Annotated in this window: 50 protein-coding genes and 1 tRNA gene (1 of these 51 only partly in view); 42 read left to right on the forward strand and 9 right to left on the reverse strand. The window is 61.7% G+C overall.

Going from position 1 to position 45,678, the window contains the following annotated elements; all coding sequences use genetic code 11:
* Both AAG813_RS08325 and AAG813_RS08330 read right to left on the reverse strand, forming a co-directional pair.
* A protein-coding gene (locus AAG813_RS08325) for a hypothetical protein (protein WP_341913796.1) crosses the window boundary here: on the reverse strand, positions 1-111 show its beginning. It extends 264 nt beyond the left edge of the window; 111 of the gene's 375 nt are visible here — the first part of the coding sequence; it begins with the start codon at positions 109-111; its stop codon lies off the left edge, out of view.
* Positions 112-155: 44 nt separating this feature from the next.
* Entirely contained in the window at positions 156-524 is a 369-nt protein-coding gene (locus tag AAG813_RS08330; protein WP_341913799.1) for a TraR/DksA family transcriptional regulator, read from the reverse strand.
* A gap of 160 nt (positions 525-684) precedes the next feature.
* Between AAG813_RS08330 and AAG813_RS08335 the strand changes: the two genes are divergently transcribed.
* The 7 genes from AAG813_RS08335 to AAG813_RS08365 all read left to right on the forward strand — a co-directional run bounded on the left by AAG813_RS08335 (position 685) and on the right by AAG813_RS08365 (position 9,327).
* Positions 685-1,491 (forward strand): enoyl-CoA hydratase/isomerase family protein, encoded by an 807-nt coding sequence (locus AAG813_RS08335; protein WP_341913891.1) that lies wholly within the window; start codon positions 685-687, stop codon positions 1,489-1,491.
* A gap of 232 nt (positions 1,492-1,723) precedes the next feature.
* Positions 1,724-2,581 (forward strand): PhaM family polyhydroxyalkanoate granule multifunctional regulatory protein, encoded by an 858-nt coding sequence (locus AAG813_RS08340; protein ID WP_341913801.1) that lies wholly within the window; start codon positions 1,724-1,726, stop codon positions 2,579-2,581.
* Positions 2,582-2,633: 52 nt separating this feature from the next.
* Positions 2,634-3,275, forward strand: coding sequence for a glutathione S-transferase (locus AAG813_RS08345; protein ID WP_341913803.1), 642 nt, complete (start codon positions 2,634-2,636; stop codon positions 3,273-3,275).
* Positions 3,276-3,311: 36 nt separating this feature from the next.
* Positions 3,312-4,595, forward strand: coding sequence for an FIST N-terminal domain-containing protein (locus AAG813_RS08350; RefSeq protein ID WP_341913805.1), 1,284 nt, complete (start codon positions 3,312-3,314; stop codon positions 4,593-4,595).
* Between the two features lie 168 nt (positions 4,596-4,763).
* A complete protein-coding gene (locus AAG813_RS08355) occupies positions 4,764-6,713 on the forward strand; it encodes an MFS transporter (protein WP_341913807.1) in 1,950 nt (649 codons plus the stop codon).
* A gap of 62 nt (positions 6,714-6,775) precedes the next feature.
* On the forward strand, positions 6,776-7,876 hold the full coding sequence (locus AAG813_RS08360) for a serine endopeptidase (RefSeq protein WP_341913809.1): 1,101 nt from the start codon (positions 6,776-6,778) through the stop codon (positions 7,874-7,876).
* Between the two features lie 119 nt (positions 7,877-7,995).
* Positions 7,996-9,327, forward strand: a complete 1,332-nt coding sequence (locus AAG813_RS08365) for a hypothetical protein (protein ID WP_341913812.1) — start codon at positions 7,996-7,998, stop codon at positions 9,325-9,327.
* Between the two features lie 82 nt (positions 9,328-9,409).
* Here AAG813_RS08365 and AAG813_RS08370 read toward each other — a convergent pair whose 3' ends face one another.
* The 3 genes from AAG813_RS08370 to queA are packed head-to-tail and all read right to left on the reverse strand — an operon-like array spanning position 9,410 to position 12,665.
* Positions 9,410-10,411: an aldo/keto reductase gene (locus AAG813_RS08370; protein WP_341913814.1), complete on the reverse strand. Its 1,002-nt coding sequence runs from the start codon at positions 10,409-10,411 to the stop codon at positions 9,410-9,412.
* 30 nt (positions 10,412-10,441) lie between these two features.
* Positions 10,442-11,605, reverse strand: a complete 1,164-nt coding sequence (gene tgt / locus AAG813_RS08375; RefSeq protein ID WP_341913816.1) for a tRNA guanosine(34) transglycosylase Tgt — start codon at positions 11,603-11,605, stop codon at positions 10,442-10,444.
* The gene (gene queA / locus AAG813_RS08380; protein ID WP_341913818.1) at positions 11,592-12,665 is read right to left on the reverse strand and encodes a tRNA preQ1(34) S-adenosylmethionine ribosyltransferase-isomerase QueA; all 1,074 of its coding nucleotides are present in this window, start codon (positions 12,663-12,665) and stop codon (positions 11,592-11,594) included. The genes tgt and queA overlap by 14 nt, the downstream gene beginning before the upstream one ends.
* 17 nt (positions 12,666-12,682) lie before the next feature.
* Between queA and recG the strand changes: the two genes are divergently transcribed.
* The 5 genes from recG to ubiA all read left to right on the forward strand — a co-directional run bounded on the left by recG (position 12,683) and on the right by ubiA (position 18,290).
* On the forward strand, positions 12,683-14,812 hold the full coding sequence (recG, locus tag AAG813_RS08385) for an ATP-dependent DNA helicase RecG (RefSeq protein WP_341913820.1): 2,130 nt from the start codon (positions 12,683-12,685) through the stop codon (positions 14,810-14,812).
* Between the two features lie 60 nt (positions 14,813-14,872).
* Positions 14,873-15,454: a hypothetical protein gene (locus AAG813_RS08390; RefSeq protein WP_341913821.1), complete on the forward strand. Its 582-nt coding sequence runs from the start codon at positions 14,873-14,875 to the stop codon at positions 15,452-15,454.
* 306 nt (positions 15,455-15,760) lie between these two features.
* Entirely contained in the window at positions 15,761-16,744 is a 984-nt protein-coding gene (locus AAG813_RS08395; RefSeq protein WP_341913823.1) for a LysR substrate-binding domain-containing protein, read from the forward strand.
* 121 nt (positions 16,745-16,865) lie between these two features.
* A complete protein-coding gene (locus AAG813_RS08400; RefSeq protein WP_341913825.1) occupies positions 16,866-17,384 on the forward strand; it encodes a Dps family protein in 519 nt (172 codons plus the stop codon).
* A 42-nt stretch (positions 17,385-17,426) separates the two neighbouring features.
* On the forward strand, positions 17,427-18,290 hold the full coding sequence (ubiA, locus tag AAG813_RS08405) for a 4-hydroxybenzoate octaprenyltransferase (protein ID WP_341913826.1): 864 nt from the start codon (positions 17,427-17,429) through the stop codon (positions 18,288-18,290).
* Positions 18,291-18,372: 82 nt separating this feature from the next.
* On the opposite strand, the gene proC is transcribed toward ubiA, so the two are convergent.
* The 4 genes from proC to AAG813_RS08425 all read right to left on the reverse strand — a co-directional run bounded on the left by proC (position 18,373) and on the right by AAG813_RS08425 (position 22,759).
* A complete protein-coding gene (proC, locus tag AAG813_RS08410; RefSeq protein WP_341913828.1) occupies positions 18,373-19,209 on the reverse strand; it encodes a pyrroline-5-carboxylate reductase in 837 nt (278 codons plus the stop codon).
* A 6-nt stretch (positions 19,210-19,215) separates the two neighbouring features.
* Positions 19,216-20,409 carry an esterase-like activity of phytase family protein gene (locus AAG813_RS08415; protein ID WP_341913830.1) on the reverse strand — a complete coding sequence of 398 codons (1,194 nt, stop codon included), beginning with the start codon at positions 20,407-20,409 and terminating at the stop codon, positions 19,216-19,218.
* 65 nt (positions 20,410-20,474) lie between these two features.
* Positions 20,475-21,968: a glycerol kinase GlpK gene (gene glpK / locus AAG813_RS08420; RefSeq protein WP_341913832.1), complete on the reverse strand. Its 1,494-nt coding sequence runs from the start codon at positions 21,966-21,968 to the stop codon at positions 20,475-20,477.
* Positions 21,965-22,759 carry a DeoR/GlpR family DNA-binding transcription regulator gene (locus AAG813_RS08425; protein WP_341913835.1) on the reverse strand — a complete coding sequence of 265 codons (795 nt, stop codon included), beginning with the start codon at positions 22,757-22,759 and terminating at the stop codon, positions 21,965-21,967. The genes glpK and AAG813_RS08425 overlap by 4 nt, the downstream gene beginning before the upstream one ends.
* A 188-nt stretch (positions 22,760-22,947) precedes the next feature.
* Here AAG813_RS08425 and AAG813_RS08430 point away from each other — a divergent pair, with 188 nt between their 5' ends.
* The 30 genes from AAG813_RS08430 to AAG813_RS08575 all read left to right on the forward strand — a co-directional run.
* Positions 22,948-24,021, forward strand: a complete 1,074-nt coding sequence (locus AAG813_RS08430) for an ABC transporter ATP-binding protein (RefSeq protein ID WP_341913837.1) — start codon at positions 22,948-22,950, stop codon at positions 24,019-24,021.
* 1 nt (position 24,022) lies between these two features.
* A complete protein-coding gene (locus AAG813_RS08435; RefSeq protein ID WP_341913838.1) occupies positions 24,023-25,099 on the forward strand; it encodes an ABC transporter ATP-binding protein in 1,077 nt (358 codons plus the stop codon).
* Positions 25,100-25,142: 43 nt separating this feature from the next.
* The gene (locus tag AAG813_RS08440; RefSeq protein WP_341913840.1) at positions 25,143-26,036 is read left to right on the forward strand and encodes a sugar ABC transporter permease; all 894 of its coding nucleotides are present in this window, start codon (positions 25,143-25,145) and stop codon (positions 26,034-26,036) included.
* A complete protein-coding gene (locus tag AAG813_RS08445; protein WP_341913843.1) occupies positions 26,029-26,841 on the forward strand; it encodes a carbohydrate ABC transporter permease in 813 nt (270 codons plus the stop codon). The genes AAG813_RS08440 and AAG813_RS08445 overlap by 8 nt, the downstream gene beginning before the upstream one ends.
* A gap of 24 nt (positions 26,842-26,865) precedes the next feature.
* Entirely contained in the window at positions 26,866-27,174 is a 309-nt protein-coding gene (locus tag AAG813_RS08450) for a DUF2160 domain-containing protein (RefSeq protein ID WP_341913845.1), read from the forward strand.
* Positions 27,175-27,262: 88 nt separating this feature from the next.
* Positions 27,263-28,993, forward strand: a complete 1,731-nt coding sequence (locus AAG813_RS08455) for an ABC transporter substrate-binding protein (RefSeq protein ID WP_341913847.1) — start codon at positions 27,263-27,265, stop codon at positions 28,991-28,993.
* Positions 28,994-29,140: 147 nt separating this feature from the next.
* Complete coding sequence (locus tag AAG813_RS08460) at positions 29,141-30,727, forward strand: glycerol-3-phosphate dehydrogenase/oxidase (protein ID WP_341913849.1); 1,587 nt, start codon at positions 29,141-29,143, stop codon at positions 30,725-30,727.
* A gap of 317 nt (positions 30,728-31,044) precedes the next feature.
* A complete protein-coding gene (rplN, locus tag AAG813_RS08465) occupies positions 31,045-31,413 on the forward strand; it encodes a 50S ribosomal protein L14 (protein ID WP_007869247.1) in 369 nt (122 codons plus the stop codon).
* Between the two features lie 9 nt (positions 31,414-31,422).
* Entirely contained in the window at positions 31,423-31,743 is a 321-nt protein-coding gene (gene rplX / locus AAG813_RS08470) for a 50S ribosomal protein L24 (protein ID WP_096669198.1), read from the forward strand.
* A 2-nt stretch (positions 31,744-31,745) separates the two neighbouring features.
* Positions 31,746-32,321, forward strand: coding sequence for a 50S ribosomal protein L5 (rplE, locus tag AAG813_RS08475; protein ID WP_096669196.1), 576 nt, complete (start codon positions 31,746-31,748; stop codon positions 32,319-32,321).
* 7 nt (positions 32,322-32,328) lie between these two features.
* Positions 32,329-32,634 (forward strand): 30S ribosomal protein S14, encoded by a 306-nt coding sequence (rpsN, locus tag AAG813_RS08480; protein WP_077592484.1) that lies wholly within the window; start codon positions 32,329-32,331, stop codon positions 32,632-32,634.
* 17 nt (positions 32,635-32,651) lie between these two features.
* On the forward strand, positions 32,652-33,047 hold the full coding sequence (gene rpsH / locus AAG813_RS08485; RefSeq protein ID WP_096669194.1) for a 30S ribosomal protein S8: 396 nt from the start codon (positions 32,652-32,654) through the stop codon (positions 33,045-33,047).
* 22 nt (positions 33,048-33,069) lie between these two features.
* A complete protein-coding gene (gene rplF / locus AAG813_RS08490) occupies positions 33,070-33,603 on the forward strand; it encodes a 50S ribosomal protein L6 (RefSeq protein ID WP_341913860.1) in 534 nt (177 codons plus the stop codon).
* An 11-nt stretch (positions 33,604-33,614) separates the two neighbouring features.
* Positions 33,615-33,980: a 50S ribosomal protein L18 gene (gene rplR, locus AAG813_RS08495; RefSeq protein WP_341913862.1), complete on the forward strand. Its 366-nt coding sequence runs from the start codon at positions 33,615-33,617 to the stop codon at positions 33,978-33,980.
* Between the two features lie 17 nt (positions 33,981-33,997).
* Positions 33,998-34,516, forward strand: coding sequence for a 30S ribosomal protein S5 (gene rpsE / locus AAG813_RS08500; RefSeq protein WP_096669190.1), 519 nt, complete (start codon positions 33,998-34,000; stop codon positions 34,514-34,516).
* An 11-nt stretch (positions 34,517-34,527) separates the two neighbouring features.
* The gene (gene rpmD / locus AAG813_RS08505) at positions 34,528-34,710 is read left to right on the forward strand and encodes a 50S ribosomal protein L30 (protein ID WP_077592479.1); all 183 of its coding nucleotides are present in this window, start codon (positions 34,528-34,530) and stop codon (positions 34,708-34,710) included.
* A 12-nt stretch (positions 34,711-34,722) separates the two neighbouring features.
* Entirely contained in the window at positions 34,723-35,154 is a 432-nt protein-coding gene (gene rplO / locus AAG813_RS08510) for a 50S ribosomal protein L15 (RefSeq protein WP_096669321.1), read from the forward strand.
* A 23-nt stretch (positions 35,155-35,177) separates the two neighbouring features.
* Positions 35,178-36,497, forward strand: coding sequence for a preprotein translocase subunit SecY (gene secY / locus AAG813_RS08515; RefSeq protein WP_341913867.1), 1,320 nt, complete (start codon positions 35,178-35,180; stop codon positions 36,495-36,497).
* Between the two features lie 5 nt (positions 36,498-36,502).
* The gene (infA, locus tag AAG813_RS08520; protein ID WP_007869286.1) at positions 36,503-36,721 is read left to right on the forward strand and encodes a translation initiation factor IF-1; all 219 of its coding nucleotides are present in this window, start codon (positions 36,503-36,505) and stop codon (positions 36,719-36,721) included.
* A gap of 28 nt (positions 36,722-36,749) precedes the next feature.
* Positions 36,750-36,863 carry a 50S ribosomal protein L36 gene (gene rpmJ / locus AAG813_RS08525; RefSeq protein WP_011481465.1) on the forward strand — a complete coding sequence of 38 codons (114 nt, stop codon included), beginning with the start codon at positions 36,750-36,752 and terminating at the stop codon, positions 36,861-36,863.
* Between the two features lie 24 nt (positions 36,864-36,887).
* A complete protein-coding gene (rpsM, locus tag AAG813_RS08530) occupies positions 36,888-37,253 on the forward strand; it encodes a 30S ribosomal protein S13 (protein WP_096669186.1) in 366 nt (121 codons plus the stop codon).
* Between the two features lie 17 nt (positions 37,254-37,270).
* Positions 37,271-37,675 (forward strand): 30S ribosomal protein S11, encoded by a 405-nt coding sequence (gene rpsK / locus AAG813_RS08535; RefSeq protein WP_077592475.1) that lies wholly within the window; start codon positions 37,271-37,273, stop codon positions 37,673-37,675.
* 129 nt (positions 37,676-37,804) lie between these two features.
* Entirely contained in the window at positions 37,805-38,428 is a 624-nt protein-coding gene (rpsD, locus tag AAG813_RS08540) for a 30S ribosomal protein S4 (protein ID WP_096669184.1), read from the forward strand.
* A gap of 95 nt (positions 38,429-38,523) precedes the next feature.
* Positions 38,524-39,513, forward strand: a complete 990-nt coding sequence (gene rpoA / locus AAG813_RS08545; RefSeq protein WP_096669182.1) for a DNA-directed RNA polymerase subunit alpha — start codon at positions 38,524-38,526, stop codon at positions 39,511-39,513.
* Positions 39,514-39,595: 82 nt separating this feature from the next.
* Positions 39,596-39,997, forward strand: a complete 402-nt coding sequence (gene rplQ / locus AAG813_RS08550) for a 50S ribosomal protein L17 (RefSeq protein ID WP_341913872.1) — start codon at positions 39,596-39,598, stop codon at positions 39,995-39,997.
* 18 nt (positions 39,998-40,015) lie between these two features.
* Positions 40,016-40,092: transfer RNA gene (locus tag AAG813_RS08555), tRNA-Met, on the forward strand.
* Between the two features lie 498 nt (positions 40,093-40,590).
* Complete coding sequence (locus AAG813_RS08560; RefSeq protein WP_341913873.1) at positions 40,591-42,789, forward strand: type I secretion system permease/ATPase; 2,199 nt, start codon at positions 40,591-40,593, stop codon at positions 42,787-42,789.
* A 116-nt stretch (positions 42,790-42,905) separates the two neighbouring features.
* Entirely contained in the window at positions 42,906-44,201 is a 1,296-nt protein-coding gene (locus tag AAG813_RS08565; protein WP_341913875.1) for an HlyD family type I secretion periplasmic adaptor subunit, read from the forward strand.
* Positions 44,202-44,390: 189 nt separating this feature from the next.
* Positions 44,391-44,885 carry a response regulator transcription factor gene (locus AAG813_RS08570; protein WP_341913877.1) on the forward strand — a complete coding sequence of 165 codons (495 nt, stop codon included), beginning with the start codon at positions 44,391-44,393 and terminating at the stop codon, positions 44,883-44,885.
* 77 nt (positions 44,886-44,962) lie between these two features.
* A partial coding sequence (locus AAG813_RS08575) for a retention module-containing protein (protein ID WP_341913879.1) occupies positions 44,963-45,678 on the forward strand: 716 nt, incomplete at its 3' end.

The following is a 45,678-nucleotide window of genomic DNA, read 5'->3' on the forward strand; positions in this document are numbered from 1 at the left end:
CTTGTGGTGCGTGCGCGACTTGATGCGCTGGGCTTCCATGTGTTCGCGGTCAAACATCACCACATGGGCTTCGGACTGGTCGATCCAGACAACGGCGTGAAAAGTGCTCATGAAATCCTTTGTAGAAAAAGAAGAAGGGGAAAAGAAAAAGGGGGTCAGGCGGGGCGTGTTTGTTCGGCTTTTTCCTGGCAGGCGATGCAGCGCCATGCTTCGGGACTGGCCTGCAGCCTGGCGGCTGGAATGGTGACGCCGCAGTCGGTGCACAAGCCGTAGGTCCCGGCTTCGATGCGGGCCAGTGCCGCGTCGATCGCGGCGAGTTCGGCGGTTTCGCGCTCGCCCAGGGCGAACTCGAGTTCGCGTTCGGTGGCCACCTGGGCACGCGAGTCCTCAGGCTGGCCGAAATGGTCGGCCGCGGCGTCAGCGCGGCTGACGGTGCCGCCGCGCTGCGCCGAGATCTGCGCGAGCAGGGCGGTGCGCATGGCCAGCAATTGCTGTTGGTAGGGCACGCTGTGTTGTTTGTCCATGGATCGTTCCTTCTTCGTTCCTTCTTGTGTTCGCCTTCATCATGCGCCATGGCGTCATGGCCCCGGTTGATGAAGGTCAAGCGGGTGGCCCCTGATCTGTGCAGGGCACAATTCGGGTATTCCTTTGCCACCTGATGGAGACCCCATGACTGCCCAGACGATGGACTACAGCGCCTACCAGACCCTTCACATCACGCGCCGCGGTGTCGGCGGCGCCGTGCTGGACATCCAGATGAAAGCTCTCAACGGCAAACTGCCGACGGCGGGGCACGCCGGTCACCGGGAACTCGCGCAGATCTGGCGCGACGTGGGCAGCGACGACTCGGTGCGCTGCGCCGTATTGCGCGGCGAAGGCCTGGGTTTTTCCGGCGGTGGCGATCTCGCGCTGGTGCAGGACATGGCCGAGGATTTTGAAACGCGCACGCGTGTCTGGAAGGAAGCGCGCGACCTGGTCTACAACGTGATCAACTGCGACAAGCCGATTGTCAGCGCCCTGCATGGGCCGGCGGTGGGCGCCGGGCTGGTGGCGGGGCTGTTGGCCGACATCTCGATTGCCGCCAAAAGCGCCAAGATCGTGGACGGTCACACGCGCCTGGGGGTGGCTGCCGGCGACCATGCCGCCATCATCTGGCCGCTGCTGTGCGGCATGGCCAAGGCCAAGTACTACCTGATGCTGTGCGAGCCGATCAGCGGCGAAGAGGCCGAACGCATCGGCCTGGTGTCGCTGGCGGTCGATGAGGATCAACTGCTGCCGAAGGCCTACGAGGTGGCCGACCGGCTGGCCGCCGGCTCCAAAACCGCCATCAGCTGGACCAAATACGCGCTCAACAACTGGCTGCGCCAGGCCGGGCCGGCCTTCGACGCCTCGCTGGCGCTGGAGTTCATGGGGTTTGCCGGCCCCGACGTGCGCGAAGGTGTGGCCAGCCTGCGCGAGCGCCGTCCGCCTTCCTACGCTCCCAAAGCCTGATTTGCTATTGAATCAATAGCTGGGGGCGCATGACAGTCAAGGGCTGGTGGCTGATTTTCCTTGAAAATCCGCAGATGGAGGCGAAGCGGCGGGTGAATGGCCTGGGCGGATGTGCTGCGCCCGGTTGGCGCAAAAAAACGGGTTGACGCGCCGCCACGACCCTGCACAATGAAACAAACCACCCTGGCGCCCTCCAGACCGGAGGCCACGCCGTACAACACCAGGAGACAACATGAGCGACGCAGACAACTCTTCCTTTGCCGGGTTCGGCAAATTGGTCCCGGGCTTTGATTTCCTGCAGAACCTTGCCAAACAGGCCGCCGGCAGCGCGTCGCAGAGCATTCCCCAGCTGCCCAACCTGGGCAACTGGGTCGCACCGACGCTCAATGTCGAGGAGCTCGACAAACGCATCGAGGAGCTCAAGGCCGTCCAGTTCTGGCTGGACCAGAACGCCATGGCGCTCAAGGCCACCATCCAGGCCCTGGAAGTCCAGAAGATGACGCTGGCCACGCTCAAGGGCATGAATTTCAACATGGGCGACGTCGCCAACGCGTTCAAGCTCAAGGTCGCCGATACGGTGGCGGGCGGTGTGCAGAAAGTGGCCGACAAGGCCAAGACGTTTTCGGGGCTGGAGGTTCCGCCCACCAGTTACCAGAACGAGAACAGTGAGACGACCGCGAAGGCCAAAACCACGAAGCCCAAGGCTGAAAAGGCCGCCGAGCCTGCGCCCGGCGTGGTCGATCCGATGCAGTGGTGGGGCGCGCTGACGCAGCAGTTCCAGAACATTGCCACCACGGCCATGCAGGACGCCGCCAAGAAAACCGCCATGAGCACGACCAAAAACATGGCCACCGGTCTGGCCAAGGATGCGATGAAAACCGCCACCGGCATGGCCACGGACATCGCCAAGGGTATGGCCAGTTCCGCCGGAAAAACCGTGGCCCGGGGCGCCCGCTCGGCGATGGACAGCGCCCTGCGCAGCAGCCAGGCCTGGCCTACACCGGAGGCCACCAAAACGGCGGCGCGGGCCAAACCGAAGCCGAAAGCCAAGGCGCCGGTGCGCAAGACAGCGCGCAAGACCACGCGTTGATACCCTGCCGCGCCGGCGGCCGTCTGGCCTTCACCTGAAAGCAAGTGTCCACATGTACCGTCTTCATGGTTTCTGCCAGTCGGGCAACACCTTCAAGGTGGCCTTTCTGCTGCGCGCCCTGGGCCAGCCCTGGGAGCCCGTCTTTGTGGACTTCATGAAAGGCGTCACGCGCACCGGCCCCTGGCGCGAGCAGACCAACGAGATGGGCGAGGCGCCGGTGCTGGAAGACGGCACGCGCCGCCTCACGCAGTCGGGCGTCATCCTGGGCTACCTCGCGAAAAAACACGGCGCGTACGAAGGGGCCACGGACGACGACAGGCTGGAGGTGCTGCGCTGGCTGTTTTTCGACAACCACAAGTTCACCAGTTACTTTGCCACCTACCGCTTCATGAAGGCCTTCGGCCCCGCCGCGCCCGACCCGGCCGTGATGGCCTGGCTGCGCGGGCGCATGGACGCCGCATTTGCCATCGTGGACAAACACCTGGCGACACGCGAGTGGATGGTCGGCGGGGCAGCCACCATCGCCGATTTCTCGCTGTGCGGATACCTGTTTTATCCAGTGGAGGAAAGCGGTTACGAGGTCGCCGGGCGATACCCCCACATCGAGGCGTGGCTTGCGCGCCTGCGGGCGCTGCCCGGCTGGGCCTCGCCGTACGATGTGCTTCCCGGAGAGCGATTGCTGCCCAAGTGGTGAGGCAGTGTGTCAGCGCCAACCTACCCTGACAACACCATGAAACTTTTCCCCTACGGCCACGCCACCCACCCGCAATGGCGCATGGCCGCCGGCCTGGTGCTGGCCCAGTTGCGCGCGCAGATGGCCCTGCACGGTTATGCCAGTTCGCCCGGCCTGGGCCTGCTTTACATCACCGACCACTACACCGCGCAGGCGCAGGACATCCTGGATTTCCTCGGCGCCGAGCTGCCTGAAATTACCGACTGGGCAGGCACGGTCGGCATCGGCATCGCGTCGAACAATGTCGAATATTTCGACGAGCCCGCGCTGGCAGTGATGCTGTGCGAGCTGCCGTCGGACCAGTACCGCGTGTTTTCCGGCGTGTCGCCGCTGCCGCCGCCCGGCGCCAGTCATTTCCAGGCGCACACCGCGCTGGTGCATGCCGACGCCGGCACCCCCGACGTGGCCGAGCTGATCGCCGAGATGGCCGAGCGCACCAGCAGCGGGTATGTATTTGGTGGGCTGGCATCGAGCCGCAGCAAGGCGGTGCAGTTCGCGCTCAGCGGCAGCGGCAATGTGAAGGGGCAGGGCGCCGCCGGCGGGGTGTTCAGCGGCGGCCTGAGCGGCGTGGCCTTTGCCCAGGGCGCCGGCCTGATGTCGCGCGTGACGCAAGGCTGCCAGCCGGTTTCACGGGAGCACGAGATCACCGCCTGCGACGCCAACGTGGTGACTGAACTGGATGGCCAGAGCGCGCTTGACGTGATGCTGGCCGACCTCGGCGTGTCGCTCGATGCGCCGCGCGAGGCGCTCGAAAAAGTACGGACCACGCTGGTCGGGCTGAGCAGCGCTGACGCCGCCCTGCAGGATGGCCGGATCCGGCGTCCGGGCCAGTTCGGGGCCGATGTGCTGGTGCGCCACATCATCGGCCTGGACCCGGCGCGCCAGGGCGTGGCCATTGCCGAGGTGCCCAGCCCGGGCATGAGGCTGGCTTTTTGCGAACGCAATGCCGAGGCGGCGCGCGCCGACCTGGTGCGCGTCTGCGCCGAAATCCGCGAGGAGCTGGAGCCGGAAGAGTTGACGCTGGAAGTCGCCAGTGCGCTGAGTGCGTCCGAGGCCGAGTCGGCCCCGCACCCGGCCCGGCGCATCGCCGGCGCGATCTACATCAGCTGCGCCGGGCGCGGCGGCCCGCACTTCGGCGCGCCCAGTGCGGAGCTGCAGATTGTGCGGCGTGCCCTCGGCGACGTGCCGCTCGTCGGGTTTTTTGCCGGCGGCGAAATCGCACGCCACAACCTCTACGGCTATACCGGCGTGCTGACGGTGTTTACAGCACCGGCCGGCTAGCCGATCAACCTTCGCCGGCCACAGCCCGCGCATTGACTGTCGGCGGCCCGGGCCAGCAATGCCGCGGGACTGTCATGAAAAGCAGGGCAGAATCCGCTTCACCCTTGCGGGCGCAGACGGGCCACCAGGCGCGGGTCGCAAACCAGCTGAAAACAGGAGAAGTCCATCATGCGTGCCGAAACCGTAGTTCAGGTACCCCCGTCGTCGCCGCACGGGCATCCGAACCAGTTCGCCCTTCTGAGGCAGCGCCGCTTCGCCCCCTTCTTCTGGACGCAGTTCTCGGGTGCTGCCAACGACAACCTGTTCAAGTTCGCCTTCACCGTGATGGTGACCTACCAGCTCAGCGTGAGCTGGTTGCCGCCCGCGCTGGCGGGGCTGGTGATAGGTGCGCTGTTCATCCTGCCTTTTCTGCTGTTTTCGGCCACCAGCGGGCAGCTCACCGACAAATATGAAAAGACGCGCGTGATCCGCTTCGTGAAGAACCTGGAAATCGTGATCATGGCCGTGGCGGCCGCCGGCTTTCTCAGCAGCGACGTGAACCTGCAGGTGCCGCTGCTGCTGGCCTGCACCTTTTTGATGGGATTGCATTCCACGCTGTTTGGCCCGGTCAAGTTCGCCTACCTGCCGCAGGCCCTGAACGAGCGTGAGCTGACCGGCGGCAATGGCATGGTCGAGATGGGCACCTTCGTGGCGATCCTGCTGGGCAACATCGTTGGCGGGCTGATGGTGGCCGTGCCGGGGGTCGGTCCGCTGTATGTGGCGCTGTCCTGCGTGTTGCTGGCCGTGGCGGGGCGGGTGGTGGCGCAATTCATTCCGTCTGCTCCGGCCACTGACCCCGGCCTGAAGATCAACTGGAACCCGTTCACGGAGACCTGGCACAACCTGCGGCTCGCCTACGGCAACATCGTGGTGTTCCGCTCCATGCTGGGCATCAGCTGGATGTGGTTTTTCGGTGCGGTCTTCCTGAGCCAGTTTCCCAGTTTTGCCAAGGAGGTGATGCACGGCAACGAGCAGGTGGCCTCGCTGCTGCTGGTGGTTTTTTCGATCGGCATTGCGACGGGTTCGCTGCTGTGCGAGGTGTTGAGCCGGCGCCATGTCGAGATCGGCCTGGTACCGCTGGGCGCCATCGGCATGAGCGTGTTTGCGATCGACCTGTATTTCTCCTCGCGTGGACTGCCGCCGTCGCCCGTCATGAACCTGGCCAGTTTTGTGGCGCAGCCCGCCCACTGGCGCGTGATGGCCGACCTGGCGCTGCTGAGCCTGTTTGCCGGCCTGTACAGCGTGCCCATGTATGCGCTGATCCAGCTGCGCAGCCAGCCCACCCACCGCGCCCGCATCATTGCTTCCAACAACATTCTCAACGCGCTGTTCATGATCGTCAGCGCCATCCTGGCGGGCGCCCTGCTCAAGGCCGACTTCAGCATTCCGCAGGTCTTTCTGTTCGTCGGTCTGGCCAATGCGGTGGTGGCGTTTTACATCTTCATGCTGGTGCCGGAGTACCTGCTGCGTTTCATCGCGCTGATCGCCTCGCGCTGCATTTACCGCTTCAGGGTCCAGGGGGACGAGAACATTCCGGCGCAAGGGGCGGCCGTGCTGGCCTGCAACCACGTGAGTTTTATCGACCCCCTCCTGCTCATGGCGGCCAGTCCGCGTCCGATTTATTTCGTGATGGACCACCGGATTTTCAGAATGCCGGTGCTCGGCTGGCTGTTCCGGCTCGCCAGGGCGATCCCGATTGCCCCACGCGCCGAAGATCCGGCGGCATATGAAGCGGCTTTTGAAGCGGCCGCCAGGGTGCTCCGCAATGGCGACCTGCTGGCCATCTTTCCGGAAGGCGGCATCACCCAGGACGGCGAGCTCCAGCCCTTCAAGGGCGGCATCATGAAGATCCTGGAGAACGCCGAACGTGATGGCCTGAGCGTGCCGGTGGTGCCCATGGCGTTGACCAATCTCTGGGGTTCATTCTTCAGCCGCATCGAGCAAGGTGGTGCCATGGTGCGGCCATTCCGGCGCGGCCTGCTGAGCCGGGTGGGACTGAACGCCGGGCCGGCCATGACGGCCGCCCAGGTGCAGCCCGACATCCTGCGCGCCCGGGTGCTGGCGCTGCAAAAAGCCTGAGGCCACTGGCCCGCCCTCGTCCGACTGCCGCAACCCCCGTCACTTTCTGAAATGGAGTCCCCGTGAGCAAAGCATTACGCCTGTCCGAAAAATGGTTTCAACGCGGCCTCTGGCTGGTGGCCTTTGTCTTTGCCGCCTTCCTCATCGGCCTGGGCAGCACGGTCGTGGGCGACCTGCCGCAGGTCGAGAAAACCCTGTCCCTGGACGATTTCATCGAGCAGCCCGCCGCCACGCAGGCGCGCGAGAACCTCAAGACGGCGGAACGCCAGGGTCGGCAGGCGCAGGAAGCGCTGGAGCAGGCCCGGCTCAAGCTGCGCGTGGCGCAGGCCAATTCGCGTTCAGCCAGCGAGACCTTCAACAACTGGCTGGCAACACGGCGTGCGACCGAGCGGGCCGAACAGGACCCGGAGCTGATCGAACGGACACGCGCGCTCGATGGCCTGAAGGCGGCCGAGCGGCAGGCGCTGGCCACGTTGGAGGCCGAGCAGCAGAAGGCACTGGACGCCAGCCAGGGTGCCACGCGCACGCGTGAACGCATCGACGAGCTGGAGCGCGCGGCGCAGGACAAGTGGCAAAGCGCGGGGCGTGCCCAGGAGCTGCGCGTATTTCTGTACCGGCTGGCCCTGACCCTGCCGCTGTTGGTCGCGGCCGGCTGGCTGTTTGCCAAAAAGCGCAAAAGCACTTACTGGCCCTTTGTCTGGGGCTTCATCTTTTTTGCGTTGTTCGCCTTTTTTGTCGAACTCGTGCCCTACCTGCCCAGTTACGGCGGGTATGTGCGCTACATCGTCGGCATCCTCATCACGGTGCTCGTCGGGCGGCAGGCGATTGTTTCGCTGAACCGCTATCTGGAAAAGCAGAAACTCGCCGAGCAGCTGCCTGATGCGCAGCGCCGTGAGGAGCTGAGCTATGACACCGCACTCACCCGGCTGTCCAAGGGGGTGTGCCCCGGTTGTGAGCGGGCGGTGGACCTGAAAAATCCGGAGATAGACTTCTGCCCGCACTGCGGTATCGGCTTGTTCGACCATTGCCTGCAGTGCACCGCGCGCAAGAGCGCGTTTGCCAAGTTCTGCCACGCCTGCGGTGCCGATGGCAAACGGCCCAGGCTGCTTCCGGACCCTGCGCCCGGTGCTGCCGCGCAGGCAGGCCCGATACCGATGGGCTGACGGCGTCCTGTCCTTGGCGTGTCCCGCTGGCCGCCTACGGCTGGCGGGCCCTGGCGCCTACAGGTTTCGCGCTGCGCTGCCATCACAGTGGGCAAACCAATTTACAAGGTTTGAACATCATGAAAAAACAGATACGCAACCAGGTCGCAGCCCTTTTCCTGCTGCTTCCCGCCGCCACCGCCCTGCTCGCCTTGCCGGGCACCGTCATGGCGCAACCGGCCGCGCCCGAGTTGCGATCGCTGCAGGTGGGTTCCGACGACGGGCTTCGGGCTGGCGCCGATCTGCAATTCACGGTGGAAGGCACGCCGCGGGGTCGCGTCAGCCTCAACGTGCGCGGCATTCCGCGCGTCATCATGCTCAAGGAAACCGCGCGGGGGGTCTACACCGGAAGCTACACCATCCGGCGCCAGGACCGCATCAATGAAAACAGCGCCATCCGCGCCACGCTGAGGGTGCGCAACCTCAGCGTCGCCAACAACTACACCTTCCCGGCCGGCATTGCAGGCGCGAACGCGCCGGTTGCGGCAGCCCCGCCCCCCGGCCTGAAAATCGACCGCTTCTCGGTGGCGCCCGTCGACAAGCTCGAACCAGGCGCCGAACTGCGCTTCACGCTCAATGGCGTACCAGGCGGCAAGGCCGAATTCGACATTCCCGGTGTCATCAACAATGTGGCGATGCGCGAAGTGAGCCCCGGTGTGTATGAGGGCGGCTATACCATCCGCCGCCTGGACAACCTGGCGCCGTCACGGCCTGTGGTTGCCACGCTGCGTGTCGGCGACCGCGCGGTCACCTCGACCCTGACCCAGCCGTTGATGGCCGATGCCAAGCCGCCGGTGATCCGCAATCTGTCGCCACGCGATGGCGAGTCGATCACGCGCAGCGCCAACACCTCGGTGTCCGGTACCTTTGACGATGCAGGCGGCGTGGGCGTGGACCCGAAAAGCGTGCGCATCATGCTGGCGGGGCGCGATGTCACCTCCGCCTCCCAGATCACGCCGCAGTTCTTCACCTACCGCGCAGACCTGCCCGCCGGCCGCTACCCGGTGGACGTGACGGCCAAAGACATGGTGGGCAATGCCGTGCGACAGACCTGGACCTTCGACGTGGCTTCGGCCGTGAGCGCCGCACCAGCCACCGTGCTGTTGCAGGTGACCAGCCACGCCAACAACGCCTCGGTGGAAGGCAGCCCGGTGGTGGTGCGCGGCCGCACGGCACCAGGCGCGGTGGTGGATGTCAAGGTCAGCGCCGTCGGAACGCTCGCCGGCCTGTTTGGCATGAACCAGGACTTGCTGACGCAGCGGGTGCAGGCCGACGGTAACGGCAACTTCTCGTTCAGCTTCTCGCCGCAGTTTCCGCTGCCCGGCACGCGTTACGAGGTGTCGATGACGGCCGGCAAGGATGGCATGGTCGCCACCGAAACCAAGCTGGTGCTGTTCCAGAAGCAGGGTTAAACCGGAAATTTTCAGTAAAAACTGCCTGCAGCCTTTATGCAACGGGCGCAGGCAGCGCCTGATTCAATAGCGGTCTCCCCGCTCAGACGGGGCGGCCGAAAAAGGGATAACTCGGGTCGTTGTAGCCGTGGCTGGAGGCGTGGCCCGGAATCACCAGTTCATCGATGAAAGCCTCGTCCTCGCTGTCCAGCACCAGGTCCACCGCGCCGTAGACTTCCTCCAGGTGGGACAGCAGGCGCGGACCGGCAATCACCGCGCTGACCAGCGGATTGGCCAGCACCCAGGCGGCCGCAAACTGCCCCGGCACCCAGCCTTTGGCTTCGCAGCGCGCCTTGATCTTCTGGGCGATCACCAGTGACTCTTCACGAAACTCGGTTTCCAGGATACGTTTGTCGCCACTGCCGGCGCGTGTACCCTCGGCCGGCGGCTGGCCCGGCGGGTACTTGCCGGTGAGCACGCCGCGCGCCAGCGGGCTGTAAGGCACCACGCCCAGGCCATGGTGGCCGCAGGCCGGCAGGATTTCGACCTCGGGCCCGCGGTTGAGCAGGTTGTAGTAAGGCTGGCAGACCACCGGCGGCGGCACGCCGGTCTTTTCGCAGAGGCGCATGATTTCGGCAATGCGCCAGCCGCGGAAGTTGGACAGGCCGAAACTGCGAATTTTCCCCGCACGAATCAGGTCACCGATGGCACGCACCGCTTCCTCGAGGTTTTCCCCGTGGAAGTCGCGGTGCAGGTACAGGATATCGAGGTAGTCGGTGCCCAGCCGCGCCAGGATGGCATCGGTTTGCTGCAGGATCCAGCGCCGCGAATAATGGCCGTCGTTGATGCCGTCACCGGCCTTGTTGCCCAGCTTGCTGGCCAGCACCCAGTGATCGCGCTGCCCGGCCAGCAGTTGGCCCAGCAGCGTTTCAGACCGGCCTTCGTTGTAGACGTCGGCCGTGTCGATGAAATTGATGCCGTGGTCTTTGGCCGAGGCGACGATGCGCGCCGCCTCGTCATCCGGCGTCTGCTGCCCGAACATCATGGTGCCCAGGCACAGCACGGACACCTTCAGGTTGCTGTTTCCAAGGCGGCGGTATTTCATGGGAACTCCTTCTCGGTGATGGATGTTGGGCTAGACGCCGCGCTGCCGGTCCTGCCTGAATTGCTGCACAAAGGCGCCGAAGCGGCCGGCGTCGAGCGCGTCGCGCACTTCCTGCATCAGGTTCAGGTAGTAATGCAGGTTGTGGATGCTGTTGAGCATGGGGCCCAGCATTTCGCCGCAGCGGTCCAGATGGTGCATGTAGGCGCGGCTGAAATTTTTGCAGGTGTAGCAGCTGCAGGTGCCGTCCACCGGCGCGTCTTCGGTCTTGTAGCGCGCGTTGCGGATTTTCAGGTCGCCGAAACGCGTGAACATGTGGCCGTTGCGCGCATTGCGGGTCGGCATCACGCAGTCGAACATGTCGACACCCGCAGCCACACCTTCGACCAGGTCTTCCGGCGTGCCCACCCCCATCAGGTAACGCGGCTTGTTCGCCGGCAGCCGGTGCGGCGTGTGCGCCATGATGCGCTGCATCTCTTCCTTGGGCTCGCCGACACTGACGCCGCCGACGGCGTAGCCGGGAAAGTCCATCTCGACCAGCGCGTCCAGCGACTCCTGGCGCAGGTTCTCGAACATGCCGCCCTGCACGATGCCAAACAGCGCGTTCGGGTTCTCCAGCCGGGCAAACTCGTCCTCGCAGCGTTGCGCCCAGCGCCGGCTCAGCTCCATCGAGTAACGCGCTTCGTCCTCGGTCGTGATGTGACCCTTGGTGTCGTAGGGCGTGCATTCGTCGAACTGCATCACGATGTCGCTGTTCAGCACGGTCTGGATCTGCATCGAGATCTCGGGCGTCAGGAACAGCTTGTCGCCATTGACCGGCGAAGCGAACTTGACCCCTTCTTCCGAGATCTTGCGCATCTCGCCGAGCGACCAGACCTGGAAGCCGCCGCTGTCGGTCAGGATCGGTTTGTGCCAGCTCTCGAACTTGTGCAGGCCGCCGAACTGGGCCATCACGTCCAGCCCCGGCCGCATCCACAGGTGGAAGGTGTTGCCCAGGATGATCTGCGCGCCCATCTCGTGCAGCGACTGCGGCATCACGCCCTTGACCGTGCCGTAGGTGCCGACCGGCATGAAGATGGGGGTCTGCACCACGCCGTGGTTCAGGGTGAGCGTGCCGCGGCGCGCGAAGGAGCCCAGGTAGGCGCCCTCGGGGCCGGTGGTGGGCGCGTCGGTGGTCAGGACTTCAAATTTCAGCATGGGGTAATTGTCTCAGGGGGCGTCGTTGCAGCAGCATGGCGTCGCCGTAACTGAAAAAGCGGTAACGCTGGGCGATCGCGTGGCGGTACAGCGCCATGATGTGGTCGTAGCCGGCAAAGGCGCTGACCAGCATCATCAGCGTGCTTTTGGGCAGGTGGAAATTGGTCAGCAGCAGGTCCACCACCTGGAACTCGAAGCCCGGCGTGATGAAGATGTTGGTGTCGCGGCAAGCGGGGCCGAACTTGGCCGCCGACTCGAGGGCGCGCACGCTGGTGGTGCCGACCGCAACCACACGGCCACCGCGCGCCTTGCAGTCCCGGATCGCCTGCAGCGTCGCTGGCGGCACCTCGAAGCGCTCGAAATGCATCTGGTGGTCGGCGATGTTTTCGGTCTTGACCGGCTGGAAGGTGCCGGCGCCGACGTGCAACGTGACGCTGGCGCGCTGGATGCCGCGCGCTTCCAGCCGAGCCAGCACCGCGTCATCGAAATGCAGCGCAGCGGTTGGTGCGGCGACGGCCCCCGGATTTTTGGCAAACACCGTCTGGTAACGCTGCTCGTCCACGGCCGAGTCGGTGTGGGTGATGTAGGGCGGCAGCGGCACATGGCCATGGCTGGCCATCAGCGCATACGGATCGCTGCTGAGCGTAAAGCGGTACAGCGGCCCGTCCTCGTGGGGCCAGCGACCCAGCAGCGTGGCGGTGAAGCCGCCGTCCATTTGCAGCACCGCGCCCGGCCGCGGCTTCTTGCTGACCTTCATGTGGGCCGCCACCTCGTGGCCGGCCTCCGGCGTGGGCGACAGCACCCGCTCGATCAGCAGTTCGAGCCGGCCGCCGCTGCTTTTCTGCCCGAACAGCCGCGCCTTGACGACCTGGGTGTCGTTGAGCACCAGCAGGTCGCCGGGTTGCAGCAGGTCGGGCAGCTCGGTAAAACGGCGGTCCACGGGGGTCTCGCTGCGCCCGTCCAGCAGGCGCGAGGCGCTGCGTTCGGCGGCCGGGTGCTGGGCGATCAGTTCGTCGGGAAGTGTGAAATCAAAATCACTGAGGGTGAACGCGGTCTTCATGAAGGCACAATTGTCCCATGCCGACCCGGTCTGTCCCCGCTGCTTCTCCCCGCAAGGCGCCGCCGGCTGAGGCTGGCACCGGCAACGCGGTTACGCCCAAGTCGCAGCCGCAGAAAGCCCTGGACAAGCTGGGCCTGCGCCGCGACATCGACCTGGCGCTGCACCTGCCGCTGCGTTATGAGGACGAAACCCGCATCACCCGGCTGGCCGATGCGCGTGACGGCGAGATGGTGCAGATCGAGGGCCAGGTCACCCACAGCGAGGTGACCTTCCGCCCGCGCCGGCAATTGCGCGTCACGGTGGACGACGGCAGCGACACCTGCGTGCTGCGTTTCATCAACTTTTACCCGGCGCACCAGAAAACCCTCAGTGTGGGCGCGCGCGTGCGGGTGCGCGGCGAGATACGCGGCGGTTTTGTCAGCCGCGAAATGGTGCACCCGAGCTTTCGCGCCGCCGGCGGTGAACTCGCGACCGCCCTGACACCGGTGTATCCCACGGTGGCCGGTTTGCCGCAGGCCTACCTGCGCAAGGCCGTGCTCGGCGGGCTGGCCCGGGCCGACCTGGCGGAAACCCTTCCTGCCGAATTTTTAAGCAAAAACCTGCCCCAGCCCTTGTCCAGCCTGCGCGACGCGCTACAGTTTTTGCACCATCCGACGCCGGACGTGATGCTGGCCACCCTCGAAGACCGCAGCCACCCGGCCTGGCAGCGCCTGAAGGCTGAAGAGCTGCTGGCGCAGCAGCTGTCGCAGCTGCAGGCGCGTCGAGTACGCGCAGCCATGCGGGCGCCACCGTTGCGGTCGCCTGTACACGGCCCCCAGTGCACGCTGCAGGAACAATTGCTGGAGCGCCTGCCGTTTCGCCTGACCGCCGCGCAGCAGCGCGTCGGTGCCGAGATCGCGGCCGACCTGCAGAAAAACCTGCCCATGCACCGCCTGCTGCAGGGCGACGTGGGCTCCGGCAAAACCGTGGTGGCCGCGCTGGCCGCGGCGCGCTGCATGGACGCCGGCTGGCAGTGCGCGCTGATGGCGCCGACCGAAATCCTGGCCGAGCAGCACTTTCGCAAGCTAATCGGCTGGCTGGAGCCGCTGGGTATCCAGACCGCCTGGCTGACCGGTAGCCAGAAGGCGAAAGAGCGGCGCGAAGCTCTGGCCATGATCGAAAGCGGCGCGGCCGGCCTGGTGGTCGGCACCCATGCGGTGATCCAGGACAAGGTGATTTTCAAAAACCTGGCGCTGGCCATCATCGACGAGCAGCACCGCTTCGGCGTGGCCCAGCGGCTGGCCCTGCGCAGCAAGATGACCGAAGGCGGCGAGGAGCCGCATTTGCTGATGATGACCGCCACGCCGATTCCGCGCACGCTGGCCATGAGTTATTACGCCGACCTCGATGTCTCCACCATCGACGAGCTGCCGCCGGGGCGCACGCCCATCGTGACCAAGGTGGTCAGCGAGGCGCGGCGCGACGAGGTGGTGGAGCGCATACGCAGCCAGCTCGCCGAGGGCCGGCAGGTCTACTGGGTCTGCCCGCTGATCGAAGAGAGCGAATCGGTCGACCTGATCAACGCCACGCAGACGCACGAAGCCCTGAGCGCCGCCCTGCCCGGCACGACCGTCGGTCTGCTGCACTCGCGCATGCCGCCGGCCGAGAAAAAGGCGGTGATGGCGCTGTTCACCAGCGGCCAGCTCGGCGTGCTGGTCAGCACCACGGTGATCGAGGTCGGAGTCGACGTGCCCAACGCGTCGCTGATGGTGATCGAACACGCCGAACGCTTCGGCCTGAGCCAGCTGCACCAGCTGCGCGGCCGCGTCGGGCGCGGCGCCGCCGCCTCGGCCTGTGTGCTGCTGTATTCCACCGGGGACGCGCCGCGCCTCGGTGAAACTGCACGCGCCCGGCTCAAGGCCATGGTGGAGACCCAGGATGGCTTCGAGATCGCCCGGCGCGACCTGGAAATCCGCGGCCCCGGTGAATTTCTGGGCGCGCGGCAGTCGGGCGCACCGCTACTGCGCTTTGCTGACCTGGCGACGGACACCGAACTGCTGACCTGGGCGCGTGCCCTGGCGCCGGTGATGCTGGACAAGTACCCCGATCTGGCGCATCGGCATATCTTGCGCTGGCTGGGTGGAAAAGCGGAGTTCCTCAAGGCCTGAGGCAGGGCGTGCGGCAGACAAGGTACATTCCACGAGCAAAATCAACAAAGGAGAAGGTCAATGAACTGGACAGCGAAATGGGTGGCATTGTTGGCGGTGGTCGTGCTGACCGGATGTGCGGGGACGAAGTTTGTGCGGCCGGCCGACGCGGACCTGGTGCTCGGAAAAACCACCGACCAGCAGGTGCTGGCCCAACTGGGCAAGCCTTTTCAGGAGGCAAGCGGGCTGTCCAATGGCAAGACCATCCGCACGCTCGCCTATGCCTATGCATCCTTTGGCGGAGAGCCCAAAAACCAGGGCGTCACTCCGGTGCACGGGCTGACGCTGGTCTTCCACGAAGGAAAACTGGTGTCCAAGTTGTACATGTCGAACCTGAAGCAGGACGCAACTGACTTTGACGGGAGCAAGGCCGAGTTGATTCAGTCCGGCAAGACGACGCTGGCGCAGATCAACACCATGTTCGGGCCGGCGCCAGGAGAAGCCATCCACCCGGCGATCAAACAGACCACAGGACGCGGGCTGTTGTACAGCTACCAGGAAATGCGCGGGTTCACGCCGAGCCAGAAGCGGCTGACCGTGGTGCTGGACCCCCAAGGCACGGTGGTTGACGTCGAGTACCAGACTCAGGGCACCTGGAAGTAGATGCCTTTCGGCTGAAAGCTGACCCCAGGCTCGAGCGCAGCAATTAGCGGCTTGAGGAGAGCTGCAGATCAGTCTGTGGGCGCGTGATGCCAACGAATCACCGTGACACTGCCGCGCGAATAGAGCCGGTGAGCTGTCGCGGGCGGGTTTTCGTATTTGGTAGCTTCTTGTGTCCCGACGATATGGGTCGAAGGCCCATTCGATGCATGACGCCGGCGAGAGCGCTTGCTGGGCCTACCGACTGCAACCGGCCGGATGCGCCGGTGCGGTCACCATCGCTGCCACGAAAAGCCGCACAATAAGCCCATGACGCTGACAGAACTCAAATACATCGTGGCGGTCGCCCGCGAAAAGCACTTTGGCAGGGGCGCCGAGGCCTGCCATGTGTCGCAGCCGACGCTCAGTGTGGCGATCAAGAAGCTCGAGGAAGAGCTGCAGGTCAAGCTGTTCGAGCGCAACGCCAACGAGATCACGGTGACACCGCTGGGCGAGGAGATCGTGCGCCAGGCGCAAAGCGTGCTTGAGCAGGCCGACAGCATCCGCGAGATTGCCAAGCGCGGCAAGGACCCGCTGGCCGGCGCGCTGCGCCTGGGCGTGATCTACACCATTGGCCCCTACCTGTTGCCCGACCTGGTGCGCCAGGCGATTGCGCTGACGCCGCAGATGCCCTTGATGCTGCAGGAAAACTTTACCGTCAAGCTGCTGGAAGAGCTGCGCACCGGCGAAATCGACTGCGCCATCCTGGCCGAACCTTTCCCGGATACCAACCTGGCGATTGCGCCGTTGTACGACGAGCCTTTCATGGCGGCCGTGCCGAGCAACCACCCGCTGGCGGCGCGCAGCAACATCACCGCCGAAGAGCTGAAAAAAGAAACTATGCTGTTGCTGGGTACCGGCCATTGCTTTCGCGACCACGTGCTCGAGGTCTGCCCCGAGTTCGCCCGGTTTTCGAGCAATGCCGAAGGCATACGCAAGAGTTTTGAAGGCTCGTCGCTGGAGACCATCAAACACATGGTGGCGGCCGGCATGGGTGTGACGCTGGTGCCGCGGCTGAGTGTGCCCAAGGAGGCCCTGCTGCCCCCGGCACCTGCCAAAGCCGTTTCGAAAACCAAAAGCAGGGAAGTGCCGGAGTTGCCCTCCTACATCCGCTACCTGCCGTTCGAGGGCCATGTACCGTCGCGGCGTGTGGTGCTGGCCTGGCGCCGCAGTTTCACCCGGTATGAAGCCATCGCCGCCTTGCGCAACGCGATTTATGCCTGCGAACTGCCCGGTGTGACACGCCTGTCCTGACCCGGTTCCTGCTGGTTTCATGACGCCTATCAAGGCGATACAGTTTGACTGTTGCCTTGGGCTTGCCGATTGCTTAGAGTGATGTCCAGACTCTTTCATCCAAGTCAATCAAGGACACACCATGGCCAAAACATCTCCCAAGGCTTCTGCCGGCCGCATCGGCGCACCGCCCATCAACATCGGCATCGGCGAAAAAGACCGCGCCGCGATCGCCCAGGGCCTGAGCCGTTTGCTGGCAGACACCTACACGCTGTACCTGACCACGCACAACTTCCACTGGAACGTCACCGGGCCGATGTTCAACACCCTGCATGCCATGTTCATGACGCAGTACACCGAGCTGTGGGCGGCGGTGGACCCGATCGCCGAACGCATCCGTTCCTTGGGCCATCCGGCGCCGGGATCGTATGCGCAGTTCAGCAAGCTGGCCTCGGTCCCCGACGTGCCGACCACGCCGCCCAAGGCGCTGGAGATGGTGCGTATTCTGGTGAAAGGCCATGAGGCGGTGGCGCGCACGGCGCGGGAGCTGTTCCCGGTCGCCGACAAGGCCGACGACCAGCCGACAGCCGACCTGCTGACGCAGCGCCTGACGGTGCACGAACAGACGGCGTGGATGCTCCGCTCCCTCCTCGAAGAATAGGGCGTGGCGTCCGGGCGGGGCGGTGATGCCAGAATCGAGGGCTTGAAAAACAAACTCGCCCTCTACCTGCAACTGATCCGCTGGGACCGCCCCGCCGGCTGGCTGCTGCTGCTCTGGCCCACGCTGTCGGCGCTGTGGGTCGCGGCGCACGGTTTCCCGGGCTGGCACCTGCTGACGGTGTTCACGCTGGGCACCATCCTCATGCGCAGTGCCGGCTGCTGCCTCAACGACGTCGCCGACCGCGAGTTCGATCGCCATGTCAAGCGCACGGCGCAGCGCCCGGTGACGCGGGGCGCGGTGTCTGTCCGGGAGGCCTTGATCCTGGGTGCCGTTCTGGCGCTGCTGGCGTTTGGGCTGGTGCTGACCACCAACACCGCCACCATCGCCTGGTCCTTTGCCGCACTGGCGGTGGCCGTGGTCTATCCCTATGCCAAGCGTTTTGTGTCCATGCCGCAGGCGGTGCTGGGCGTGGCCTTCAGCTTCGGCATTCCCATGGCGTTTGCCGCGGTGCAGTCGCGGGTGCCGGCGCTGGCCTGGCTGCTGTTGCTGGGCAATCTCTTCTGGGTGATTGCCTACGACACCGAATACGCCATGGTGGACCGCGACGACGACCTCAAGATCGGCATGAAAACTTCGGCGATCACGCTGGGCCGTTTCGACGTGGCGGCGGTTTTGGCGAGTTACCTCATCTACCTTTCAATCTGGGCCTGGGCTCTGATGGATATTGCGCAGCCAGCTATTTATTTCATAGCGATTGCCGCGGCGCTGGGGCAGGCGCTGTGGCATGGCTGGCTGATCCGCCGGCGCGAGCGCGACGACTGCTTCCGGGCTTTTCGCCTGAACCACTGGCTGGGGTTCACGGTGTTCGCCGGCATTGCGCTGTCGTATGCGCTGGCTGGCGTGTAACTGCCTGCCGGTAATGTGCTATTAAAAGAGTAGCTGTTGACGCCCGTGCAATAAGGGTCGGAGTCCAATTTATTTCAAAAACTCAGGCCGCACCGAACTCGTCGCCGAGTTCCGCAGCGCGCTGCCGGGCGGCGTGCATGGCGCGCATGAACTGCTGCTTGACGCCGGCCTGCTCCAGGGACGTGAGCGCCGCGTAGGTGGTTCCCCCTTTGGAGGTCACGCGTTCACGCAGGGTCTCCGGGGGCTCGCTGGAGGCTTTGGCCAATGCGGAGGCACCGACAAAAGTCTGCACCGCCAGCTGGTGCGCCTGCTCGCGGCTCAGCCCCATCTCGGTGCCGGCCTGCACCATGGCTTCGATGAAATAAAACACATAGGCCGGGCCGGAACCCGACAGGGCGGTCACCGCGTCCAGCTGCTCTTCCTGCGCCAGCCACAGGTGTTCGCCGGTGGTCCGGATCACGCGTTCGACCGTCTGGCGCTCGGTCGCGCTGACGGCAGGACGGGCGAAGAGGGCGGTCATGCCTTGGCCGACGAGGGCTGGCGTGTTGGGCATGGCGCGCACGATGCGTTCGGTCGCCAGCCAAGAGGCCATGCTGTCCGAGCGGATGCCGGCCGCCACGCTCAGGTGCAGGGCCTGGCCGGTGTGCGGACCGGCCTGCAGGGCGGCTTCCCGGAAGGTCTGGGGCTTGACGGCCCAGACCACCAGAGCGGCGGAGGCCAGCGCCGCGCCCGGCGCCGCTTCGGCGGCGATGCCGAACTGCGCCTGGAGTTTCGCGCGCTGCTCGGCCCAGGGCTCGACGATCTGGATCCGGGCCGCGGGTGTGCCTTGTTGCAGCAGGCCGCCAATGATGGCGCTGGCCATGTTGCCGCCGCCTATGAAGGCGATGGCGCTGCTGTCGGTGGAAAGGGGTGAAGTCATGAGTGTTCAGTCAAAAAATTCAAAAGCCAGCCATTGGGTGATTTGCCGCGAATTGAAATTGTCGTCGCTAATGAAATGCAGGCTGCGGTTGCCATTCGGAAGCCGCGGTCCCCAGCACATGCCCTCGGTGTTGTCGAGGCGGGCCAGCCGGGGGCCGGGGCCAGCGCCGGTGAAGGCGGAAAAATCGGCCAGCAGCCTCTTGGCGACCGGCTGGTAAGCGCTAGGCTGCAGTGTGGCCAGATTCAGCGTGTCCGTCCCCTCGCGCAGGTCGATCAGGTAAAGGCGCAGCGAATTGCCCGAAACGGCGTCGTGCCCGGCCATGTAGGCCCGCTCCAGCACCAGCATGCGGTCGGCGTCCAGCATCAGGATTTCAGTGACGCCGTTGTCGGCCTGGGTGGCCGGCGGAACCGGTGCGCGTGGAATGGCGTCGGGGATATAGGCGATTTGCCGCGCGACCTGCCCGCTCGCCAGGTCCAGCTGGGTGAAGCGGCAGGGCCCGCCCGGCGCCTGCGCGGTGGGCAGCGGGCCGTCCTGGCGCAGCGCGCCTTCCATGGCGATCCAGGCCTGGCGGCCGTCCGGGCTCACGGCCAGGCCTTCCAGCGTCCGGTTGATACGCGGCCCTTGGGCGAGCTGAAAGTCGAACATGGCGGGCAACGCAAATTCGCGCACCAGCGTGCCGTCGGTGCGGCTTTCGCGCAGCGCCGGTGCAGCGCCCGTCAGGGCGTGCCCCTCGCTGGTCCACAGCAGGGTCTGGCTGGCCGGGCGCCAGCGGATTGCCTCCGGGTCGGGAACCTGGATGCCGCGCAACGCCGCCGGGTAGGTGCTGCCATCGGCCTGGCGCAGGGTGGTCACGCCCGTCAGGACGGGCTCCCCCAGCCGGTCTGTTTCCAGTGGCAGGCGTGCCGTGTAAAACCGCGCCGGACTGATGGCCGAGCCATCATCACTGAGCAGGTAATACAGGCCACTGGCCTCGTCGTAGTCCACACCCGACAAGCCGCCGACGGTGCTGCCCTGAAACTGGAGCCGGTGCGGCAGACGGACCTCGCCGATCAGTCGCAGGCGGGGTGACGCCGACGATGCCAGAGCCGGCCTGGCGTGCGACAAGCCCGCCAGCCCCAGCGCAGCCGCCGCCCCGTACCCGAACACCCGGCGCCGGGTCAGTTCAAACGTGGGCGTGGCGGGTGGGGGATGGCGGGGCATGCGGCGAGTCTAGCTCTCCCGCTTGTATGCGTTGTGACAGGACGCCGACGTCTGCCGACCCCGGTCTACAAGGCCACGGTCTGCCGCACCGCGTGTTCCCACTGCGCCATCAGGCCGGCCGCGCGGTCGGCGCTCAGAGTGGGCAAAAAGGTACGTTCTGCGCGCCACATGGCCGAGAGTTCGGCGGTGCTGGCGTAAACGCCGCTGGACAGCCCGGCCAGGTAGGCCGCGCCCAGCGCCGTGGTTTCCGTCACGGCCGGCCGAACGACCGGAATGCCCAGCAGGTCGGCCTGGAACTGCATCAGCAGGTCATTGATGCAGGCGCCGCCGTCCACCCGGAGTTCGGCCACCGGTGCGGCGCCGGCCGCCACCGCGTCGCGGCTCATGGCCTGCAGCAGGGCGGCGCTCTGGTAGGCAATGCTTTCCAGTGCGGCCCGCGCGATGTGGGCCACGGTGGTGCCGCGGCTCAGGCCGGTGATGGTGCCGCGTGCGTCGGGTTTCCAGTAGGGGGCGCCCAGGCCGGTGAAGGCTGGCACCATCATGACGCCGCCGGAATCGGGAACGCTTTGCGCCAGCGCCTGCACTTCGCCGCTGCCCTGGATCGCATGCAGGCCGTCGCGCAGCCACTGCACCACCGCGCCGCCGACAAACACGCTGCCTTCCAGCGCGTATTCGGTTTGCGGTGTGACCTGCGCCGCGCTGGTGGTGAGCAGGCCGTTGTGCGAGGTCTGGAATTTGTGGCCGGTGTGCACCAGCATGAAACAGCCGGTGCCGTAGGTGTTTTTGGCCATGCCCTCCTTGAAGCAGGCCTGGCCGAACAAGGCGCTTTGCTGGTCGCCCGCCACGCCGCCAATCGGGATGGCGCCGCCCAGCAGGTCCGGCAACACGTCGCCGTAGTGCGTGCTCGACGGCAGCACCCGCGGCATCAGGCTCTCGGGAATGTCCAGCAGCGCCAGCAGTTCGACATCCCAGGTATTGGCATGCACATTGAAGAGCATGGTGCGCGAGGCATTGGTCACATCGGTGGCATGCAGCGCGCCGCCTGTGAGTTGCCACATCAGCCAGCTGTCGATGGTGCCGAAAGCGAGTTCGCCGCGTGCCGCCTGTTGCCGCGCCTGCGGCACGTTGTCGAGCAGCCACTTGAGTTTGGTGCCGGAAAAGTAGGCATCGACCAGCAGCCCGGTTTTGGCCTGGATCAGGCCGGCCTTGCCGTCCTCGCGCAACTGCGCGCAGGTGGCTTCGGCGCGCCTGTCCTGCCAGACGATGGCGTGGTGGATGGGCTGGCCCGTCTTGCGGTTCCAGACCACGGTGGTTTCGCGCTGGTTGGTGATGCCCAGCGCGCGAATGTCACCGGCCTTGAGCCCGGCCTTGGCCAAGGCCTCGCGCGCCGTGGCGAGCTGGGTGCGCCAGATTTCCATCGGGTCGTGTTCGACCCAGCCCGGCCGGGGATAGATCTGCGGCAGTTCCTGCTGTGCAAGCGCCACGATGTGGCCTTGCGCGTCAAACACGATGCTGCGGGAGCTGGAGGTGCCCTGGTCCAGGGCAAGCAGGTAGGTCATGGTCGGGGCTTGGGGGGATGGGACTCAGGGAGGGCCACGACGCAGCTTACCCCGGCTTCGGCCAGCAGCGCCGGAAAGGGCTCGGGCGGCGGCTGGTCGGTAAACAGCCGGTCGATTTGCGACAGGGTGGCGAGTTCGACCATGGCGGGACGGTTGAACTTGCTGCTGTCGGCGGCGAGCCAGACTTCGCGGGCATGGCCAATGATGGTTTGCGCGACCTTGACCTCGCGATAGTCGAAGTCGCGCAGGGAGCCATCGGCCTCGATGCCCGAAATGCCGATCAGCGCGATGTCCACACGGAACTGGCGAATGAAGTCGACGGCCGCCTCGCCCACGATGCCGCGGTCGCGCGCGCGCACCACGCCGCCGGTGACGATCACCTCGCAGTTGGGGTTGCTGCTCAGGATGGCCGCGACGTTGAGGTTGTTGGTGATGACGCGCAGCCCCTTGTGATGCATCAGTGCCCTGGCAATGGCTTCGGTGGTCGTGCCTATGTTGAGGATCAGCGAGCAGTTGTCGGGCACTTCCTTGGCGACGGCCATTGCAATCCGCGCCTTGCCGTCGGCGTTGAGGCTCTCGCGCTGGCGGTGCGCGAGGTTTTCGATGGTCGAGCCTGGAACCCGCACGCCACCGTGAAACCGCGTCAGCAGCCCGGCTTCGGCCAGACGCTGCACGTCACGGCGCACGGTCTGCAGCGTGACCGCCAGGGTCTCTGCGAGTTGTTCAACGGTGACGGAGCCGTGCGCGCGGACCACGTCGAGAAGTTTGAGTTGCCTGGGATTGGAGTTCACGCGCCATTCTGTCCGAGAAGTCATGCGACTTTATATCGAAGCAAAAAGAAACAAATAAGGGAAAACATCTATACAAAACAATCAAAAAGGAAGAAAAATAGAACAGATACGAACAAATTCCAACGAATCGTGCCTACCGTCCCTTCCTTGACCTGTTTTGCGCGCACGGACGCGCCGAAAGGCGTCTGATGCAGCTTGTGCTCGACCGCATCAGCAAAAAAGTGGGCCCCGAGTCCTGGCTGTATGAGATGAGCCTGGCTCCGCGCGCGGGCGAAGTCACTGTCCTGCTGGGTGCCACGCAGGCCGGCAAGACGAGCCTGATGCGCATCATGGCTGGCCTTGATGTGCCCAGTGCCGGCCGTGTCCGGGTGGACGGCGCCGATGTGACCGGCGTGGCGGTGCGCGAGCGCAACGTGGCCATGGTGTACCAGCAGTTCATCAACTACCCCTCGCTCAAGGTTGGCGACAACATTGCTTCGCCGCTGAAGTTGCGCGGCGAAAAAAACATCGCCCAGCGCGTGCGCGAGATCGCCACGCGCCTGCATATCGACATGTTCCTGGACCGCTACCCGGCCGAGCTGTCTGGCGGGCAGCAGCAGCGGGTTGCGCTGGCGCGCGCGCTGGCGAAGGGTGCGCCGCTGATGCTGCTCGATGAACCGCTGGTCAACCTGGACTACAAGTTGCGTGAAGAGCTGCGCGAGGAGTTGACGCAGCTGTTTGCAGTTGGCGACTCGACGGTGATTTACGCGACAACTGAACCGGGTGAGGCCTTGCTGCTGGGCGGTTACACGGCGGTTCTCGATGGCGGGGAACTGCTGCAGTACGGCCCGACGGCGGAGGTGTTTCATGTGCCACGGTCGTTGCGTGTTGCCCGCGCCTTCAGTGACCCGCCCATGAACCTGATGGCTGCCACGGCCAGCGGACGGGGGGTGCAACTGGTGGGTGGCCCCGAGCTGGCTATCGCGCTGGCCCCGGGTGCATCGTCTGCATTGACGGTCGGCGTGCGGGCCAGCGCCCTGCGCGAGACCCGGCGCGATGGCGACATCACGCTGACCGGAAGGGTTGAATTGGCAGAGATTTCCGGCTCCGATACCTTTGTGCATGTGAGCACAGGTGTCGGCGAGCTCGTGGCCCAGCTCACGGGTGTGCATTATTTTGATCTTGGTGCTGCGATCACCCTGTATCTTCAACCTTCGCAGGCCTATGTGTTCGATGCCGGGGGGGCATTGCTGGTCGCGCCCTCGCGCAAGGGAGGGTATTGACATGGCCCGCATCGACCTGGAACTCGCTCACTCCTACAAGCCGAATCCGCGCGAGGATGCCGACTACGCCTTGCTGCCCTTGCAGATGACTTTTGAGGATGGCGGTGCTTATGCGTTGCTGGGCCCTTCGGGCTGCGGCAAGACCACCATGCTCAATGTGACATCCGGCCTGCTGGTGCCGTCGCAGGGTACCGTGAAGTTTGATGGCCGGGACATGACACATGCCTCGCCGCAGGAGCGCAACATTGCGCAGGTGTTCCAGTTTCCGGTCATTTACGACACGATGACTGTGGCCGAAAACCTCGCCTTCCCGCTGCGCAACCGGAAAATGCCGGTAGACCAGATCAAAAAAAGGGTTGGGCAGATCGCCGAGATGCTGGAGATGAGCGGCCAGTTGAACCAGCGCGCGGCCGGTCTCGCTGCCGACGCGAAGCAGAAAATCTCGCTGGGCCGCGGCCTGGTGCGGCCCGACGTCTCGGCGGTGCTTTTCGACGAGCCGCTGACCGTCATTGACCCACACCTGAAGTGGCAGCTGCGCCGCAAGCTCAAACAGATCCACCACGAACTCAAGCTCACGCTGATTTATGTCACGCATGACCAGGTAGAGGCGCTGACCTTTGCCCAGCAGGTGGTGGTGATGACCCGGGGCCGCGCCGTGCAGATCGGGTCGGCCGATGCATTGTTCGAGCGGCCGCAGCATACGTTTGTGGGCCATTTCATCGGCTCACCCAGCATGAATTTTTTGCCTGCTCGCGCTGCCGGCGATGCCCTCGACATCGCCGGCCACACGCTGCCCATGCCGACCGGGCGGGAACTGCCGGCCGGTGACTACAAGCTCGGCATACGCCCCGAATATGTGTCCCTGGCGGCGTCCGGCGCCGCAGGTGCCTTGCCCGCTAGCGTGGTGCGTGTGCAGGATATCGGCACCCATCTGATGCTGACGGCAATGGTGGGTGAGTGTGCTGTGAAGGCCCGCCTGCACTCAGGAATGACGGCGCCGCTAGCCGGAGACACCGCCTGGTTGCAACTGCTCGGGGCCCATACCTGCTTCTACAAGAATGAGGAACTGATCGCATGAGCACTGCGCGAAACCGCCCCATGCCGGGAAGAAGGGAGGCTCCATGAGTACCACCACAAAGCCCGTCAACCAGAAAGCCTGGCTGCTGGTGCTGCCGGTCATCATCTGTGTCGCCTTCTCGGCCATCCTGCCCCTGATGACGGTGGTCAACTATTCCGTGCAGGACATCATCTCGCCGGAGCGGCGCGTGTTCGTCGGCACCGAATGGTTTGCCGCCGTCATGCGCGACGAGGACCTCCATGCTGCGCTCTGGCGCCAGCTGACGTTTTCACTTGCCGTTCTGGCCGTCGAGATTCCCCTGGGCATCGCGCTGGCGCTCTCAATGCCGGCCCAGGGCTGGAAAGCTTCTGCCGTGCTGGTGCTGGTGGCGCTTTCTTTGCTGATCCCATGGAACGTGGTCGGAACCATCTGGCAGATCTATGGCCGCGCGGATATCGGCCTGCTCGGCATGGCGCTGCAGAAAATGGGCTTTGACTACAGCTACACGGGCAATGCGCTGCATGCCTGGATCACCGTGCTGGTCATGGACATCTGGCACTGGACGCCGCTGGTCGCGCTACTCTGTTATGCCGGTCTGCGCTCGATTCCCGATGCCTACTACCAGGCTGCCCGCATCGATGGGGCCAGCAAGTTCGCGGTGTTTCGTTATATCCAGCTGCCCAAGATGCGCGGCGTACTCATGATCGCCGTGCTGCTGCGTTTCATGGACAGCTTCATGATCTACACCGAGCCTTTTGTCCTGACCGGCGGAGGACCCGGCAACGCGACCACCTTCCTGTCGCAGTACCTCACGCAAAAGGCTGTGGGGCAGTTCGACCTGGGGCCAGCGGCGGCCTTCTCGCTGATCTACTTCCTGATCATCCTGCTGCTGTGCTTCATCCTCTACAACTGGATGCAGCGGGTGGGTACGGCGACCAAGGAGAACACTGGTGAATAAGCCGCGCTTTCAGGCCAGGACGTTGTTCCTCATCGCCTACATTGTTTTTGCGCTGTTGCCCATCTACTGGATGGTCAACATGAGTTTCAAGACCAACGCGGAAATCCTGTCGAGCTTCTCCTTCTTTCCGCAGGCGTTCACCTGGGCCAACTACCGGACCATCTTTACCGATCCGTCCTGGTATTCCGGCTACATCAATTCGTTGATCTATGTGGCGATCAATACCGTGATCTCGATCACCGTGGCCTTGCCGGCTGCCTATGCGTTTTCCCGCTACAGCTTCATCGGCGACAAACATGTGTTTTTCTGGTTGTTGACCAACCGCATGACGCCGCCGGCCGTATTTTTGCTGCCCTTCTTCCAGCTCTACACCACGGTGGGGCTGATGGATACCCATATTGCGGTGGCTCTGGCGCATCTGCTGTTCAACGTGCCGCTGGCGGTCTGGATCCTGGAAGGTTTCATGAGCGGCATACCGCGCGAGATCGACGAAACCGCCTATATCGATGGCTACTCCTTTCCCCGCTTCTTTGTCCGCATCTTCCTGCCGCTGATCAAGGCCGGTGTCGGTGTGGCGGCCTTTTTCTGCTTCATGTTCAGCTGGGTCGAGTTGCTGCTGGCCCGCACCCTGACCAGCGTCAACGCCAAACCCATCGTGGCGACGATGACCCGTACGGTGTCCGCCTCTGGCATGGACTGGGCAACCCTGGCTGCCGCGGGTGTGCTGACCATCGTGCCTGGGGCGATCGTGATCTGGTTTGTGCGGCATTACATCGCCAAGGGTTTTGCGATGGGCCGGGTGTGAGGCGGTTCATGAGGAGGAACAGACATGTTTGAGTGGATGGCGTGGACCTTGCCTGTGGCTGTCTTTTTCAGCTGCATTGTGTTGATGCTCGTCGGCATGACGATCTGGGAAGTCAAGTCCCCGACCACGGTGCGCCGCGGCTTTCTGCCGCTGGACACCACACGCGGCGACCGGCTGTTCATCGGTCTGCTCGGTGCGGCCTATATCAACCTGATTTTTGTGGGCCTCAGCGGCAAGCTGGGTGCGGCACTGGGCTTGCAGGCAGACCCGTCCATCTGGTTCAGTTTTTTCATTTCCATGGGATGGATTGCGCTTGTGATGCGCAAAGGCTAGCAGGAGGGTACGGATTCGGCTCATCGCTTCCCCGAGCCGGGCGAGTCTTTGAAACACTGGGGGAGGTCGTCAATTGAGGAGACAAGTCATGAAGATGCGCTACACAGCTCTGGCACTCGCAGCCGCCCTGACGGTCATGCAGAACGCCAGCGCCGGCGATGCCGAGGCAAAAAAATGGATAGACAGCGAATTCCAGCCATCAACGCTGAGCAAGGACCAGCAGATGGCCGAAATGAAGTGGTTCATCGAGGCGGCGAAAAAGCTGCAGGCCAAGGGTGTGAAGGAGATTTCCGTGGTGTCGGAAACCATCACCACCCACGAATATGAGTCCAAGACCCTGGCCAAGGCCTTCGAGGAGATCACTGGCATCAAGGTCAAGCATGACCTGATCCAGGAGGGTGATGTGGTCGAGAAGCTGCAGACTTCGATGCAGTCGGGCAAGTCAATTTACGACGGGTGGATTTCGGACTCGGACCTGATTGGCACCCATTACCGCTACGGAAAGGTGATGAATCTGACAGATTACATGGCCGGCAAGGGCAAGGAGTGGACCAACCCGGGGCTGGACATCAAGGACTTCATCGGCACCAGCTTCACCACGGCACCGGACGGCAAGCTGTACCAGCTGCCCGATCAGCAGTTTGCCAACCTGTACTGGTTCCGCGCCGACCTGTTTGCGCGCAAGGACCTGCAGGACAAGTTCAAGGCCAAATACGGCTACGAGCTGGGCGTGCCGCTGAACTGGAGTGCCTACGAGGATATCGCCGCCTTCTTCAGCGAAGACGTCAAGACCATCGACGGCAAACCGATCTACGGCCACATGGACTATGGCAAGAAGGACCCGTCTTTGGGCTGGCGCTTCACCGACGCCTGGCTGTCGATGGCTGGTACGGCCGACAAGGGCATCCCCAACGGCATGCCGGTCGATGAATGGGGCATCCGCGTGGCTGCTGACAAGTGCACGCCGGTCGGTGCATCCGTGTCTCGCGGCGGTGCGACCAATTCGCCTGCCGCTGTCTACGCACTGACCAAGTATGTGGACTGGATGAAGAAGTACGCACCCAAGGAAGCCACAGGCATGACCTTTGGCGAAGCCGGCCCGGTGCCCGCACAGGGCCAGATTGCCCAGCAGATCTTCTGGTACACCGCCTTCACGGCCGACATGACCAAAAAAGGGCTGCCGGTGGTGAACGCGGACGGCACGCCCAAATGGCGCATGGCCCCCGGCCCGAATGGCCCGTACTGGAAACAGGGCATGCAAAACGGCTACCAGGATGTCGGCTCCTGGACCTTCTTCACGGCGCATGACGAAAACCGGACGGCGGCCGCCTGGCTTTATGCGCAGTTCGTGACCGCGAAGACCACCTCGCTGAAGAAGACCATCGTCGGCCTGACGCCGATCCGCGAATCGGACATCCGCTCCAAGGCCATGACCGACATGGCGCCCAAGCTCGGTGGCTTGGTGGAGTTCTATCGCAGCCCGGCCCGTGTGGCCTGGACGCCGACGGGCACCAATGTGCCCGACTATCCGAAGCTGGCGCAGCTCTGGTGGAAAAACGTCGCCCAGGCCGTCACCGGTGAAAAGACGCCTCAGGGTGCGATGGATACGCTGGCCGAGGAGATGGACCAAGTCATGGCCCGCCTCGAGCGCGCCGGCATGGACAGGTGCGCTCCCAAGCTCAACCCCAAAGGCGATCCCGCCAAGTACCTGAGCGACACCGGCGCGCCCTGGAAAAAACTGGCCAACGAAAAGCCTAAGGGCGAGACCATCAACTACGACAAGCTACTGCAGGCATGGAAGGACGGCAAGGTCCGTTGACCGCAACCGCCCGGGCGCCGGCCCGCATGTTGCTTGACTGATGCAAGCCCCGCGCACGGACCACCGCGTCCGTGCGCGCTTGCCAACAAGAAAGCCAGGAAGGCGCAACCCGTTCCGGGGTTGCCGCGGAGATGGACAATGGAGCCCATGACTTTTGATTCCCCACCGTTGCCGACGCGACGCGCAGACCTGATAGAACGCCTCAAGGCCCCCCACACTTACGACATCGCGATCATCGGCGGCGGGGCCACCGGCCTCGGCGTGGCGCTGGATGCCGCGGCACGCGGATTTTCCGTCGTGGTGGTCGAATCGCACGACTTCGCCAAGGGCACCTCTTCCCGGGCGACCAAGCTGGTTCATGGCGGGGTTCGTTATCTGGCGCAGGGCAATATTTCCCTGGTGCGCGAGGCGTTGCACGAACGGACGCGTCTGCTGGCCAATGCGCCGCATCTGGCGCAGCCCCTGCCTTTTGTGATGCCTTCCTACAAGTTCTGGGAGGCTCCGTTTTACGGCGTCGGACTCAAGATGTATGACGCGCTGGCCGGCAAGGCCGGCCTGGGTCCCACCGAATTCCTCAATCGCGCTGAAACACTGCAGCTCCAGCCGACGGCCCGCCAGGCCGGACTCCGGGGCGGGGTCAAGTACTGGGACGGCCAGTTCGACGACGCGCGGCTGGCACTGGCGCTGGCGCGCAGCGCCGCGCGCGCCGGCGCCCTGCTGGTCAATTATTGTGCTGCGACCGGTCTTGTTCATGAGGGTGGCAAGCTGGTGGGGCTGCATGTGGCCGATCGTGAAAGTGGGCAAGCACTTACGCTGCGGGCCAAATGTATTGTGAATGCGGCAGGGGTCTGGGTCGATCAGCTGCGAGTCCTCGACGGCCAGGCTATCGGCCGCGAGGCCAAACCCATGGTCGCGCCCAGCCAGGGTGTTCATATCGTCGTGGATCGATCGTTTTTGCCCACCGACCACGCCCTCTTGGTTCCAAAAACCGCGGACGGGCGTGTGCTGTTTGCCGTGCCCTGGCTGGGCAAGACCATCCTGGGAACCACCGACACGCCGCGCAACGACCTGGCGCGCGAACCGCTGGCTTTTCGCGAAGAGGTCGACTTCATCCTCGGTGAATCGGCGCGTTACCTGAGCCGGGCACCCGGTCCTGCCGACATCAAAAGCATCTGGGTTGGGTTGCGGCCGCTGGTCAAACCACCACAGGACGATGGCGACAGCACCCAGGCGCTGTCGCGTGAACACACGGTCCTCGTCAGCAAAAGCGGTCTGGTCACTGTGACCGGCGGCAAGTGGACCACCTACCGCGCCATGGCGGAAGACGTGCTGGACAACTGTTTTGGTGCTGGATTGCTGGCAAAACGCCCGGGGGGCGCCACGGCCAGCCTCCAGCTGGTGGGCGCCCAGCCATCCGTCCACAAGATCAGCGACGCACCCGGGCTGCATCTGTATGGAAGCGAAGCGGCAGCCGTCCAGGCCCTGCCGGGGGGGGAGAGCATGCTGGGCGGTGGCCTGACGGAGGCGATGGTGCGTTTTGCGGCCAGGCACGAGTACGCGCGCACAGTGGAGGATGTGCTGGCGCGCCGCTCCCGGCTCCTGTTTCTGGACGCCGCGCTGGCCAAGACCCTGGCGGCGAGGGTGGCGGAATTGCTGGAGCAGGAAACCGGGGCAGATCCCCGCCTCGCTGATTTTCTGGTCCTGGCCGATCAGTACTTGACCTTGCCTGTCTGATTCCTCCCGAAGCTGCGCCTCACAATGGGTTGTCAATGCTCTATTTTTAATAGCAGCTTGCGCCCGTCTATCAAGGGGGAGAGGCTGTTTTGGCAATAATTCCTGGGCGCCAACCTTGCTTGGCGAACAATTTGCAGCAACAGTTGTTGACAGTCTGGATGAATTTGTTGATAATCGTGGGCTTCGCTGTAAAAAGCTGAGAATTCTGCCTAACGGAAGCATCGCAAGTGGTTTGCGGTGTGGACGACGGGCCCAAGACTGACTGGCAAGTCTTCCCTTCGGGGAAAAGGCGCTGGTGCAAGTTGGGACTAATTTAAATGATTCAAACGCAATCCAAACTCGATGTTGCTGACAACACGGGTGCCAAATCTGTGATGTGCATCAAGGTGCTGGGCGGGTCCAAGCGCCGCTATGCCAGCGTCGGCGATGTCATCAAGGTGAGTATCAAAGAAGCCGCTCCACGTGGCCGCGTCAAAAAAGGCGAGGTTTACAGTGCTGTGGTGGTTCGTACTGCCAAGGGCATCCGTCGCGGCGATGGTTCACTCGTCAAATTCGATGGCAACGCAGCTGTGTTGCTTAACGCCAAGCTGGAGCCTATCGGCACCCGCATCTTCGGACCGGTCACGCGCGAGCTGCGCACCGAGAAGTTCATGAAGATCGTGTCCCTGGCTCCTGAAGTTCTGTAAGGACGCGCCATGAACAAGATTCGTAAAGGCGACGAGATCATTGTGATCGCAGGTCGTGACAAGGGTAAGCGCGGCACGATTTCGTTGCGCAAGGACGACAGCTATGTGCTGGTGGACGGGATCAACCTGGTGAAAAAACACACCAAGCCCAACCCTCTCAAGGGTGCTACCGGTGGCATCGTCGAAAAAAGCATGCCGATTCACCAGTCCAACGTCGCCATTTTCAATGCCGCGACGGGCAAGGCGGATCGGGTGGGCATCAAGTTGTTGGCTGACGGCAAAAAAGTGCGCGTCTTCAAGTCCAGCGGCGAAGAAATCAAGGCTGCATAAACATGGCAAAGACCGCACCTACCCAAGCTGCACCTGCCCAGGCTCGCCTGCAGGCCCAGTTCCGCGAAAAAATCGCGCCGGCGCTGATGGAAAAATTCGGCTACAAGTCGCCGATGCAGGTTCCTCGCATCACCAAGATCACCCTCAACATGGGTGTGAGTGAGGCTGTGGCTGACAAGAAGGTCATGGAGCATGCCGTCAGCGACATGACCAAGATCGCTGGCCAGAAGCCGGTGGTGACCAAGGCCAAGAAGGCTATCGCCGGTTTCAAGATCCGCGAAGATCTGCCGATTGGCTGCATGGTCACGCTGCGCGGCGTCCAGATGTATGAGTTCCTGGATCGTTTCGTCACGGTGGCGTTGCCCCGTGTTCGCGACTTCCGTGGTATCTCCGGTCGGGCCTTCGATGGTCGCGGCAACTACAACATCGGCGTGAAAGAGCAGATCATTTTCCCTGAGATTGAGTACGACAAGGTTGACGCCTTGCGTGGTCTCAACATCAGCATCACCACCACGGCTAAGACCGACGAAGAGTGCAAGGCGCTCCTCACCGGCTTCCGTTTTCCGTTCAAGAACTGAGGCGGGCATGGCAAAACAGGCTTTATTGCAACGTGAACTGAAGCGCGACAAACTCGTGGCCAAGTTCGCCAAGAAACACGCTGAACTCAAGGCAACGTCCAACGACGCCAAACGCTCCGATGAAGAGCGCGCACTGGCCCGTCTGGAGTTGCAAAAGTTGCCCCGCAACGCGAATCCGACACGCCAGCGCAACCGCTGTGCGATCACGGGTCGTCCGCGTGGCACATTCCGTCAATTTGGCTTGGCTCGCGCCAAGATCCGCGAGTTGGCTTTTGCTGGTGATATCCCTGGTATCACCAAGGCAAGCTGGTAAGCATAGGAGAACCGCAAATGAGTATGAGTGATCCTATTGCCGACATGCTGACACGCATCCGCAATGCACAAATGGTTGAAAAAGCTGTTGTGCTGGTGCCGTCTTCAAAAGTCAAAGTCGCCATTGCGCAGGTGTTGAAGGATGAGGGCTACATTGATGGCTTTTCCGTCAGCGCTAACGATGGCAAGCCCCAACTGGAAATCGCCCTGAAGTATTACGCAGGACGCCCGGTGATTGAGCGCATCGAGCGCGTCAGCCGCCCAGGCCTTCGCGTTTACAAAGGCCACGGCGCCATCCCCCAGGTCATGAACGGCCTGGGTGTCGCCATTGTCACGACTCCCCAGGGCGTCATGACTGATCGTAAGGCGCGCGCTACCGGTATCGGTGGTGAAGTGCTTTGCTATGTGGCCTAACGGGCATTGAGGAGTAACTGAAATGTCTCGTGTAGGAAAAATGCCAGTCGTCTTGCCGCAGGGTGTGGACGTGGCGATGAAAGACGACCAGATCAATGTCAAGGGTGCTCTCGGCGCTCTGGCGCTGACGCAAAATTCCCTGGTGACCATCAAAAATGATGCTGGCCAGCTGACTTTTGTGCCGGCCAATGAGTCGCGTGAAGCCAATGCCATGAGTGGAACCATGCGTCAGCTGGTCAACAACATGGTGACGGGCGTCACCAAGGGCTTCGAGAAGAAATTGAACCTGGTTGGTGTGGGTTACAAGGCCCAGGCGCAAGGTGCCAAGCTGAATCTGACCGTAGGTTATTCGCACCCTGTGGTGATGGATATGCCAGCTGGTATTCAGGTTGCAACACCTACGCCCACCGAAGTGGTGATCAAGGGTGCCGATCGTCAGCGCGTCGGGCAGATTGCTGCCGAAGTTCGTGCGGTCCGTCCTCCCGAGCCTTACAAGGGCAAGGGCATCCGTTATTCGGATGAGAAGATCACGATCAAAGAAACCAAGAAGAAATAAGGAGCTGCACCATGTTGACCAAAAAAGAGCAGCGCCTTCGTCGTTCACGCCAGACCCGCATCCGCATTGCAACGCAAGGTGTTGCTCGTCTGACGGTGAACCGCACCAATTTGCATATTTACGCCAGCGTCATCTCTGGCGACGGCACCAAGATCCTGGCATCTGCCTCGACCGCGGAAGTCGAAGTCCGCAAGGACCTCGGCGCTTCCGGCAAGGGTGCCAACGTTGCTGCTGCGCAGGCCATTGGCAAGCGCATTGCCGAAAAGGCAAAAGCAGCAGGTGTGGAAAAAGTAGCGTTTGACCGCGCTGGTTTTGCGTACCACGGCCGCGTTAAAGCGCTGGCCGAGGCAGCTCGCGAAGCTGGCTTGCGGTTCTAAGCAGACTGGAATTAAGTATGGCTAAGTTTCAAGCAAAACAACAAAACGACGCTCCAGACGATGGTCTGAAGGAAAAAATGATCGCGGTCAACCGCGTGACCAAAGTTGTCAAAGGCGGCCGGATTTTGGGTTTTGCCGCCCTGACCGTGGTTGGTGACGGCGACGGTCGTGTCGGTATGGGCAAGGGCAAGTCGAAAGAAGTGCCTGCGGCCGTGCAAAAGGCCATGGAAGAAGCCCGTCGCAACATGACGAAAGTGTCTCTGAAAAACGGCACGCTTCATCACAACGTGTTCGGCCATTGGGGTGCTGCCAGCGTCATGATGATGCCGGCCGCCAAAGGTACCGGCATCATTGCCGGCGGCCCGATGCGCGCGGTCTTTGAAGTGATGGGTATCACCGATATCGTCGCGAAGAGCCATGGCTCCAGCAATCCGTACAACATGGTGCGTGCAACGATGGACGCCCTGAACAATTCCACGACGGCTTCGGACATCGCAGCCAAGCGTGGCAAATCCGTCGAAGAAATCTTCGGCTAAGGCGATACGCAATGACGACAGAGAAAAAACTCACGGTGACGCTGGTTCGCAGCCCGATTGGCACCAAGGAATCCCATCGCGCCACGGTGCGCGGTCTGGGCCTGCGCGGTATCAACAGCAAGAGCGAACTGCAGGACACGCCCGCTGTGCGCGGCATGATCAACAAGATCAGCTACCTGGTCAAGGTGCTGTAAGCGGAGCTTATGATGGAACTAAACGGAATCAAGCCTGCCGCAGGCGCAAAACATGCCAAACGTCGCGTTGGTCGCGGTATCGGCTCGGGCATCGGCAAAACAGCCGGTCGTGGCCACAAAGGTCAAAAGTCCCGTGCTGGTGGATATCACAAGGTGGGCTTTGAAGGTGGTCAGATGCCTTTGCAGCGTCGCTTGCCCAAGCGCGGCTTCAAGTCGCACAACCTCAAGTTCAATGCGGAAGTCACCCTGGCTGCTCTCGAGCAGCTCGGCTTGGCCGAAGTCGACCTGTTGGCGCTCAAAACAGCTGGCCTCGTCGGACAGCTGGCAAAGAACGTCAAAGTCATCAAATCGGGTGCGCTGACCAAGGCTGTCAAGCTCAATGGTATCGGTGCGACTGCGGGTGCAAAAGCCGTGATCGAAGCCGCTGGCGGCGTGATCGCTTAATACTCAAACACGGACAACGACCAGTGGCAACCAGCTCTGCACAAATTGCAAAAACCGGCAAGTTCGGCGATCTGCGCAACAGGCTTGTGTTTTTGTTGCTTGCGCTGGTGGTGTATCGGGTTGGGGCTCACATTCCGGTTCCCGGAATTGACCCCGGTCAACTGCAGCAGCTGTTCAAGGGGCAGCAAGGCGGCATATTGAGCTTGTTCAATATGTTCTCCGGCGGGGCCCTGTCGCGGTTCACGGTGTTTGCGCTGGGCATCATGCCCTACATCTCGGCTTCCATCATCATGCAGCTGCTCACCTATGTCGTTCCGACATTCGAGCAGATGAAGAAGGAAGGCGAAGCTGGTCGCAGGAAGATCACGCAGTACACCCGTTACGGCACCTTGGGTCTGGCGCTGTTTCAGTCCATGGGTATCGCGATTGCGCTGGAGAGCTCCCCGGGTTTGGTGTTGGCTCCTGGTTTTGGATTTCGCATGACGGCGGTGGTCAGCTTGACTGCCGGCACGATGTTCTTGATGTGGCTGGGCGAGCAGATCACCGAGCGTGGTCTGGGTAACGGCATCTCGATTCTGATTTTTGCTGGCATCGCAGCGGGACTGCCCAGTGCGCTTGGCGGCTTGCTTGAACTTGTTCGCACCGGCGCCATGAGTATTCTGGTGGCCATCGTGATTGTTGCGGTCGTGGTGCTGGTGACTTATTTTGTTGTGTTTGTTGAGCGTGGGCAGCGAAAGATTCTGGTGAATTACGCCAGGCGGCAGGTTGGCAACAAGGTCTATGGCGGTCAATCCTCCCATCTGCCCTTGAAGTTGAACATGGCCGGTGTGATCCCCCCGATTTTTGCATCGTCGATCATTCTGTTGCCGGCAACCGTGGTTGGCTGGTTCAGCACGGGCGAAGGCACGCGTTGGCTCAAGGATATCGCCGCTACATTGACGCCGGGCCAGCCGATCTATGTGTTGCTGTATGCCAGTGCGATCATCTTTTTCTGCTTCTTTTACACGGCCCTGGTTTTCAACAGCCGCGAAACGGCTGACAACCTGAAAAAGAGCGGCGCGTTCATTCCTGGTATTCGCCCTGGTGACCAGACGGCGCGGTACATTGACAAGATTCTGGTGCGCTTGACGCTGGCTGGCGCCATTTACATCACTTTTGTGTGCTTGTTGCCTGAGTTTTTGATTTTGAAGTACAACGTGCCGTTTTATTTCGGTGGAACCTCGTTGCTGATTATTGTGGTTGTCACCATGGATTTCATGGCACAGGTACAAAACTACATGATGTCCCAGCAATATGAATCCCTGCTGAAGAAAGCGAATTTTAAAACGTCACCAGGTGGTTGATTGGGATGTCGAAAGACGATGTTATCCAGATGCAGGGGGAGGTCGTGGAGAACTTGCCCAACGCGACGTTTCGCGTAAAGCTGGAAAATGGTCATGTTGTTTTGGGTCACATCTCGGGAAAGATGCGAATGCACTACATCCGCATTCTTCCGGGTGACAAAGTCACGGTTGAGTTAACGCCTTATGATTTGTCGCGAGCACGCATTGTGTTTCGCGCCAAGTAAGTACTGTTCAGAAGTTTAGGAGAAAGACATGAGAGTTTCAGCTTCGGTCAAGAAAATTTGCCGCAACTGTAAGATCATCCGCCGCAAGGGCGTTGTGCGTGTGATTTGCACAGACCCACGCCACAAACAGCGTCAAGGCTGATTTCAAGAGTTTTAGAGGACGCATATGGCTCGTATCGCTGGTATCAATATTCCGCCGCAGCAACACGCCGAAATCGGCTTGACTGCTATTTTCGGCATCGGTCGCACTCGTGCTCGCAAAATCTGCGAGGCATGTGATATTGCGTATTCCAAAAAAGTCAAAGATCTCACAGACGGTGACTTGGAAAAGATTCGTGACCAGATCGCGCAATTCACCATTGAAGGTGACCTGCGTCGTGAAACCACGATGAACATCAAGCGTTTGATGGATATCGGATGCTACCGTGGCTTTCGCCATCGTCGCGGGTTGCCCATGCGCGGTCAGCGCACACGCACCAATGCACGCACCCGCAAGGGTCCGCGCAAGGCGGCACAGTCCCTGAAGAAATAATTGAGTAAGAGGTAGTTATGGCAAAAGCCCCCAGCAGTAACGCAGCACAACGCGTTCGCAAGAAAGTACGCAAGAACGTTGCCGACGGCGTCGCTCACGTTCACGCGTCTTTCAACAACACCATCATCACGATCACAGATCGTCAGGGCAATGCCTTGTCGTGGGCCTCTTCTGGCGGTCAGGGCTTTAAAGGTTCGCGCAAGTCGACCCCCTTTGCTGCTCAGGTCGCTTCCGAGGTGGCTGGTCGCGCCGCTATTGAGCAGGGCATCAAGAATCTTGATGTCGAAATCAAAGGCCCTGGTCCAGGACGTGAATCATCGGTTCGCGCGCTGGCAGCGCTTGGCATCCGCATCAATTCGATTGCTGACGTCACGCCAGTGCCGCACAACGGTTGCCGTCCCCAGAAACGCCGTCGTATTTAAGTCCTGCTTTCCCGGTTGGGCCCTCGTTTTCACGCGGGCCAACCGGGCGAGTTTTTATCAAGCCCACCGCCGTCAGGTTGCTACCTGCGGCTCCTGCAGTTTCTGCAGCAGATGACATAAGGAATTCAAGTGGCACGTTACCTCGGCCCCAAGGCCAAACTATCCCGCCGTGAAGGCACCGACCTGTTTCTGAAAAGCGCTCGCAGAGCCATCGGTGACAAGGCGAAGTTCGATTCGAAGCCAGGCCAGCACGGTCGCACTTCCGGCACCCGCACCTCAGACTTCGGTCTCCAGCTGCGTGAGAAGCAGAAGGTCAAGCGCATGTACGGTGTGCTGGAAAAGCAGTTCCGCCGTTATTTCGAGGAAGCTGATCGTCGCAAGGGAAACACCGGCGCCAATCTGCTGTTTATCCTGGAATCGCGCCTGGACAATGTGGTTTATCGGATGGGTTTCGGTTCTACCCGCGCTGAGGCGCGCCAGCTGGTGTCGCACAAGGCGATCACTGTCAATGGCAGTTCGGTCAACATCCCGTCTTACATGGTTAAAACGGGCGACGTGATCGCCGTTCGTGACAAATCCAAGAAGCAGACCCGCGTGGCGGAAGCTCTGCAGTTGGCTCAGCAAGTCGGCATGCCAGCGTGGGTGGATGTCAGCATTGACAAAGGCGAGGGCATTTTCAAGAAAGTGCCGGATCGCGACGAGTTTGCTGCGGACGTCAACGAGTCGTTGATCGTCGAACTTTATTCACGTTAATTTTCGTTCCTGCGCATACGGGGCACTGTATGCGCGGGGTCGCTTCACCCGGCCTTATCGGTGTAACGAGCCGAGGGTATTGAGAGGAAGAATGCATGCAAACTAATTTACTGAAACCAAAAACTATCAATGTTGAGCAGCTTGCCGCCAATCGCGCCAAGGTGACTCTGGAGCCTTTCGAGCGTGGCTATGGTCACACGCTCGGCAACGCCCTGCGCCGCGTTTTGCTTTCGTCCATGGTCGGTCACGCCGCAACTGAAGTCACGATCGCCGGTGTGTTGCATGAGTACTCGTCCATTGATGGTGTCCAGGAAGATGTTGTCAATATCCTTCTGAACCTCAAAGGCGTGGTTTTCAAGCTGCACAATCGCGATGAAGTCACGCTAAGCTTGCGCAAGGAGGGTGAAGGCCCCGTAACCGCTGCAGACATTCAGACACCCCATGATGTCGAAATCATCAATCCAGAGCATGTCATTGTCAATTTGTCGCACGGCGGCAAGATCGACATGCAGATCAAGGTCGAGAACGGCCGTGGCTATGTTCCCGGTACCATGCGTCGCTACGGCGATGAATCAACCAAATCGATTGGCCGGATTGTCCTGGACGCATCTTTTTCGCCTGTCAAGCGGGTGAGCTATACCGTCGAAAGCGCCCGCGTTGAGCAGCGTACGGACCTCGACAAGCTGGTTCTGGAAATCGAGACCAATGGTGCGGTGACTGCGGAAGACGCTGTCCGTGCCTCGGCTAAAATTCTGGTTGAGCAGCTTGCTGTATTTGCACAGCTCGAAGGCAACGAGCTGGCTGCTTTTGATGCGCCTGTTCAGCGCAGCTCCCAGCAATTTGATCCGATTTTGCTGCGTCCTGTCGATGAACTCGAATTGACGGTGCGTTCTGCTAATTGTCTCAAGGCGGAGAACATCTACTACATCGGTGACCTGATTCAGCGTACAGAGAACGAGCTTCTCAAGACGCCGAATCTGGGCCGCAAGTCGCTCAATGAAATCAAGGAAGTGTTGGCCTCCCGGGGACTCACACTGGGCATGCGTTTGGAAAGCTGGCCTCCCGCTGGTCTTGACAAGCGTTAATTGAAATTCGCCTCTTTCGGGAGGCAGTGCACAGGTAGTACCTGATACGGCTATCTGAATTAAAATATGAAAGGACAGCACCATGCGTCACGGACACGGACTTCGTAAACTCAATCGCACCAGCTCACACCGGCTGGCCATGTTACGCAACATGATGAATTCCCTTATTCAACATGAAGCGATTAAAACGACCTTGCCCAAGGCCAAAGAACTTCGCCGCGTCGTCGAGCCAATGATCACGCTGGCAAAAGAGCCTACGCTCGCGAACAAGCGCCTCGCGTTCGACCGTCTGCGTGACCGCGACATGGTCGTCAAGCTTTTTGCCGAGCTAGGCCCTCGCTACAAGGCCCGTCCTGGTGGCTATACACGCATCCTGAAGATGGGTTTTCGTGTGGGTGATAACGCGCCCATGGCCTTGGTTGAGTTGGTGGATCGCCCTGATCTTGCTGAAGAAGCTACTTCTGACACTGCCAAGTCAGAATAGGGTATAATAAATACTTATCGCGCGGTGGAGCAGCCTGGTAGCTCGTTGGGCTCATAACCCAAAGGTCGTAAGTTCAAATCTTGCCCGCGCAACCAATTTCCCGGTTAACCATGCCGGGACCAAAACGCCCACATCAAGTGGGCGTTTTGCTTTGCGCCATCCTTTTGTTGGCGCCACTGGAGTTATTGCCCCGTTACGGGTGGGGCCAACGGGGCGAGGATCTTGGCCGGTGTCTCTCATGATTCGCTTGGGGAATTCCATGAGATGCCCGTGTCGTATGAGGCGCTTGGGTTAGCCTTGGCGGGGTAACATGTTTGAGTACCAGCGCTTTAATTTTTGAGCGACGCAATTGACGAATCTGTTCTTCCCTATGTCGCGTAAACTCCTCGTATGCTCGCAAACAGGGTACATCGGGCCAGGCAGGTGGTTGTTCATGGGGTCGAGCCACCACACTGGGCGGGCAATGTCACCAAAATGGCGCTAACTCACAAAATCTGACTTGCACATGTAGCGGCAAGTGCTTGATTTTATTACAATTGGTTACTTCAGGTGTCGGCTTCAATTTTGAATGAGCTGGCCTTAAAGATCGAGAAATGAGTGACATGAACGTGCCATTGCAGACCAGTCCTACGAGCGAGGCTAGCCACTTGGCCCAAGGCTTGCGCGAAGACTTGCTGCATCACGATCCCTTGCTCGATTGCCTGGTGGAGCTGACTCGAATACACGGTCGCCCAAGCACCCGGGCCGCTTTGTCTGCGGGCCTTCCTCTGCCCAAGGCGGGTCTTCCTCCCTCCCTCTTTTCCCGTGCTGCAGCGCGCGCTGGTCTGTCATGCAAGATATTGCGGCGACCCCTCGAAAAAATCGATTCGGCGTTGTTGCCTGTTGTCCTGCTCCTTGAGGGAGATGGTGCTTGTCTTTTGCTGGGTTGGGATGACCAGGGTCAAACGGCAAACCTGCTTTTTCCTGAAGCCGGGCAGGGCGTTGTGCAGCTGTCCCGTGAACAGCTGCTTGGTCGATATGTCGGCATCGCAATCTTCTCGCGGCCGAATTTTCGCTTCGACCAGCGTGCGCCTGAGCTAGCTGACATTCCGCAGCGCCATTGGTTTTGGGGCGCTTTTCGCGATCAGTTTCCACTTTACCGGGATATCCTGGCGGCGGCGCTCCTCATCAATTTGTTTGCGCTCGCATTGCCGCTTTTCTCGATGAATGTCTATGACCGCGTTGTACCCAACTTCGCGGTTGAGACACTCTGGATGCTGGCTTTCGGCCTCGTGCTGGTGCTGGTCATTGATTATTTTCTTCGCGTCATGCGGGGTTATTTTGTGGATCTCGCGGGTTCGCGCATAGACATCAAGCTCTCCACGCTGATCATGGAACGGGTGCTCGGGATGCGTCTTTCCGAGCGGCCGGCTTCGGTGGGTTCCTATGCCGCGACATTGCGCTCCTTTGAGTCGGTGCGCGACTTCATTGCGTCGGCCACAGTCACTGCTGTGGTTGACCTCCCGTTTGCCCTGCTCTTTTTTCTGGTTCTTGGCTGGATATCCTGGCCGCTGGTCATCCCCCCTCTTGTCGGCGTCATGGTGGTTGTCGTCTACAGCTACATCGTTCAGCACAAGATGCACCTGCTTTCCGAAACCACTTTCAGGGCTTCTGCAATGCGCAATGCCACGCTGGTGGAGACACTAACAGCCATGGAGGCCATCAAGGCCCACGGGGCAGAAAGCCAGATGCAGGCCAAACTCGAGGATACCGCAGCATTTCTTGCGCGTGTGAGTGCCCAGTTGCGGTTGTTGTCGTCTTCCGTGATCAACGTCGTCTCGAGCCTGCAGCAGCTGATCAATATCGTGATGATCGTGGCTGGCGTTTACCTGATTCACGAAGGCAAACTGACCATGGGGGGGTTGATCGCGGCTACGATGTTGTCCGGGCGCGCCATGGCGCCGCTGGGGCAAATTGTGGCACTTTTGATGCAGTACCAGAATGCCAGAACGGCCTTGGCCTCGCTTGAAGAGACGATGAAAAAGCCGGGCGAACGGTCCGATGAAATAAATTTCGTGCATCGCCCCGACATCGCGGGGGAAATCGTATTTGACAATGTGCACTTCAGCTATCCCGGGCGTACCCAGGAAGCTTTGCGTGGCGTTTCCTTCAGGATCAAGCCGGGAGAAAATGTGGTCGTGATTGGCCGGGTCGGCTCGGGCAAGACGACCCTGCAGAGATTGATTCTGGGTCTTTACACCCCTTCTGAAGGCGCAATCACCATGGATGGCATTGACCTTCGGCAGCTCGATCCCGCAGATTTGCGTCGCAACATCGGTTATGTCGAGCAGGATGCCATGCTCTTTTACGGAACATTGCGCGACAACATTGCGATCGCTGCCCCCTATGCTGACGACGGTGCCATTCTGGCGGCCGCCGAGGTGGGCGGTTTGATCGAGTTTGCCAATCGCCATCCACAGGGCTTTGACATGATCATTGGAGAGCGGGGTGAGTCGCTTTCCGGAGGGCAGCGACAAGGCGTGGCAATCGCCCGTGCAGCGTTGCTGGAACCGCCTGTGTTGTTGCTGGACGAGCCGACGGGTGCCATGGACTTCTCTTCAGAAGCGCAATTCAAGGAGCGCTTGCGCAGCTATGCAAAACACAAGACGATGGTTGTGGTGACGCATAGAAACACCTTGCTGGATCTTGCAGACCGCATCATTGTTATCGACGAGGGCCGCATCGTTGCCGATGGTCCCTATGAGCAGGTTATCGAGGCGCTGAAGGCCGGCCGCATTGGGAAAGCCTCATGAAGCCGCGATGGATCGCGTGGGCTCGCCCCTTGATTGCGGGCCTGGAGTCTGTCAGACGCCTGTTGCAGCCGGGTCTTGACCGCACACTTTCGTCCTGGCGTGAAGACGATCGGCGCATGGACGCAGGATTTGGCGGCGACGCAGACCGCGCCATGCTTGCCCAGGAACCACTGCGAGCCCGGATGCTCGTGAATAGCCTCGGCGTGGTTTTCGTTCTGGCGGTTTTGTGGGCCGGACTTTCTGAAGTCGATGAAATTACCAAAGGCGAAGGCAAAGTCATTCCCTCCAGGCAATTGCAGATTCTGCAGAGCCTGGACGGCGGTGTTGTTTCCGAAATTCTTGTGCAGGAAGGGCAAGTTGTCGAGCCTGGGCAGGTGCTGGTGAACATCGACACGACGCGTTTCGATTCTTCCGTGAAGGAAAACCGCGTCCAGTATTTGGCCTTGCTGGCCAAGGCAGCCCGACTCCGTGCCCTTGCCGAAGGGGTGCCTTTTGTACCACCCCCTGAAGCCGTTGCCGAGGCGCCGAAGACAGTTGGAGAAGAACTCAGTGCCTACGAAGCCAGTGCATCGACTTTGAATGCACAGCTGGCTATCGCCCGGCAGCAGTTGGCCCAGCGTCAGCAGGAACTGGTTGAAGTGCGTGCGAAGCGGGAGCAAGCGTCCCGGGCGTATGAGTTGACCGCCAGGGAACTGGGATACACCAAGCCCTTGCTCAAGGATGGCGCTGTATCAGAAGTCGAATTGTTGCGGCTGGAGCGGGAAACCGGGCGTTTTCTGGGTGAGCGGGAAATGGCCTCTGCCCAGATTTCAAAAACACAGTCGGCGATCGAAGAGGCCTCACGCAAAATTCAGGAGATCACGCTGAATTTTCAGAGCGAAGCCCGCAAGGAGTTGTCCGATACGCTGGCAAAACTAAACGTGAGTTCAGCCGGCGGTGTAGGGTTGGCGGACAAGGTCGATAAATCCTCACTGCGTTCACCTGTCAAAGGTACGGTCAAACGACTCCTTGTCAATACGGTGGGGGGGGTGGTCCAGCCGGGCAGGGACATCATTGAAATTGTTCCGCTCGAGGAAAATCTGCTGCTCGAAGCCAAGGTGCTGCCAAAAGATATCGCCTTCCTGCGGCCCGGAGACCGGGCGCTGGTGAAATTCACTGCCTATGATTTTTCCATTTATGGTGGTCTCGAGGCCAAGCTGGAATTTATTGGCGCCGATTCGGTTACCGATGAGCGTGGCAACACTTTTTATACCGTTCGCGTTCGTACGGAGAAATCCAAATTGGGCGAGGGACTGCCCATTATTCCGGGGATGGTTGCTGAAGTGGATATTATTACTGGCCAAAAATCCATTCTGTCCTATCTTCTCAAACCTGTTTTGAAGGCCAAACAAGCTGCCTTTACAGAGCGCTAGATCGAGGCCGCAGTGGGAATTCAGGACTCCGGACATTTATTTCTTTGCCCGCACGGACGCATGCTTCCTCGCTGGACCGAGGCTTTCAATACGGGAAGAGCCAGCAAAATCCACGCTGCGAGACCCGGTTCAGGGGCAGGCAGGGTAGACCTCGTGTGGCTGCGGTTGGAGCCGGGCGTGTCAGTGGCCATGCAGGTCGAACGTCTTGCCCCGCGTTTGAAGCTGGTTCCATGCGTGGTGTTAAGTGATCAGCCAACAGATGAGGAGGCGATTGCCGCTTTTTCTGCGGGTGCACGGGGTTACTGCAACACGCACGCCGTTGCTCAAGTTTTGATTCAGGTCGCTGCAGTCGTGTTGCAGGGGGGGCTCTGGATCGGCGAATCATTGATGCAGAGGCTGGTCAGCGCCACCGGCCGCATCCAGGCACAGGCCAGCGGGGCGGCTGCCGAGGTGAGGCCGAGCTGGTCCGAGGACCTCACGGACCGGGAGAAAGAGGTTGCCGCCACGCTGGCCGCTGGCGCCAGCAACAAGGAAATTGCCCGGGCACTCGGCATTACAGAGCGTACCGTCAAGGCGCATGTAGGTGCCATTCTTGAAAAACTCCATGTACGGGATCGTCTCCAGCTGTCGCTGGTCGTGAACGGCCGTGCGTCCGGACGTTCCCAAAGCACTGACTCGGCCTAGTACCTCGGTACAGTTCCCCCGGTCAGGCAAACGGGCTACATTGAAACCCAATGTAATAACTCCGTCTGGAATTCGCTATGGCAAATGAAGCCAACGTCGTCGGTAATGTCGTTTTGATTGAAGGCGTCGCTTTCGCTCAAAACAGCGACGGTGAACAGCGCCCTCTCAAGTTTGGCGATCCTGTTTTTGAAGGGGAAGTGATTGTCACGGCTACCGGTGGCCGTGTTGAGCTCGCCTTCGATCATGGCGGGAAGTTTCTTCTCCGCTCCAGAGAAACCGTAACACTTGACTCAACGGTCTTTGGCAACGTCTTGCCGGATGCCAACAGCGGCGCCCTTTTGCCGCGTGTCGGAGAGCTCACAAGCATTCTCAACGCCATCAACGAAGGCAGTAGTCTTGACAGGTTGTTGCAGGAAACATCAGCCGGGGTGAATTCGGTTTCTGACGTCGGCGGCACCAACATCAGGGCTGACGATGGCAACAACTTTGTCCAGTTGTTAAGGACAGCCGAGGAACTTGCACCGTTAACCTATGAATACGCCTCGCTTGGCAGGCAATCTTTGGGGTATTTGCCTTCGGGCGGGGTGCAATCTGTCGATGAGACTGGTACTTCGAATTCTGCTTTTTCCAGCATCCCTTCTGTGACCTCAGCGACGGGGGCGGCGGAAGATACGGCGGTGGCAGCACCGACGGTGAGCCTGACGACCGACAGCGGCGCCAGCACCAGCGACTCGATCACCAAAACCGGCACGCTGACGGTAGGCGGCACCGAAAGCGGAGCGACAGTGCAATA

It is taken from the genome of Polaromonas sp. YR568 (genome assembly GCF_943371715.1).
Classification (GTDB): Bacteria; Pseudomonadota; Gammaproteobacteria; order Burkholderiales; family Burkholderiaceae_C; genus Polaromonas.

Bases quoted from the DNA above. Each gene is read 5' to 3' on its own strand.
- AAG813_RS08435 (WP_341913838.1), top strand. From the start codon at position 24,023: ATGGCCCGCATCGACCTGGAACTCGCTCACTCCTACAAGCCGAATCCG.
- queA (WP_341913818.1), bottom strand. From the start codon at position 12,665: ATGAAGACCGCGTTCACCCTCAGTGATTTTGATTTCACACTTCCCGAC.
- rplN (WP_007869247.1), top strand. From the start codon at position 31,045: ATGATTCAAACGCAATCCAAACTCGATGTTGCTGACAACACGGGTGCC.
- rplQ (WP_341913872.1), top strand. From the start codon at position 39,596: ATGCGTCACGGACACGGACTTCGTAAACTCAATCGCACCAGCTCACAC.
- AAG813_RS08335 (WP_341913891.1), top strand. From the start codon at position 685: ATGGACTACAGCGCCTACCAGACCCTTCACATCACGCGCCGCGGTGTC.
- AAG813_RS08400 (WP_341913825.1), top strand. From the start codon at position 16,866: ATGGCCAAAACATCTCCCAAGGCTTCTGCCGGCCGCATCGGCGCACCG.
- proC (WP_341913828.1), bottom strand. From the start codon at position 19,209: ATGACTTCACCCCTTTCCACCGACAGCAGCGCCATCGCCTTCATAGGC.
- recG (WP_341913820.1), top strand. From the start codon at position 12,683: ATGCCGACCCGGTCTGTCCCCGCTGCTTCTCCCCGCAAGGCGCCGCCG.
- rpsM (WP_096669186.1), top strand. From the start codon at position 36,888: ATGGCTCGTATCGCTGGTATCAATATTCCGCCGCAGCAACACGCCGAA.
- AAG813_RS08395 (WP_341913823.1), top strand. From the start codon at position 15,761: ATGACGCTGACAGAACTCAAATACATCGTGGCGGTCGCCCGCGAAAAG.
- AAG813_RS08430 (WP_341913837.1), top strand. From the start codon at position 22,948: ATGCAGCTTGTGCTCGACCGCATCAGCAAAAAAGTGGGCCCCGAGTCC.
- AAG813_RS08365 (WP_341913812.1), top strand. From the start codon at position 7,996: ATGAAAAAACAGATACGCAACCAGGTCGCAGCCCTTTTCCTGCTGCTT.
- rplE (WP_096669196.1), top strand. From the start codon at position 31,746: ATGGCAAAGACCGCACCTACCCAAGCTGCACCTGCCCAGGCTCGCCTG.
- AAG813_RS08570 (WP_341913877.1), top strand. From the start codon at position 44,391: ATGCAGGTCGAACGTCTTGCCCCGCGTTTGAAGCTGGTTCCATGCGTG.
- AAG813_RS08455 (WP_341913847.1), top strand. From the start codon at position 27,263: ATGAAGATGCGCTACACAGCTCTGGCACTCGCAGCCGCCCTGACGGTC.
- tgt (WP_341913816.1), bottom strand. From the start codon at position 11,605: ATGCTGAAATTTGAAGTCCTGACCACCGACGCGCCCACCACCGGCCCC.
- rpsN (WP_077592484.1), top strand. From the start codon at position 32,329: ATGGCAAAACAGGCTTTATTGCAACGTGAACTGAAGCGCGACAAACTC.
- AAG813_RS08370 (WP_341913814.1), bottom strand. From the start codon at position 10,411: ATGAAATACCGCCGCCTTGGAAACAGCAACCTGAAGGTGTCCGTGCTG.
- glpK (WP_341913832.1), bottom strand. From the start codon at position 21,968: ATGACCTACCTGCTTGCCCTGGACCAGGGCACCTCCAGCTCCCGCAGC.
- rplF (WP_341913860.1), top strand. From the start codon at position 33,070: ATGTCTCGTGTAGGAAAAATGCCAGTCGTCTTGCCGCAGGGTGTGGAC.
- AAG813_RS08390 (WP_341913821.1), top strand. From the start codon at position 14,873: ATGAACTGGACAGCGAAATGGGTGGCATTGTTGGCGGTGGTCGTGCTG.
- AAG813_RS08565 (WP_341913875.1), top strand. From the start codon at position 42,906: ATGGACGCAGGATTTGGCGGCGACGCAGACCGCGCCATGCTTGCCCAG.
- rpmJ (WP_011481465.1), top strand. From the start codon at position 36,750: ATGAGAGTTTCAGCTTCGGTCAAGAAAATTTGCCGCAACTGTAAGATC.
- AAG813_RS08415 (WP_341913830.1), bottom strand. From the start codon at position 20,409: ATGCCCCGCCATCCCCCACCCGCCACGCCCACGTTTGAACTGACCCGG.
- rpmD (WP_077592479.1), top strand. From the start codon at position 34,528: ATGACGACAGAGAAAAAACTCACGGTGACGCTGGTTCGCAGCCCGATT.
- rpsE (WP_096669190.1), top strand. From the start codon at position 33,998: ATGGCTAAGTTTCAAGCAAAACAACAAAACGACGCTCCAGACGATGGT.
- AAG813_RS08460 (WP_341913849.1), top strand. From the start codon at position 29,141: ATGACTTTTGATTCCCCACCGTTGCCGACGCGACGCGCAGACCTGATA.
- infA (WP_007869286.1), top strand. From the start codon at position 36,503: ATGTCGAAAGACGATGTTATCCAGATGCAGGGGGAGGTCGTGGAGAAC.
- AAG813_RS08560 (WP_341913873.1), top strand. From the start codon at position 40,591: ATGAGTGACATGAACGTGCCATTGCAGACCAGTCCTACGAGCGAGGCT.
- AAG813_RS08345 (WP_341913803.1), top strand. From the start codon at position 2,634: ATGTACCGTCTTCATGGTTTCTGCCAGTCGGGCAACACCTTCAAGGTG.
- AAG813_RS08330 (WP_341913799.1), bottom strand. From the start codon at position 524: ATGGACAAACAACACAGCGTGCCCTACCAACAGCAATTGCTGGCCATG.
- rpsK (WP_077592475.1), top strand. From the start codon at position 37,271: ATGGCAAAAGCCCCCAGCAGTAACGCAGCACAACGCGTTCGCAAGAAA.
- AAG813_RS08450 (WP_341913845.1), top strand. From the start codon at position 26,866: ATGTTTGAGTGGATGGCGTGGACCTTGCCTGTGGCTGTCTTTTTCAGC.
- AAG813_RS08355 (WP_341913807.1), top strand. From the start codon at position 4,764: ATGCGTGCCGAAACCGTAGTTCAGGTACCCCCGTCGTCGCCGCACGGG.
- AAG813_RS08340 (WP_341913801.1), top strand. From the start codon at position 1,724: ATGAGCGACGCAGACAACTCTTCCTTTGCCGGGTTCGGCAAATTGGTC.
- rpsH (WP_096669194.1), top strand. From the start codon at position 32,652: ATGAGTATGAGTGATCCTATTGCCGACATGCTGACACGCATCCGCAAT.
- AAG813_RS08440 (WP_341913840.1), top strand. From the start codon at position 25,143: ATGAGTACCACCACAAAGCCCGTCAACCAGAAAGCCTGGCTGCTGGTG.
- rplR (WP_341913862.1), top strand. From the start codon at position 33,615: ATGTTGACCAAAAAAGAGCAGCGCCTTCGTCGTTCACGCCAGACCCGC.
- rplO (WP_096669321.1), top strand. From the start codon at position 34,723: ATGGAACTAAACGGAATCAAGCCTGCCGCAGGCGCAAAACATGCCAAA.
- AAG813_RS08350 (WP_341913805.1), top strand. From the start codon at position 3,312: ATGAAACTTTTCCCCTACGGCCACGCCACCCACCCGCAATGGCGCATG.
- rplX (WP_096669198.1), top strand. From the start codon at position 31,423: ATGAACAAGATTCGTAAAGGCGACGAGATCATTGTGATCGCAGGTCGT.
- rpoA (WP_096669182.1), top strand. From the start codon at position 38,524: ATGCAAACTAATTTACTGAAACCAAAAACTATCAATGTTGAGCAGCTT.